This is a genomic window from Achromobacter sp. NFACC18-2, from assembly GCF_900108985.1.
Classification (GTDB): Bacteria; Pseudomonadota; Gammaproteobacteria; order Burkholderiales; family Burkholderiaceae_B; genus Achromobacter.
In genome coordinates this window covers 1-54,052 of sequence record NZ_FNYM01000007.1, presented here as the reverse complement: position 1 = coordinate 54,052, position 54,052 = coordinate 1, and the positions used below count along the sequence as shown (strand labels likewise).

The following is a 54,052-nucleotide window of genomic DNA, read 5'->3' as shown; positions in this document are numbered from 1 at the left end:
GCTGTTTCCCGGCAAGCGCAATTCGCTGGACGCGCTGTGCGACCGCTTCGGCATCTCGAACGCGCACCGCACGCTGCACGGCGCATTGCTCGACTCCCAGCTTCTGGCGGAAGTCTGGCTGGCGATGACGCGGGGCCAGGACGCGCTGCTGATCGACGTGGACGACAACGCCGGCGCCAGCAGCGGCGGCGTGGTGCTGGCCAGGTTCGACGCGTCCGGCCTGCCGGTGCTGCAGGCCAGCGCCGAAGAACTGGCCGAGCACGACGCCTATCTCGCAGCCCTGGACAAGGCCGTGAGCGGCGAGTGCGTGTGGCGCAAGCTCGAAGCGCCCGTGGCCGCGCCTGCTTGAAGTTTTTTCAAGGCGGCTTGCACGCGTATAAAAATCCGTGCTATTATTTCGCCTCTTTCGGGGTGGTTAGCTCAGTGGTAGAGCACTGCCTTCACACGGCAGGGGTCACTGGTTCGAACCCAGTACTACCCACCAAAGACCTTCCAAGGCTGTCTGGCCTTTGAAGCGCCCCAGAGAAGCAATGCCCGTATCGCACACAGTTTTATCGCGGCGCCGGCGTTGTTCTTCTTCGGGCAGTAAGCAAAAAGCCAACCTTCATCGGTTGGCTTTTTTGTTTTCGATTCATTAACCTTCTTCTGATCTGCCGCAAACCGGCCCTTTCCGGTTGCGCCAAGCCTGTTCCACGCCTGTCTATCATGAACAAGACGGCGATTGATCGCCAGGGTCGATCGCCAGGATTGACCGCAAAACAGGAGAAGGCCATGGGTCCGCATACCAACACCATGCTTATCATCATCGTCACGGGCGTGGCACTCATGTTGATCGGCTTCGGGTTTCGTGACCGCAATCTTGGCATGACCTTGATGGGGCTGGGCCTGGTCACCGCCATCGGCGCGATCATTTACAAGGCTTACATCACTTTCTATTGACGGCCCGCCTGTCTGGCGGCGTCAGCCGTTTTGCGACTGCTGCCGGGCAACTCGCGCCAGCAGGGTGTCGAGCTGGTTCGCAAACGCCTTGCGGTCGGCCTGGCTGAAGGTTGCCGGGCCGCCCGTGTCCACGCCGCTGGCGCGCAGTTCTTCCATCATGTCCCGCAGCGCCAGACGTTCCCGGATGGTTTCCGGCGAATAGCGTTCACCGCGCGGGTTGAGCGCCATCGCGCCTTTTTCCAGCACCTGCGCGGCCAGCGGGATGTCGCCGGTGATGACCAGATCGCCTTCCTGCACGCGCTCCGCGATGTGCGCGTCCGCCACGTCGAAGCCGCGCGGCACCTGCACGGCCCGGATCAGCGGCGACGGCGGCGTGTAGAGCGCCTGGTTGGCCACCAGCGTCAAAGGCACCTGCCAGCGCTGCGCGGCGCGGTACAGGATGTCCTTGATGACGGCGGGGCAGGCGTCCGCGTCGACCCAGATATGCATCGTGCTTACGCGCCCAGCGCCGTCTGCAGCGCCTCGGCCACGATGTCGTTGGTGGATACGCCGCGCTCGGCGGCGGCGGCGCGCAGCTTGTCGGCCTGCGCCTGGGACAGTTTCAGCGGAAACGGCACCAGGCCGGCGGCCTGGTCGAGCTTGCGCTGTTCGCGGCGGTCGGGCGCCTGCGAAGCGGCGCCAAAGCGGTCCGGCGTGGCGGCCTGCTTGAGCTGGCCGGCCAGCTTGAGGGCCTGGTTCTTTTGGAGGTCGAATTTGTTCATCGGAATTCCTGAAATGGAGCGCCATCATAAGCGCAACGGCCTCATTGCGGCTTGGCGTGCTCCAGGGCGGCGATGCCTTCCTCGGCGCCGTCGTGCAGGGGCACGCTCAGGCCGAGCCGGGCGGTGGCCGCGGACACCTGCGATCCCTGGGTCGAGCCGGCCGCCAGCAGGTCCTGCCCGGCCTGGTACACGGCGCGCACCACCACCAGCGCTTCGTCGCGCGTCAGGTCAGTGGTGGTCAGCATCAGCGCGGCCATGCCCACGGTGGGAATGCCTTCCGGCTGGTTGGGATACGTGCCCGCCGCGATGTCCAGCGCCATCAGCACGCTGTCGCCGGATGTCAGGGTCTTGATGGCGGCCCGGTCCAGGGGCAGCAGCTTGAGTTGCGCCGGAATCAGCGCGTCCCGCAGCGGCGTGGCCGGCACGCCGATCACCTGGGCGGCGGCGTCCACCGCGCCGGAGCGCAGGAGCGGCAGGGCCGCGACGAACGGGGTGTCCGACACCTGATAATCGCGGCCGGCCTGCAGTCCATGCGCGGCCAGCACGATTTCCAGGGTGGCCCGCACCGCCGAGCCCTCCGGACCCAGCGCGATCGTCTTGCCCTTCAGGTCCGCGACGCCGCGCAGCGCCGGGTCGTCACGCACGACGATGTGGACCATTTCCGGATACAGGCTGCCCAGCGCGCGCAGGTTGGTGAACGGGCCTTGCCCCGCGAACGGGCCCTTGCCCTCGTAAGCCATCCGGGCCGTGTCGGCCTGCGCCAGTCCCACCACGGCGTCGCCGCTGCGCAGCAGCGCGATGTTGTCGGCGCCGCCGCCGGTGATCAAGGGCGACACGCGAATCTGGCGCGCGCGCGCCACCTCGCTCAGGGCGCGGGCAAAGGCCAGGTATTCGCCGCGGTCCGGGCCGCCGGCCAGAGGATAGCCTTGCTGCAACCGGGCCAGCCGGCCGTTGATGCGGGCCACCGAGCGCTCCAGCTCCTGCTGCACCACGTGTTGTGCGGTGCTGGACGCGCTGTAGGTCACCGAATGCGTGATCTGGTCCAGCGTGTCCAGGAGCTGGCGCGTCACCGGGGGCGGCGCGCCCGTGTCCAGCGAGGGCGCTTCGGCGGCCTTGAACCCGGCAGGCGTCACAAGCCGCCAGTCGCCTTCTTCTTTGCGGTAAATGGCGCTGGCGTGGGCGACGATGCGATCGCCGGCCTGGTTGCCGCCGGATTTCACGCCGCTGATGCTGCGGGGGCCTGCGCCCAGCAGCGTCACCAGCGAGGCCGCGCCAGGCTGGTCCCACGCGCCCAGCGAGACATCGCGCGCAAGCTCCAGTTCGACGTCGAAATAGACCACGCGCCGGGTTTCGCCGGCCGGCGCGGTGCTGTCGGATGCCGATCCCATGCGCCGGAGGTCGGCGATGCGGAACAGGCCCTGCCCATAGGTGGCGTCCAGGCTGCGCTCGACGTCGGCGCGCAGGGCGTCCGCGTCCGGAGCGCGGCTGCAGGCGGCAAGCAGCACGCACAGCAGGGCGATCAGCAGTCTCTTGAACATGGCTAAATCCCTCCCACGAAAGGCAAGGAGATCAGCGTGCTCAGGATGATTACGTTCAGGATGTCGATCAGGAACGCGCCGGTGACCGGGACCACGATGAAGGCTTCGGGGGCGGGACCGTGGCGGCGCGTCAGCGCCTGCATGTTGGCGATGGCGGTGGCGGTCGCGCCCAGCGCGAAGCCGCAGAACGCCGCGGACATGATCGCGGCCTCGTAGTCGCGCTTGAGCATCCGGAACACGACCCAGGCGGCGTACAGCGCGCAGAACAGCGTCTGCACCACCAGCATCAACGCCAGCGGACCGGCCAGGCGGGCGACGCTGGAAAGGTCCAGCGTCATCATCGTCATGCCCAGGAACAGCGACAGCGAGATCGTGCCGATGATGTCGGTGGCGCGGTCGTCCAGCCGGATGCCCACCAGCGGCCCGGCGTTGCGGATCACCACGCCCGTGGCCAGGCACCACAGGAAATTGGGCAGGCTGACGGGAGCGTCTTCCACCATGGCCGCCAGGAAGCCGCCCACCACCAGGCAGACGAAGGCCGCCGTCAGGGACAGGATGAACGTCCCGGGGGTGGGCGGCGTTTGCGCCTCGTCCTGGTCGACGGTCTGTTGCCCTTCGGCCGCCTTCTGATCCAGGCCGCCCGACACCTTGTGCCGGCGCATGATCCATTCCGCGACCGGTCCGCCGACGACGCCGCCCAGCACCAATCCCAGCGTGGCGGCAGTCATGGCCAGCGGCATCACGTCCTGGATGTTGTTGAAGTCGGCAAAGCGCGTCGCGTAGGCCGCGCCGGTGCCATGGCCACCCACCAGTGTGATCGTGCCGCCCAAGAGGCCCATGAGCGGATGCATGTCCAGGAGCCATGCCATGCCCAGCCCCACCGCATTCTGCAGCACCAGGAAAGGGATCAGCGCCAGCAGGAAGGCGATGAGCCGGGGGCCGCCCTTGGCCAGCAGCTTGAGGTTGGCCGTCAGGCCGATGCACCCGAAGAACAGCAGCAGCAGCGTGGGCTTGATGCTGGTCTCGAGCGAGACGGCAAGGCCGCCCCAGGTCGACAGCAGGTAGGCCAGCACCGCAAACAGCAGGCCCCCCACGATGGGATCGGGGATGCTGTAGCGACCCAGGATGCCGATCCGCGTGGTCATGCCCCGTCCGACGACGAGCACCAGGCAGCAGGCGAGGAAAGATTGGACGGGCGAAAGGGAGATCATACGAACCTTCGCGCCCCGTCGGGGCGCAGCAAGTCAGGCTATCCAAACCATTTGCTGCCGCATCGCTCGCGGACTGTGAACCTATCTTACGACCAGCCAAGCCCCGCTGTACACGGGAAAGACGCGACGTCTGCTGTCGCGCTACGCGCCGGCGCACGCCAAGGGAAAGGCGCGTGACATGTAACTGGCGCCCGGTCCGTAGCCGGCCAGTTTGCCGGCCAGCCCGGCGGCGCCGGCCGCAACCGGCGCATAGCCATGGCGCAGCCAATAGCCCGTTGCGCCGGGCAGCGACACCAGGCTCGCGCGCGCCAGGCCGCGCTGCATCGCCCGATCGGCGGCCGTGCGCACCAGCGCCTGGCCCACGCCAAGGCCTTGCGCCGCCGGCACGACCGCGCAGTCATGCAGGAACCAATGATCGGCCTGCGGCGGCAGCGACGCCAGCGGCTCGTCCAGGGCGGGCGGCAGTCCGGCGTCCCAGGGATAGGAAATCAGATAGCCCAGCAAGCCGCCGGACGTATTGGCGCCGTCCGGCCGGGCGACCCAGCAATAGTGCGGCGCGAGGGCGAGGCGGTTCAGGAAGAAGTCCGCGCCTTCCAGCAGGAAGCGCGGATAGGCGAGGGCCTGGGCCTGGAGGATGGCGTCGACGTCGCTGGCCAGCATGGGACGGACTTGGTATTGCATGACGATCCGAAGACAGGAAACAGAAAACAGATAACAGAAAACAGATACCAGCAATTGGCCCGCCATTTTAATGACCGGCCTAAATGACCAGCCTTGATGCCCGGCCCGGCAATCGCATTTCATGAAAATTTGACGAGGCCCTGCGCATACTGCATCGCATCCCGCAGCGCATTTCGTGTTTTCAGAGTCTCATGCATATCCAGTTCCGGTCCGACCCGCCAGCGCCGCAGGTGCTGGCCAAATCGTTGCCCTTGAGATCGGTATGGCCGCCGCAGGCGGCCGACGTTCCGTACGACACCCGCGTCACCTGCGTGATCCCCTGCCTGAACGAGTGCGAGAACCTGCGCGTGCTGCTGCCGCTGCTGCGCAATCGGCTGAGCGCGCTGTGCACCAGTTGGGAGATCATCGTCGCCGACGACGGCAGCACGGACGGCACGGAGGCGTTGATGGCCGAGTGGACCGAGCACGACGGGTTCCGCCATGTGCAGCTATCGCGCAATTTCGGCAAGGAGGCCGCGCTGAGCGCCGGCCTGCAAGCGGCCAGCGGCCAAGTGGTGATCTGCCTGGACGCCGACCTGCAGCATCCGCCGGCCCTGATCGAACAGATGCTGGCGCGCTGGGCGGCCGGCGCCGAAATGGTCTACGCCGTGCGCCAGGACCGCGCCGATGAATCCTGGCTCAAGCGCTCGGGCGCGCGCTGGTTCTATACGCTGCTCAGCAACGCGCGCGGCGTGCAGGTGCCGCCGCATGCCGGGGACTTCAGGCTGATGGACCGCGGCGTGGTCGACGCGCTGATCGCGCTGCCCGAACGCACCCGCTTCATGAAGGGCTTGTACGCCTGGGTGGGCTTCAAGGGCGAGGCGCTGCCGTACACCCCGGATGCGCGCATGCATGGGACCAGCCAGTTCAGCCGGCTGCGCCTCTTCCGGCTGGCGCTGGACGGCCTGACCGCGTTCACGACGTGGCCGCTGCGCATGGTCAGCCTGGTCGGCGTCGCGTTCGCCGTGCTGGCGCTGGCCTATGCGGCGTTTCTCGTGGGCGATTACCTGATGTCGGGCAATGCGGTCTCCGGGTGGACGACCATCGTCACGGCGGTGCTTTTCTTTGCGGGCGTCAACCTGATTTCCCTGGGCGTGGTGGGCGAATACGTGGCGCGCATCTTCGACGAGGTCAAGGGCCGGCCGTTGTTCGTGGTGCGGCGCAGCCGCGGCCGCCCCGCAGGCAAGGCGCAGGGCTGAGCATGGCGGATCTCATCAAGCCGGCGCGCTCCGAATGGGCCCCGCCGGCGGGCCGGCTCTTGCTGGCCGCCGGGTTCTGGCTGGCGTGGCTGGCTTGGCTGCGCCCGTTGACGCTGCCCGACGAAGGCCGCTATGCCGGCGTGGCCTGGGACATGCTGCGCAGCGGCTCGCACGCGGTGCCGCTCCTGGACGGCATGCCGTACTTCCATAAGCCGCCGCTCTACTACTGGCTGACCGAATTGTCGTTTTCGGTGTTCGGGGTGCATGCGTGGGCGGCCCGGGTGCCGTCGCTGCTGGCCGCCTGGGGGGGCGCCTGCGGGCTGTATGTCTTCGTGCGGCGCCATCGCGGCGCGGCCACCGCCAGCCTGACGCTGCTCATCCTCTGCACCCTGCCGTTCTTCTACGGCGGCGCGCAATTCGCCAATCTGGACATGCTGGTCGCGGGGCTCATCACGCTATGCGTGCTGGCGGCGGTGGAGGCCGCGCTGCGGGCCGGACGCGGCGAGCCGCAGCGGGGGATGGCCATGGCCGCCGCCGCGCTTGCCGCACTGGCGGTGCTGGCCAAAGGGCTGATCGGCCTGGTGCTGCCGGGCGCCATCCTGCTGGTCTGGCTGGCCTGGGAAAGGCGCTGGCGCGGCCTGGCGGCGCTGGTCCGGCCGTCGGCGCTGCTGACGTTCCTGGCGATCGTGGCGCCGTGGTTCGTGCTGATGCAGATCCGGTATCCCGGCTTCTATGACTATTTCTTCGTCTACCAGCACTTCCAGCGCTTTGCCGCCGGCGGCTTCAACAATGCCCAGGCGTGGTGGTTCTATCTGCCGGTGCTGGCTGGACTGAGCCTGCCGTGGTCCCTGTGGGCGGGCGGCATGTTTCGCCGCGCGTTCTGGGCCGAGGGGCCGGCGCGCGCCCTGCGGCGGCTGGCGGCCGTCTGGTTCGGGGTGGTGGTGCTGTTTTTCTCGATGCCGCATTCCAAGCTGATCGGCTACGTGCTGCCCGCGCTGGCGCCGCTGGCGTATCTGCTGGCGGAAGTCATCCTGGCGGCGGGACGCGGCCAGGACGACGCGCAGACGCCGCGGCTGGCGCGCCTGAGCGCGGGCGTCGCCGGCGCAATCTGCGTCATCGCCGTCGCCGTGGCCGCCAATCATGGACGCGGCAGCGCCGCGCCGCTGGCGCAGGTTGTGCGCGAACAGGCCAGGCCGCAGGACACCTTCGTGTCGCTGCACGCGTATCCGTTCGACCTGGCGCTGTACACGCGCGCGCCCCGGCCCACCTGGGTGGTGGACGACTGGCTCAATCCCGAAGTGCCCGTGCGCGACAACTGGCGCAAGGAACTGTACGACGCCGCGAAGTTCGATCCGGTCACCGGCGAAGAGGTGCTGGTCAGCGCCGCGCAATTCTATGCGCGGCTGTGCGCCGCGCCAGAGGGCGCGCGGTTCTGGATCTGGGGCAATCATGCGGATGGCGAGGCCTACACGCCGCTGCAGGGCGTCAAGCCCGTCGTCGCGAGCGTGCGGCACGCGATGTGGCGCGTGGAAGCGGACGCGGCGCTCAGGCGGCGGGTCTGTGCCGGAACGCCCACAGCCGGCTAGCGACGAAGGTCGCGAACGCCAGGCCGATCAGGATCAGGGCGAGCAGCGTGTCGTAGGGCAGCGTGGTGGCATGCAGCAGCCAGGCGTAGGCGGATTCGTTGATCGCAAAGCCGATGGCTGAAATCAGAAAGAAACGACGGGCCGCGACGGTCCAGGGTATGGGCGAATGTCGAAACGTGAGCCGGTAGTGGCCGCCGAAGGACACGGCGAAGGCGATCAGCCAGCCGATCAGGTTGGCCGCCAGCGGCGGGGCGCCGAAAGCTTCGACGCAGCCCACGGCAACGCCCCAGTGCGTTGCCGCCGCGGCGCAGCCGACGGCAATGAACAGGCTGATCTGCCGGATGAGGGCGCGCATGAGGGATGTGTCGGACAGGAAACGAAAGGGGCGTCGATGAGCAAACGCGTCGTGGTGTGCGGTGACGATTTTGGCATGAATGCCGACGTCGATGCGGGCATGAACGCGCTGGCCGGCATGCGGCGCATCAGCGCCGTCAGTTGCCTGACGCTGGGCCCCACGTTCGCGGCCAATGCGCCGCGGCTCGCAGCGATGGACGTGGATATCGGCCTGCATGTGAACTTCTCGGAGACGTTGGACCCGCACGGCGACGCCATGCCCGCGCTGGGCGCGCTGATCCTGAAGGCCTACGCGGGACTGCTCGACACGGCCTGGATCGACGCGCAGCTTGCGCGGCAGATGGATGCCTTCGAAGCCGCATTCGGCCGCGCGCCGGATTATGTCGACGGGCATCAGCACGTGCATCAGCTTCCCGGCATCCGCGGGCGCATCCTGGACCTCCTGGCGCGGCGCTACGGGACGCGCACGCCCTGGCTGCGCCAGACCGCGCCCGGCATGCTGTGCGGCATTCCGCTGAAAGAATCGCTCAAGGCGCGCGTGATCGGCGCGCTGGGGGCGCACGCGCTGGCGCGCGAGGCCCGTTTGAGCGGCGTGCGAACCAACCGCCGCCTGCTGGGCGTCTATGCCTTCGGTGGCGGTCGACGCCGCTTTGCGCATCTGCTGCAGACCTGGCTGTTCAACGCGCGCGACGGCGATCTCGTGATGTGCCATCCCGCGCAGGGCGACGGGCCCGGCGATGCGCTGGCCCGCCAGCGGCGCGCCGAGTTCGAGGTGCTGTCCAGCCCCAGGCTGGGTGAGTGGCTGACGGCCAATGGCGTGCGCATCACGCGCCTGGCGTCGGCCGCGCGCGGATTCAGCGCGGATTGAGCGGGCCGGCTATGGCTGCGTCAGACTTTGCAGCAGCCATGCCCCCGCCGGCCCGAGCGCGCGGCGCGTGGACCATACCGCGTCGACGTGGATGTGGCGCGGCCATCCGGGCGCCTTCAGCTCCACGAGCTGATCGCCGCCGAATCGCTGGATCATCCAGCGCGGCAATTCCGTCCAGCCAAAGCCCAGGCTGGCCATTTCCAGCAGCATCAGGTAGCCGGGCGCCGACCACGTGGAACGCGCCGGCGTCGCTTCTTTGTCATCAAGCTCAAAGGTGCTCAGGCGCAGTTCGCGTGCGGCCTTCAGGTGGTCGGCCGTGACGGATGCCTGCTGGGCGAGGGGATGGGACCGCCCCACGCAGAGGACGATCTCGGACCCCTCGGCCAGACAGGCGTGCGCCACGTCCGGCGGATAGCTTTCCTGCGCCGCCATCAGGCCCACGTGCGCGCGGCCCTGCTGCACCAGCGCCACCACGTCCTCGTATTCGGCGATCAGGCATTCGAAGCGCAGCGACGGATAGCGCGCATCGATCTGGCTGAGCATGGCTTCGAAGGTGCTCGACTGGAACGTGTCGGACAGCACGACCGTGAGCCGGGGCTCCAGCCCCTCGGCCAACTGGCTGGCGCTGCGGTTCAGGCGGTCGTTCGCGGCCAGCACCTGCATCGCCTGCCCGAGCAGCACCTTGCCCGCCGGGGTGAGCGCGGGCTGGCGCTGGCTGCGGTCGAACAGCGCCACGTTCAGGTCCACCTCCAGGTTGGCGATGGTTTCGCTGATGGTCGACTGGCTTTTGCCCAGCTTGCGGGCGGCGGCCGAGAACGAGCCTTCGGCGGCAACCTGGGCGAAGGCGGCCAGGGATTCGAGGGAATGGCGCACGGGATGTCCGGTCGGTGGTGTATCGGTTTTTCCGATGAATAGTATCTTTATCGTAACGGAAATGTCGCAGACAATGCCGTCATTCCGTAGCAACCGACCGCAGGTGGGTCATGACGCAAGCCAAGAAGACGCAAGCCAAGAAAACCCTCAAGGAACGCTTTCTCCACGCGTTTCTGTTCGAAATCATCGCCATCGGCCTGTGCGCCCCGGTGGCGGCCTGGGCGATGGGCAAGTCCCTGTTTGAAATGGGCGTGCTCACCGCCGTGATCGCCTGGATCGCCCTGGTCTGGAACATGATCTACAACGCCGGATTCGACCGGATCGAGAATCGCCTGGGCTGGAAGCGCACCTTGCGCGTCCGCGTGGTGCATGCGTTCGGTTTCGAGTCCGGCCTGATCCTGATCGTGATCCCGCTGGCGGCGTGGTGGCTGGGCATCAGCCTGTGGGAAGCCTTTGTGCTGGACATCGCGCTGGTGCTGTTCTACCTGCCCTACGCGTTTTTCTACAACCTTGCGTATGACCGCGCCCGGCCCCGGGTGATCGGATGGCTGGCGCGCCGCGACGACGCCGCGGCCGCCCGGGCATGAAAACCTAGCCCTTCTTGCGCTGGTACGCCTGGCTGGCGTCCCGCATGAAGGTCTTGACGGCGGTTTCGTATTGCGTGCCGCTCCGGAAGGCGCCCGAGTGCGAGGCGCCTTCGATCTTGACCAGCCGTTTCAGGTCCGGCGCCACGTTGCGGGCGGCGGCAAAGAGCTCGTCGCTCATGGTGTGGGGCACCACGCGGTCGGCGGTGCCGTGCATGAACAGCATGGGCGTGTGCAGTTGCGCCAGCTTGTCCACCGAGGCGAACGGCTGTGTGACCAGCAGGCTGGCGCCGGGCACCTTGCCCCAGCGCAGCGTCGCCAGCATCGCACCGATGCTGGTGAAGCTGGACTCGACGATCAGCCCCGCGAAATCCGGCTGTTCCGGGCGCGAGGCCAGGTCGATCGCGATTGCGCCGCCCAGGCTGTGTCCGTACACGAAGCGGCGCGCGGGATCGGGCTGCAGCCGCGCCAGCTCCTTCAGCCCTGCCATGGCGTCTTCGAGCGCGCTTTCTTCGGAGGGCAGGCGCGGCGAGGACGCGCCGAAGCCGCGATAGTCGATGGCCAGCATCGAATAGCCCATGCGGCTCCAGCCATCGATGCGAAAGGCGCTGCCGTTCAGGTTCCAGCGCGCGCCGTGCAGGTACAGCACGGTGGGCGCACCCGCCTTCGGACTTTGCAGGTACCACGCGCGCACCTTGTCGCCGTTGTCCAGCGTCAGGTCGTACACCTGCGTGCCGGCGGCGGGCTCGCGCCACCAGGTCTGCGGTTCGGATTGCGGGGAAAAGATGGTCTGGCGCTGCCAGGAGTCCAGTTGCGTGCAGCCCACGACGCTGCCGGTGGCGAGCAGGGCGGCGACGAACAGTCGGCGGGCGGAAAATCGGGGCAGGGCGGGCATGAATGGTCTGACCCTGGAAGTCAGGCTGGGTTCCGGCATCAGCATAACTCGGCGCGGCCGGCGAGGGGCGGCCGACGAGGCGCGGCCTGCCAGGTGCGGCGTGCGTGCCTTGTCCTTACGCCGCCGCGGGGTGGACCTCGCGCGTCAGCGCCAGCCACGCCTGGGCGGCGTGCGACAGGTAGCCCCCGCGCCGCCACACCAGCACCATTTCCCAATCCGTCCCCGCATCGCGCAGCGGCACGCGGGCCACCCCGGCGTGCTGCGCCTCGTTGGCCGTGATGCGCGGCAGGAACGCCACGCCGAGCCCGGCGGCCACCAGCGCCACGATGAAATCGATCTGGCCGCTGCGCGCCGCGATGGCGGGGGAGAAGCCCGCGCGGTGGCATGCATCCTGGATGATGCGGTTCAGGGCGAAGCCCGTTTCGAACAGGACGAAGGGCGATTCACGCAGGTCGTGCAACTGCACGGATTGCGCCCGCGCGAGCGGGTGGTCGGACGGCATCAGCGCCACCAGCGGTTCGCGCGCCACGGGCTGCCAGTCGACGTTGTCGGGCACGGGCTGCAGCGACGCCGCCAGTTCGATGTCGCCCGCCATCACCATCTCTTCCAGCCGGCGGCTGCCATGTTCCACGAGGCTGATCTCGATGCGCGGATAGCGGCTGCGAAAGCGCGCGAACATCGGCGCGAACAAGGAACTGCTGCCCAGCGGCGGCAGGCCCAGGCGCAGCACGCCCCGCTTCAGGCCCTTCAGGTCGTCCAGTTCCGCATGCAGGTCGTCGCGTTCGGCCAACATGGTCAGCGCGCGCCGGTACACGATCTCGCCGGCGGCCGTCAGCCGCGGGGGCTGCGCCTGACGGTCCAGCAGGGGCATGCCGAGCTCGTCCTCCAGTTGGCGCACGGCCTTGCTGACCGTGGGCTGCGTGGCATGGATGACGTTGGCCGCCTGGGTGAAGCCGCCCTGGCGGACGACTTCGACCAGGGCTCGCAGGGTGCGCAGTTCCATGGATATGCCAATGTGGAATGAGGTGGATTCGTCGAATTCATTTTATCTATGGCATTGCCGGGCGTAAAACGTATTACGCAAACCGCAAACCGCAAACCGCAAACCGCAAACCCCAAACCCCAAACCACAAAACCCGCGCCAGGCGCTGGCCCCCGTTCTGTCCCATGTCCCATTTCCGCCCTACCGTCCGCCTGCGCAGCGCCCTGCGCCGCAGCCGCCTGCTGCAGATCGCGCTGATCGTCCTTTTTTCCCTGGTGGGCCAGGCCCTGGCAGCGGCCAGCGGCCTGCCCGTGCCCGGCGGCGTCGTCGGCATGGCGCTGGTGCTGCTATTGCTGGCCACGCGCCGGCTGCGCGTGCGCAATGTCCAGCGCGGCGCGAGCTGGCTGCTGGGCGAAATGCTGCTGTTCTTCGTGCCCGCGGTGATGTCGCTGCTGGACCACCGCGAATTCCTGGGCGTGCTCGGCCTGAAACTGCTGGCCGTCATTCTGCTGGGCACCGCGCTCGTCATGGCGGGCACGGCGCTGACCATCGACCTGTGCTATCGCTGGATGCATCGCCATGCCGGCTGAGTTCAACCTGCTGTTCTGGCCGGCGGCCACGGTCGCGGCCTACGTGTGCGCGCGCCTTTTCTACCGTCGCCATGCCTACTGGTGGACCTCCACCCTGGTCGTCGCGCCCGCGCTCCTGCTGGCGCTGGCGATCGCGCTGCATACCGGCTATCGCGACTACATGGCCGGTTCGCACTGGCTGATGGCCATGCTGGGCCCGGTCATCGTGGCGTTCGCGCTGCCGCTCTACGAGCAGCGCGCGCTGATCCGGCGCTATTGGCCGGTGCTGGCGGCGGGCGTCGCGGTGGGCAGCGGCATCGCGGGGGGCAGCGCGTGGCTCCTGGGCAGCTTGTTGGACCTGCCGCCCGACCTGCGGCTCAGCCTCCTGCCGCGGTCGGTGGCCACGCCGTTCGCCGTGACGGTCTCGTCCCACGTGGGCGGGGTGCCTGACCTGACCGCTGTGTTCGTCATCGTCACGGGCGTTTTCGGCGCGGCCATCGGCCAGTTCATGTGCCGCCGGCTTGCGCTGCGTTCGGCGCTGGCGCGCGGGGCGCTGTTCGGCATGGGCGCGCACGGGGCGGGCACGGCCAAGGCCCGCGAGCTGGCGGCCGAGGAGGGCGCGGTCGCGGGCCTGGTGATGGTGATGGCGGGCCTGTTCAATGTGCTGGTCACGCCGGCGGTGGTGGCCGGCCTGCTGGCCTGAACGGCCCGTCAGTGCAGCAGTTCCAGCACGACCGGATACAGCGAGGCGACCAGCAGCAAGGCCATGCCCACATTGAAGGCGCGGATCGCGGCGGGGCGGTGCAGCACGCGGCGCAGCGCCGTGCCGAACGTCACCCAGATCCCGATGCTGGGCAGGTTGACGATGCCGCAGACCACGGTCGCGATCACCAGATTGGCGAAAAAGCCGTTCTGGGGCGTGTAGGTCGCCACCACGCCCACCGCCATCACCCAGGCTTTGGGATTGACCCACTGGAAGGCCGCCGCCTGCAAAAAGGTGAACGGCTTGCCGCGCGCCTCGCCCTCGTCCAGGGGGCCCGAGTTTGCGATCTTCCAGGCCAGGTAGAGCAGGTAGGCCGCGCCGGCGTACTTCAGCACGGAGTAAAGGGCGGGGGTCTGCTGGAAGACCGAGCCCAGGCCGATGCCGACCAGGAAGATCATCAGCGTGAAGCCCAGGTTCACGCCCAGCAGATGCGGCAGGCTGCGCCGGAATCCGAAGTTCAGGCCCGACGACGCCAGCATGACGTTGTTGGGGCCGGGCGTGATGGAGCTGACCAGCGCGAACAGCGCCAGGGGACCCAGCAGGGAAAGCGAGGCCAGCGGGATATCGGCCCAGTTGGCGGGGAACAGATTCATTTCGGGGTCCTTACGATGGCGCGGCGTCCGCCGGCAATAACGGCGATCACGGCCGCGGCAAACAGGTACGTGGCCGCCTCCACCGTTTCGCCAAACAGCAAGCCAGCCGCCACCACGGTGAGAAAGGGCTGCAGCAATTGCACTTGTCCCACCCGGGCGATGCCGCCGGCGGCCAGCCCGCGATACCAGGCGAAAAATCCCAGGAACATCGAGCCGAACGCGAGGTAGGCGCAGGCGGCCATCACGGACGAGCTGGGCCAGTGGGGCTGTTGCGCGGCCATCCAGGCCACCGGGCCGGCCACCAGGGGGGCGCTGATCGCCAGCGCCCAGCAGATGGTGCGCCAGCCGCCCAGCGTGCGCGAGGCCCGCGCGCCTTCAGCGTAACCCAGGCCGCCCAGCACCACGGCCACGAGCAGCCACAGGTAACCCGCCGTCAGCGTGCCTTCACCTTGGCGCAGGGCATAGGCCGTGACCAGCGCGGCGCCCAAGACGGCCCAGGCCCAGAAGGCGGCCGACGGCCGTTCGCCGCTGCGCAGGGCGGCAAAGGCGGCGGTGGACAGCGGCAGCAGGCCATTGAACACCGCGCCCTGCGACGCCGGCACCGTCTGCATCGCCAGCGACGACGCCAGCGGCCAGCCGACGACGATGCCCAGGGCGGCCAGGATGACGCCCGGCCACTCCTGGCGGTTGGGCCGGCGGCTGCGAGTCAGCCACAGCAGGGCGATGGCGGGCAGGGCGGCGATCAGGGCGCGGCCCAGGCCGACCAGGAGGGGCGCCAGTTCGGCCACCGCCAGTCGCGTCATGGGCAGCGTCAGCGAAAACACCAGCACGCCCAGGAAACCGTAGCCGTATCCTTCCCAGAGGGAAGACGGGACGGAGGGAGAGACCGTGGGCGTGGGGTAAAGCGCGGGACGGGTCATGACGGCACCGGGGAAAAATGAGTGCATCGCGCCGCCCACGGTTGCGGGCGCGCGGCATTGCTGTCACTCTACGCATAGCTATCGGTACAGTACCGGTACACAATGGCATGTCACTTTAATCACTGGCCTGGTCGAATCTCCATGACAGTTGCTCCGCCTTCCTCGTCTTCCATGCCCTGGCAACCCGTGCGCCAGGCCGATGCCACGCTCGTGGCGCAACTGGCCGACGGCCTGGCCCGCCGCATCGACGAGCAGGGCCTGCGGCCGGGCACGCGCCTGCCGTCCATCCGCAAGATGGCCGAACAGTCCGGAGTCAGCCGCTTCACCGTGGTCGAGGCCTACGACCGGCTGGTGGCGCGCGGACTGGTCCAGTCGCGCCGGGGCGCGGGCTTTTTCGTGAAGGCGCGCAGCGGCCCGCTGACGGCGGTGGCCGCCGCCGCGCCCAGTACGCTGGCGCCGCCGGCCCGGGTGGACATCGCCTGGCTGCTGCGCAGCATGTTCCGCGAATCGAACGCGCCGGGCATGCCGGGCGGCGCGGGCCTGTTGCCCGCGGACTGGCTGGATCCGGACATGGTGGCGGGCGCGGTGCGCGCGGTGGGACGCTCGGTGCGCGCCAACCTCGTCAGCTACGGCAGCCCCCAGGGCTTCGCGCCGCTGCGCCAGCAGATCGCCGCAATCCTGCAGAACGAAGGCGTGCCGGCGCACCCCGAGCTCAACCTTCTTACGACCAACGGCGTCACCCACGGGCTGGACCTGATTGCGCGGCACCTGGTCAAGCCGGGCGACACCGTCCTGGTCGAGGATCCGGCCTGGTTCGTGATTTTCGGCCGGCTGGCCGCCTTCGGCGCCCGCCTGATCGGCGTGCCTCGCGGGCCGGACGGCCCCGACCTCGGCCTGCTCGAGCAACTGGCCGCGCAGCACAAGCCGCGCCTCTTCATCATCAATGGCTCGGTCCACAATCCCACCGGCCACACCCTGTCGGCGGGCGCCGCCTATGGCATCCTGCGCATCGCCGAGCGCCACGATTTCATGGTGGTCGAAGACGACACTTACGGCGAGCTGCATCCGGGCGGCGCCATCAAGCTGGCCGCGCTGGACCGCCTGAACCGCGTCATTTTCGTGGGCGGCTATTCCAAGATGCTGGCGGCCAGCCTGCGCGTGGGCTATGTGGCCGCCAACCCCGAACTGCTCCAGAAGCTGGCGGACCTGAAGATGCTGGCCGGCCTGACCTCACCCGAACTGGGCGAGCGCGTCGTGCACCGCGTGCTCATGGAAGGGCAGTACAGGCGCCATATCGAACGCGTGCGGCTGCGCGTCGACGACGCGCGCCAGCGCTGCATGAAGGGGCTGCAGAAACTGGGCCTGACGGTGCCGCACGAGCCGCATGCGGGCATGTTCGTCTGGGCCGATTGCGGGCGGGACTCGGAGGTGCTGGCCCGCGCCGCCGCCGACCGCGGCATGCTGCTCGCGCCCGGCACGCTGTTCTCGCCGTCGCAGGCGCCGTCCACCATGCTGCGCTTCTCGGTCTCCATCGCGGACCATCGGGGCATCTGGGCCGAACTGGAAAAACTCTTCGCGCAAAACGGGTCCTACAATCAATAATATGCAGTTGTCTCGCCAAGTCATCGAAGGAAACGTCATGTCCACACCCATCAAGCCCCTGACCCAGAACTTTGCCGTCGCTCCGCAACTGGGGCCCGACGACATGGCCGACGTGGCCGCCGCCGGCTACAAAAGCGTCATCATCAATCGCCCGGATTTCGAGGGCGGTCCGGACCAGCCCACCGCCGCCGACGTCTCGCGCGCCGCGCAGGCCGCCGGCCTGCAGATCGAATACCAGCCCGTCGTGGGCAGCGCCATGACCGCTGCCGACGTTGCGCGCTTCGCTGAACTCCTGCGCACCCTGCCGGGCCCCGTGCTGGCATACTGCCGCACCGGCACCCGCTGCACGAACCTGTTCGCGGCTGCGCAGCAGTTGGGATAAACCCGGCATTGACCCTCGTCAAGCCCGCTGGTTCGGCCTGATGTGAACCCCGCGGCTTTCCGGTAGCATAAAGATTCCTCCAAAACAGGAGCAGGCAAGATGTTCAAGAAGATCCTGATTCCCACCGACGGTTCCCCGCTCTCGGCGCAAGCCGCCAACGCAGGCATCTGCTTCGCGCGCTCGGTCGGCGCCGAAGTCGTCGGCCTCTACGTGACGCAGCCGTTCGCGGCCACGATCGGTTTTGACGGCATGGCCGCGGCCTATGCCATTACCGACGAAGACTACGAAAAGGCCTCCGCCGAGCAAGCCGACAAGTACCTCAAGCAGATCCGCGACCGCGCCGACACCGCAGGCGTCAAGGCCGATACGCGCGCCGTGTCCAATTTCAACGTCGCCGACGGCATCGTGCAGGCCGCCACCGACACCGGCTGCGACCTGATCTTCATCGGCAGCCACGGCCGCAGCGGGCTGTCGCGCCTCTTGCTGGGCAGCGTCACCGCCAAGGTGCTGTCGCTGGCCACCACCGCCGTGCTCGTGTATCGGGTCAAGGAAGAAAAGAAGTAATTTGCGCCGTCCTGGCGCGCACCGCGCGCCCTTGGCATGCGCCACAGCCCCTCGCAAGAGGGGCTTTTTCATGGCCGCGCCATCGGTCGAGGCGTTTGCCCATACTTTGGTATGCCCCGGGCAAACCCATGGACCCGCCAAACCCGCTCCGGAAGGCCGTCGCAGGCTTGTATCTTGCCGCATGGCGCGTAATATTTACGCATCTGCATCCAACCGTAGGAAGAGGCCATGACCCGCAAGACGCGCATCGATCTCTATCGCAATATCGGCATCAGCGCCCATATTGACGCCGGCAAGACGACGACCACCGAGCGCATCCTCTTCTACACCGGCATCACCCACAAGATCGGCGAAGTCCACGACGGCGCCGCGGTGATGGACTGGATGGAGCAGGAGCAGGAACGCGGCATCACCATCACGTCGGCCGCCACCACCGCCTTCTGGAAAGGCATGGCGGGCAACTACCCCGAACACCGCATCAACATCATCGACACGCCGGGCCACGTCGACTTCACCATCGAAGTCGAACGCTCCATGCGCGTGCTCGATGGCGCCGTCATGGTCTACGACGCGGTCGGCGGCGTGCAGCCGCAATCCGAGACCGTCTGGCGCCAGGCCAACAAGTACAAGGTGCCGCGCCTGGCCTTCGTCAACAAGATGGACCGCGTGGGCGCGGACTTTCTGCGCGTGCACCGCCAGATCGCCGAACGCCTGAAGGGCGACGCCGTGCCCATCCAGTTGCCGGTGGGCGCCGAAGACCATTTCGAGGGCGTGATCGACCTGGTCAAAATGAAGGCCATCATCTGGGACGAGGCCAGCCAGGGCGTGAAGTTCCAGTACGAGGACATCCCGGCGTCGATGCAGGCGCAGGCGCAGGAATGGCACGACAAGATGGTCGAGAAGGCCGCCGAGGCCAATGAAACCCTGCTGGAAAAGTACCTTTCCGGCGACCCCCTCACCGAGGCGGAAATCAAGGAAGGCCTGCGCGCCCGCACCATCGCCAACGAGATCGTGCCGATGCTGTGCGGCAGCGCCTTCAAGAACAAGGGCGTGCAGGCCATGCTGGACGCCGTCATCGACTACATGCCTTCGCCGGTGGACGTGCCCGCCATCAAGGGACACGACCCGCGCGACAACGAAATCGAGCGCCACCCGGCCGACAACGAGCCGTTCTCCGCGCTCGCCTTCAAGATCATGACGGACCCGTTCGTCGGGCAGCTCGTGTTCTTCCGCGTCTATTCCGGCGTGGTGAAGTCCGGCGACTCGGTCTACAACCCGATCAAGGAAAAGAAAGAGCGCCTGGGCCGCATCCTGCAGATGCACGCCAACGAGCGGCGCGAAATCACCGAGGTCTACGCGGGCGACATCGCCGCGGCCGTCGGCATCAAGGACGTCACCACGGGCGACACGCTGACCGATCCGTCGCACATCATCATCCTGGAACGCATGGTGTTCCCGGAACCCGTGATCTCGCAGGCGGTGGAACCCAAGACCAAGGCCGACCAGGAAAAAATGGGCATCGCGCTGGGCCGGCTGGCGCAGGAAGATCCGTCGTTCCGCGTGCGCACCGACGAAGAATCCGGCCAGACCATCATCTCGGGCATGGGCGAGTTGCACCTGGAAATCCTGGTCGACCGCATGAAGCGCGAGTTCAACGTCGAAGCCACGGTCGGCAAGCCGCAGGTGGCGTACCGCGAAACCATCCGCAAGGCCTGCAACGAGGTCGAAGGCAAGTTCGTCAAGCAGTCGGGCGGACGCGGCCAGTACGGCCACGTGGTGCTCAAGCTCGAACCGCAGGAGCCGGGTAAGGGTTATGAATTTGTCGATGCCATCAAGGGCGGCGTGGTGCCGCGCGAATTCATCCCGGCCGTGGACAAGGGCATCCGCGAGGCGCTCAACGCCGGCGTGCTGGCGGGCTATCCGGTCGTGGACGTGAAGGCGACGCTGTTCTTCGGGTCCTATCACGACGTGGACTCGAACGAAAACGCCTTCAAGATGGCGGGCTCCATGGCGTTCAAGGAAGGCATGCGCCGCGCCGATCCGGTGCTGCTCGAGCCCATGATGCAGGTCGAGGTGGAAACGCCCGAGGACTTCACCGGCAACGTCATGGGCGACCTGTCCTCGCGCCGGGGCATGGTGCAGGGCATGGAAGACATCGCGGGCGGTGGCGGCAAGGTGGTGCGCGCCGAGGTGCCGCTGGCCGAGATGTTCGGCTACTCGACGTCCCTGCGCTCGCTGACGCAGGGCCGCGCGACCTACACGATGGAGTTCAAGCACTACGCCGAAGCGCCGCGCCAGGTGGCGCAGGAAGTGATGGCGGCCCAGGGCATGGGCCGCTGATCGCGGCGATCCGGCCGCGATCTCAGGCGGCGGCCGGGGCCGCCGTCTGGCGCATCCGCGACGACGCCAGCTTCACGCCCAGCAGGATCATCGCGAAGCCGACCCCATGGAACAGCCGGGGCGCTTCGTCCAGCAGCGGCCAGGCCAGCAGCGCCGCGTAGACCGGCACCAGGAACATCGACAGGCCCGCGGTTGCCGGGCCGGCCCGGCTGATCAGCCGGCCATAGACGTAATACGCGCCCAGGCTGGGTACCACCGCCAGGAACAGCAGCACGGCCGCCAGGCGCGGGTCCGTCCAGGGCGGCGCCATGCCGGTCGCGGCTTCGATGCCGGCAAAAGGCGCCAGCGCCAGCGCGCCGCCCAGCATCATCGCGGCCAGCCGCGCCCGGTCTGGAGCCGCGGGCAACGTCATGCGCTTTTGCAGCACCGTATAGAGCGCCCAGCCCGTCGCCGCCAGCAGCACCCACAGGTCGCCCTGTCCGAATGCCAGCCGCGCCAGCGCCTGGGCGTCGCCGCGCGTCAGCACCACCAGCACGCCGCCCAGCGCCAGCACCAGCCCGGCCGCGCGCTGCGCCGGCAGGGGTTGGCGCCAGATCACCGCCTCCAGCAGCGCCACCAGCAGCGGGCTGCACGAAAAAATCAACGCGATATTGGTGGCGCTGGTGGTCTGGGCGCCGATGTACTGGGGGGCGACCGCCACGCCCATGCCCAGCACCGCCAGCGGCAGCAGCGCGGGCAGGCCGCGCCACAACGCTCGCCGATGTGCGATCAGGGCGGGCGCGGCAATGGGCAGGAGGATCAGCAGGGCGATCAGCCAGCGGCCGAAGGCGAGGAAGACAGGAGGGAGGCCGGCGTCGTGGGCCCAGCGGGCCGCCACCATATTCGAGGCGAATAGCGCGGGGGCCGTGAAAAGCATGGCGGTGCCGGCCAGGCCGAGGCCGGTTCTTGCGGTTGCTGCGTGCGACATGGTTTCCATCCGCGCGGATCGCGCGCGGGCTGCTGCGTTGGAATTGCCGGCGCGGCCGCCGGGTTGTGCCGCAGCGGATGGCGCCGAAATCGGACGGGCGGGATAGATGCCCGTCTTGCAGGAAAGTCTACGGGCTGCCGCGCAAAATAGGTTTCCTGTTTTCCGCCGATTCACGGTGAAACGGAAAATATCCTTCCGGTAAACTTCGTCGCAGCAGGGATTTTGCCCCCTGATACCCGAAAACCATGCCCACACTGCCCAAAATCGACGACACCGACCGCAAGATCCTGCGCGCCCTGCGCGCGGACGGTCGGCTGACGAACCTCAAATTGGCCGAAACGGTCGGGCTGTCGCCCACGCCATGCTGGAACCGCGTCAAGGCGCTGGAAGAGGCGGGGGTGATCGAAGGCTATGCCGCGCTGCTGAACCAGAAGGCGCTCGGGCTGCCGGACACGGTCATGATCGAAGTCACGCTGGAACATCACGACGACGACACGCTGGCGCGCTTTGGCGAAGAGATCAGCCGTCTGCCGGAAGTGGTGGAGGCGTTCCTGGTGACGGGCGAGTACGACTACCTTATCAAGGTCGCCGTGGCCGGCACGGAAGGCTACGAGGAGTTCCTGCGCAAGCGGCTGTACAAGCTGCGCGGCGTGCGGCACAGCCGCTCGACCTTCGTGCTGCGCCGCCTGAAGCACACGCCGTCGGTTGAGCCCTGACCGGCGCGGATCAGCCGCCGATGAATTCCTGGATGGCGCCGTTGAAGGCGCGGGGATTGCCCAGGTTCATGCCATGCGAAGAACCCGCGATGTCCACGCGATGGGCTTGCGGCAGCCACTGCGCCAGGGCGTCCAGCACGGCCGGGTAGGGCGCGGGACTCAGCGCGCCGCCGATCAGCAGGACTGGCAGCGTCAGGCTGCCGATCTGCGCCGGGCCCAGCGTCTCCGGCCGCTCGTCCACCTGGCCGAAAAGCGTGCCCACGTTGTCGCGCACCATGTCCTTGAACCAGGGCACCATGCGCTGCCAGGTGTTGGGGCCGGTCACGGTGTCCACGAACAGCGCCAGCCCTTCCTCGACCTCGCCCTGCCGGATGAGCGCCAGGGCGCGCTGGCGAAAGCCGCCGCGCTCGTCGCCGCCGCCGGGCAGCGGCAGGCCGGGGTCGGCCAGCGTCAGGCTGCGCAGCGCGTCCGGCTGTCGCAGGGCGGCTTCCAGCGCGACGCGGCCGCCGCGCGAATGGCCCACCAGGTGGGCCGGGCCGCCCGCCACCTTGTCGATGAATTCCAGCACGTCGCTGGCGTGCTGGTCGATCGAAAAGCCGCCGCCTTCGCCGTCCCAGGTCTCGGGCCAGTACCGGCGCAGGCACACCGCCAGCACCCGGAACGAGCGGCCCAGCGGCGCCATCTGCGATTTCCAGTAACGGCTGTCGGACAGGGAGCCGTGCACCAGCACCAGCGGGGTGCCGCTGCCGTACTCGGTGTAGGACATGGCGTAACCGCCGATGGAGGCGGTTTGCAGAGGCAGGACGGGTTCGGAACGCATGAAGAGTGGGACGTGAAGCCAGGTCCGCATTCTAGCCCGGCAGGGCGGCGGGGCGGGATCGCCGGACGCTGATAAACTCGTCTGCGGTCCGCCGGCGCAGCCCGCCCGCGCGCCCGGTTCATTTCAACGGAGTTCGTATCGATGTCGCCTGAATCCATCGCCGCCCTGCCGGAATCCGCCCAGCGCGTCGCCCGCCTGCTGGTGGAATTGGGGCATGACAAGCCCGTGGTGGTGCTGCCCCAGACCGGCAAGACCTCGGCGGAAGCGGCCGCGGGGCTGGGCTGCGAAGTCGCCCAGATCGCCAAGTCCATTATTTTCCGGCGCGCCACCGACGACGCGCCGGTGCTGGTCATCGCCAGCGGCGCCAATCGCGTGGATGAAGCCAAGGTGGCGGCGCAGGTCGGCGCGCTGGCCAAGGCCGACGCGCGCTTCGTGCGCGACATGACCGGCTACGCGATCGGCGGCGTCTGCCCCATCGGCCACGCGGTCAAGCCCGTGATGCTGCTGGACGCGGACCTGTTCAACTACGACAGCCTGTGGGCCGCGGCGGGCCATCCGCATACCGTGTTCAATCTGACGCCGGCGCAGTTGGCGGACATGACCGGCGCGCCGGTCGCCGACGTGGCGCTGCGCGGCTGAGCATCACGCCCCGGACCGCCCGCGGCGGCGATCAGCCCGGGTGTTCTTCCAGCCCGTCGATCAGCACCTGCCGGCGGCCTTTCGAACACGCCTCCACCCGCGCCTGCACGCCATAGACGGCCGCCAGCGCCTGCGGCGTGATGACGTCGGCCGGCGATCCCGCGGCGTGCAGCCGCCCCGCGTGGATCATCACGGCCTGGTCCGCGTGCTGCAGCGCCACGTTCAGGTCGTGCAGCACGATGAGGCTGATGAGCCCATGCTCGCGCGTTTCCTGCCGTAGCAGCCGCATGACATGGAACTGGTAGTTCAGGTCCAGGGCGGACAACGGCTCGTCCAGCAGCAGCACGCGCGGATGGCGAATCAGCGCCTGCGCCAGGCCCACCAGTTGCTTCTGCCCGCCGGACAGCGCGTCCAGGTAATGCAGCGCCAGATGCGCGATGCCCAGCCGCGCCAGCAGCCGGTCGATGGCGGGCAGGTCCACCGGCGGCGCCGCCGCATCGCTGGCGCGGGCCGCCACCAGCACCGACTCGAACACCCGCAGGTGGACGGCCGCCGGCAGGCTCTGGGGCAGGTACACGACGTGGCGGGCGCGCTCGCCGTGATCCAGCCGGGTCAGGTCCAGCCCGTCCAGCGTCGCCGCGCCCGCACGGGGCCGCAGCAGGCCAGCCAGGGTCTTGAGCAAGGTCGATTTGCCGCTGCCGTTCGGGCCAAGCAGCGCCGTGACCTCGCCGGCAGCCAGCGCCGGAACCGACAGGCCGCGCAGCACGTCCTCGCCGCCATAACCGGCAGTGAGCGACTGCACCGTCAATCCGGCGTGCGATTTGGCGTCGACGGGCCCGGTCATGGCAATTGCCTGCGCAGCACGACGGACACGAAAAACGGAATCCCGACCAAGGCGGTGACGATGCCCACGGGCACCACCACGCCGGGCATGAGATTCTTGGACGCAATCGACGCCAGCGACAGGATCACGGCGCCCACCAGCGCGCTGCCCGGCAGATAGAAGCGGTGGTCTTCGCCGAACAGCCGGCGCGCGATATGCGGCGCCACCAGTCCGATGAAGCCGATCGTGCCGACAAAGGCGACCGCCAGGGCCGACAGCAGGCTCACGCGCGCGAGCGCCGACACGCGCAGGCGGCGCACGTCCACGCCGAAACTGGCGGCGCGGTCCTCGCCCAGCCGCAAGGCCGTCAGCTTCCAGGACTGCCGCATGGCCAGCGGCAGCGCCAGGGCGAACGCAAGCGCCATCACGCCGACCGTCGTCCAGCTTGATCGCGCCAGGCTCCCCATCGTCCAGAACACCAGGTTCTGCAGGGCTTCGGCGCTGGCCGTGAGCTGCACCAGGGACACCAGCGCATTGAAGGTAAACACCATGGCGATGCCGAACAGCACCACGCCCGACGTGTTCATGCCGCCCCATCGGGCGACCGCGTCCAGCAGCAACGCCGCCAGCAGGGCGAACAGGAAGGCATTGGCCGCGATCAGCCAGCCAGCGGGGACGCCCGGCAGGCCCAGTTGCAGCACGATGGCCAGCGATGCGCCGAACGCCGCCGCCGACGACACGCCCAGCGTGAACGGACTGGCGAGCGGGTTATTCAGGATGGTCTGCATTTCGGCGCCCGCCAGCCCGAGCGCCATGCCCACCAGGGCGGCCATCAGGGCCGAAGGCAGGCGGATGTCCCACACGATCACGCGGTACGTGGCGTCGGCCTCGGCCGGTCGGACGAAGGTCTGCCAGAGTTCACGCCAGGGCAGGCCCGAGGGGCCGACGGTGAAGTCGATCAGCAGCGCAAACAGAATCGCCGCCAGCAGCAGGGCAAGAAGCCCCGCCCGGCGGCGAAGGATGTGGCGGTATGCGCCGGCCGCGCTGGCGGCTTGGCGCATTACTGCAGCAGTTGGAGCCGGCTCTTGGCCGTGGTGGCGGCCGGCGTGGTCGGATAGTCGCGGACGATGCGCTGCAGGGTGGCCTTGGCGCCCGCGCGGTTGTTCAGTTCGATCTGGCTGCCGGCGATGATCAGCAGCGCATCGGGCGCACGGGCGTTATCCGGCGAATTCTGCACCATGGCATTCAGTTGCTCGATGGTGCCCTTGAAATCCTTCAGCGCATAGCGGCTGCTGCCCTGGTAGAACTGGGCGCTGGGGGCGAGCTGGCTGTTGGGATAGAGCGCGGTAAAGGCGGCCAGCGATTCGGCCGCATCCTTGTACTGCCCCTTGCGAAAGAGGTCCATCGCGCCGTCATAGGCGCTCTGTTCCTGCGGATCGCCGGCTGACGCGCCCGGAGGATTCGCGTTGCCCGGCGCGGCGCCCGGCCGGCTGCTGGGCTGCTGGCGCGACACCAGTTCGAGCTGGTCGCGCAACTGGGCGATTTCCTGTTGCAAAGCCTGGATCTGGTCGGCCAACTGCAACCTGGCGCGCTGGTTTTGCTCGTTCTGCTTCTGCACCTGCTGACGCAGATCCAGGATGGCCTTGCGGGCTTCATCGTCGGAAAAAGCGTGAGCGGGCGCCGTCAGGGCGGCAAGCGCCAGGCCGGTGGCCATGATCAGGGGACGCAGGGACAGAACGTAATCGCGCATGAATATTCCCGGGTATAAAAACAAACGTCGGGACGGCCGGCTGGCCGTCCCGACGCGTGGTAGGGCTCCAGACTAAGCGAAAAGCTTAACGCAGATAGTTGATATCGGCGCGGCGGTTTTCGGCAAAGTCGGCTTCAGACGTACCCGTCGAGCGCGGCTTTTCCTTGCCGAAGCTGATGGTTTCGATCTGGTTGTCGCTGACGCCCAGCAGGGTCATCATGCGACGCACTGCGTCGGCACGACGCTGGCCCAGGGCCAGGTTGTACTCGGCACCGCCGCGTTCGTCGGTGTTGCCTTCGATCTTGATCTTTTGCTGTTGGTGCGCAGCCAGATACTTGGCATGGGTTTCGACCAGGCCACGGTATTGGTCCGACACGGTATAGCTGTCGAAATCAAAGTACACCGAGCGCTGTTGCGCCAGGATGCTTTGGGGGTTGAAGGGATCAAGGATCTGGCCGGAGGCCGAGGATCCTTGGCCAGCGCCTCCGCCCTGACCCGCTTTATCGTCGAGAGGGACGGAGCTGCAAGCCGCCAGGGTGGCGGCCAGAGCGGCGATGGTTAGGCTTTTGGCAATGCGCGACTTCATGATAGTTCCTTTGCAAAGAGAGTCACACGTGTTATCGGGTAAATGGGCCCCAAGTCGGTTCACGTATTTCCCCGTTCAGTACCGAAAGCGTCTGTCGTACGCGTCCATCGCTCGAGACACCTGCAAGCACGCTACGGCCATTTTGGATGGCGGCGTAGAGGACTTGCATGCCATTGGGCGCAAAGCTCGGCGACTGATCGTCACGACCATCAGTCAGCAAAGTCTCGGCGCCAGTGGACAAGTTCAGGGATGCGATTCGAAACGCGCCGTCTCGTCTTGCAACGTACAGCAGCGTCGATCCGTCGGGGGAAATTCGGGGTGAGATGTTGTAACCACCATTAAACGTGAGACGGCGGGCCTCGCCGCCTGTCGAGCCGGTCTGGTAGATCTGCGGCCCGCCGCTGCGGTCACTCGTAAAGATAATGGAAGCCCCATCGGGCGTAAAGCTCGGTTCGGTGTCAATGCCGGGAGAACGCGTAACTCGGGTCGGATTCGAGCCGTCCGCCGAATTAACGACGTAAATTTGCGACAAACCATCACGCGTCAGGGCAACGGCCAGCTTGCTGCCATCGGGCGACCAGCCGGGGGCGCTGTTGTTGCCCTTGAAGTTGGCGACGGGCGCGCGGGCACTGGTGGCCAATGTATGCACGTAGACGACAGGTTTGCCGGATTCGAAGCTCACATAGGCCAACTTGGAGCCATCGGGCGACCAGGCCGGCGAGATGATCGGCTCGCGCGAGCGCAGCGCAACCTGGGGATTCTGGCCGTCGGCGTCAGCCACCTGCAGTTCGTAGGTGGAGCCCTTTTTCAGCACATACGCGATACGCGTCGAGAACACGCCGCGAACGCCGGTGATCTTCTCGTAGATGCGGTCTGCGATCTGGTGGGCAACACGGCGCAGTTCCTGCTCGGTGCCCGAGAACGCCACGCCGTCCAGCTGCGACTTCTTGACCGTGTCGGCCAGGCGATAGCGCACGTCGTAGCGGCCGTCGGCGCCGCGGGTGATGCTGCCGTAGGCGATGAAGTCCGCGCCCTTGCCGCGCCAGTCGTCGTGAGCGATCGGGGAGTCCACGTTCAGGCCGGAGCCCGCGGCGTTGATGAGGCGGAACTGTCCAGTGCGGGTGAGGTCGGCGCGGATGACTTCGGCCAGCGCGCGGCCATGGGTGTCGTCGACGGCAAAGTCCGCGATGGCCACGGGGTACTGGGTGGCGCCGGTGCCGGAGATATCGACACGCAACTGGGCATGGGCAGGCTTCATGGCGATCAGCAAGGCCAGGGCCGCCATCAGCAGCGCGATGCCGTACGCTCTCCAGAGCGTGGCGGGGGGCACTCGTCGACTATAAGCGGGAGTCATGTTCGTCAATCTCCTGTCAGTCATACATTCTGTAGACAACGTCAATAATGGGTTCGTAGCGGCCCGTCGAGGGCTTCGGGAACGGGTTGCAACGGCGGATGCCCGTCTCGACCGCGCGGTCGAAGCCGGCGTTGCCAGAAGAACTGGTCAACGTGACGCCATTCACCTTCCCGTCAGAGCCTAACTGTACCCGGTATTGTGCCGTCGGATTTCCGGAGCCGCTGCGGGGCGGAGGCGGATAAGCCACCCCGGGTTGCACGCAGGCGCGGACCTTGGCGCCATAGCCGCTGTCGCGTCCGCCGCCCGCCTGGTTGCGGTCGGCAGTGCCCCCGGGGATGCCCGCGGCGCCCAGGGCGTCGTTGCGGAATGCATCCTTCAGGGCCTTGTCCGCGGCGGCCTTCTTCGCGGCGGCAGCCTTCTCGGCGGCAGCCTTCTCGGCGGCGGCTTTTTCGGCAGCAGCCTTTTCAGCAGCAGCCTTCTCGGCGGCGGCCTTCTCGGCAGCGGCCTTTTCGGCAGCCGCCTTCTTGGCGGCTTCTTCCTTGGCCTTTTTCTCGGCAGCCGCCTTCTCGGCGGCCGCCTTCTCGGCGGCGGCCTTTTCAGCGGCGGCTTTCTCGGCGGCAGCCTTTTCGGCAGCCGCCTTCTGGGCAGCGGCCTTCTCGGCAGCGGCTTTTTCCGCGGCAGCCTTCTCGGCGGCCTGGCGTTCCTGCTCCAGGCGCTTCTTTTCCTTCAGTTCGGCCTGCTTGCGCTCTTCTTCGAGACGCGCCTTTTCCTTGGCGGCCTCGGCGGCCTCGCGCGCCTTCTCTTCCTGCTCGCGCTTCTTCTTGGCCTCCTGGATGGCGATCTCGGGATCGACCTCCTCGGTCTTGGCCTGGACTTGCGGCTCGGGTTCGGGCGGGGGCGGGGGAGGCGGCGGGGGCGGTTCGGGCGCCTTTTCGGGCTCCGGCTCGGGCTGCGGCTTCGGTTGGGGTTTGGGCGGTTCGGGCTGCGGCGTGGGCGGCGGCGAGACGGGCGAATTGCCGTCCGCCCAGAGTTCGACCTGGACGGGGCCAGGGTTCTCGGTGTGCCAGTTCACGCCAAAGATCAGGGCGACCAGCAGCAGCAGGTGCACCGCCACGGCCAGAATGAGCGAATTCCGGTTGTCGTTGTTGGGCGGGGTGGCCGGCGGGCCGCTGCGGTGTCGAATTATGGGTGGCGTCATGTGCGGTGCATGCCGGCCGGGCCGGCGGATGGCGGCGCGTTAGCGGTTCTTGGCGGGAGCGGGCTGTTGGGCGGCTGCGGCGGACTGGTCCACCAGCAGGCCCAGGCGGGTGATCCCGTTGGTGCGCAGCTCGTCCATGACCTTTACGACCGTCTCGTAGGGCACCTTGCCGTCGGCGGCGATGACCACCGGGGTTTCCGCGGTAATGCGCGAACGCACTTGCGCCACCAGTTCGGTGCGCGCGATGTCCTGCAGGGTGGCGCCGGCTTCGCGCATGCGCAGCGCGATCTTGCCGTCTTCGGAAATCTGGACTTCCAGCGGTTTGACCGGCACGTCGGAGGCGGCGCCCACCGACGGAAGCTGGATCAGCCCGGGCGTGATCAGGGGCGCCGTCACCATGAAGATGACCAGCAGCACCAGCATCACGTCGATGTACGGCACCACGTTGATGTCGGCCTTCATGCGGCGGCCGGACCTGCCGCGCGAGCTTACCGAGGGCATTAGCGCACCTGCCGTTGCAGAATGTTCAGGAATTCATCGACGAAGCTGTCAAAGCGGATCGAAATGCGGTCGATGTCATTCGTGAAGCGGTTGTAGGCAACCACGGCCGGGATGGCGGCGAACAGGCCGATTGCCGTGGCGATCAGCGCCTCGGCGATGCCGGGGGCCACCGAGGCCAGCGTGGCCTGCTGCATGTTCGACAGGCCGATGAAGGCGTGCATGATCCCCCAGACCGTGCCCAGGAGGCCGATGTAGGGGGACACCGAACCGGCGGACGCCAGGAAGTTCAGGTGGGATTCCAGCGCGTCCATTTCGCGCTGGTAGGCGGCGCGCATGGCGCGGCGCGGGCCGTCCAGCACCGCGGTGGCGTCGCCGCTGGCGTTGCCGCGGCGGGCCTTCAGGAATTCGGTCATGCCGGCATCGAAGATGCGGGCGAGGGCGCCCTGTTCGTCGCGGCGCGAGGCCACGGCCTGCTGCAACATGGACAGGTCGCCGCCCGACCAGAAGTCGTCTTCGAAGCGGCGCGTCTGGTCATGGGCCCGCTTGATGGCCATGCGCTTGGCGAAGATGTAGGTCCAGGACATGATCGAAATGCCCAACAGCATCAGCATGATGAGCTGGACCGGCACGCTGGCGTGCGAAATCAGCGAAAGCAACGACATGTCGTTGGTGACTTGCATGGTTATTCCTGAATGAATTCCAGTTTTGCGCGAACGTCGGCCGGCAGTTCCGCCGGCCGCATTTGAATGGCATCGACGCAACAGACTTGGATGTTGCCTTCGGCAAGCAGTTCCCCGTCGCGTTCCGCACGCTGCGCGAAGTGTATCGAAGCGCGGCCCAGTTTGGTGACTCGGCTGCGTATGGTAAGCAAATCGTCCAGCCTGGCCGGTTTGCGGTAGGACATGTCCAGGGCGCGGACGACGAAGAGCCGTTGCTCGCTGGCGGCCAGTCCGGATTGGTTCACTCCCAGATCGCGCAGCCATTCTGTGCGGGCGCGCTCCAGGAATTTCAAGTAGTTGGCATAGAAAACCACCCCGCCTGCATCCGTGTCCTCATAGTAGACGCGGACTTGCAGGGTGGATTCGGCAGACTTCGGATCGGTCACGATACAGGGTAACGAAGAGGCGGGTCGGGACGCAGGGAAGTCCGTAGCTACTATAGGGTATGTCTGGCGTTCAGGCCGGGTTCAAAGCGTGTCGAGTTTCGTCAGCACGGCTTCAAGCGCGGACTCTACCGGAATCTTGGCCGCTTCGGTTTCCCGCCGGGCCTGCAATTCCACCACACCATCGTTCAGGCCGCGTTCTCCAACTGTTACACGCAGCGGCGCGCCGATCAGTTCCCACTCGGCGAACATGACGCCGGGACGGGCATCGCGGTCGTCAAGCATCACATCCACGCCGCGCGCGAGCAGCGATTCGTAGAGTTTCTGCGCGGTGTCACGCACCGTTTCACTTTTGCCCCAGCCCACCGGGCAGATCACGACCTCGAAAGGCGCGATCGCGCGGGGCCAGATGATGCCGCGCGCGTCGTGGTTCTGCTCGATGGCGGCGCCCACGATACGGGTCACGCCGATGCCGTAGCAGCCCATTTCCAGGACGGCGGGCTTGCCGGTTTCGTCCAGGAAGGTGGCCTTCAGGGCTTCGGAGTACTTCTTGCCCAGGTAGAAGACGTGGCCCACTTCGATGCCGCGCTGGATCGACAGCGTGCCCTTGCCGTCCGGCGAGGGATCGCCCGCGACGACGTTGCGCAGGTCGGCCACCTGTTCCGGTTCGGGCAGGTCGCGGCCCCAGTTCACGCCCTGGGTGTGGAAATCTTCGCGGTTGGCGCCGCAGACGAAGTCGGCCATGTTGGCGACGGTGCGGTCGGCGATCACGTGGACGGGCTTGGCCGTCTTGACCGGGCCCAGGTAGCCGGGCTTGCAGCCGAAATGCTCGACGATCTCGGCTTCGGTGGCGAAACGGAAGCCCGACAGCCCGGGCAGCTTGCCCGCCTTGATCTCGTTCAGTTCGTGGTCGCCGCGCAGGAGCAGCAGCCAGATGTCGACCTTGCCCTTTTCGCCATCGGTGGCCAGGACGATCGACTTGATCGTGCGCTCTAGCGGGATGCCCAGCAGCTTGGCGACGTCTTCGCACTTGGCGGCGCCCGGCGTCGGGACGTCTTCCATGGCCTGCGCGGCCGCGGCGCGGGTGGGGTACAGGCTGGGGGCTTCGGCCAGCTCGATGTTGGCGGCGTAGTCCGAATCCGCGTTGTAGACCAGCAGGTCCTCGCCCGTGTCGGCGATGACCTGGAATTCATGGCTGCGCGTGCCGCCGATGGAGCCCGTGTCGGCCGCCACCGCGCGGAACTCAAGTCCCAGGCGGCCGAAAATCTTCATATAGGCGCTGAACATGGTGTCGTAGCTGCGCTGCGCGCCCGCTTCGTCGCGGTCGAAGGAATAGGCGTCCTTCATGGTGAATTCGCGGCCGCGCATCAGGCCGAAGCGGGGGCGGCGCTCATCCCGGAACTTGGTCTGAATGTGATAGAAGTTCAGCGGAAGCTGGCGGTAGCTGTGGATTTCATTGCGGGCGATGTCCGTGATGACCTCTTCGGACGTGGGCTGCAGCACGAAATCGCGCTGGTGCCGGTCCTTGATGCGCAGCAGTTCCGCTCCGTATTGCTCCCAGCGCCCCGATTCCTGCCACAGCTCGGCCGGCTGCACCACCGGCATCAGCAGCTCGATGGCGCCTGCGGCGTTCATTTCTTCCCGGATGATCGCCTCGACCTTGCGGATGATCTTCAGGCCCAGGGGCATGTAAGTGTAGATGCCGCCCGCGAGCTTGCGGATCATCCCGGCGCGGGTCATCAGCTGGTGGCTGGCGACTTCCGCTTCGGAAGGGGCTTCTTTGAGGGTGTTGATGTGGTAGTTGGATGCGCGCATGTTTAAAGGTGGCAGCAGATACGTATAATCGACCGTAATTGTATTGAATTCGGTGGGGGTGGCCCATGCTTGACCGCGAAGGCTACCGCCCCAATGTCGGCATCATTCTCGTCAACACTAGAAACGAGGTCTTTTGGGGCAAGCGTATCAGGGAACATGCATGGCAGTTCCCCCAGGGCGGCATCAAGTACGGCGAAAGCCCGGTGCAGGCCATGTATCGCGAACTCCATGAAGAGGTGGGCTTGAAGCCCGAGCATGTCCGTATTTTGGGGCGTACACGCGATTGGTTACGTTATAACGTGCCCGATCACTTTGTCCGGCGTGAGTGGCGTGGCCACTATAAAGGACAAAAGCAGATTTGGTTCTTGTTGCGCCTGGTGGGACGTGACAGCGACGTTTGCCTGCGCGCGACGCAGCATCCGGAATTCGACGCCTGGCGCTGGAGCCAGTACTGGGTTCCGCTGGATGCCGTCATCGAGTTCAAGCGAGACGTCTATACCCAGGCGTTGAACGAGTTGTCAGCCATCCTCTTTCGGCGCCATCACGAGACCCGCTACCTGCGCCAACGGGTGCACGGTCAGCGAGCAGCAGAGAATTTGCCCGAAGGAACGGACGGTCATGCGCATATTGTTGGTTGAAGACGAACGGGACATGGCGTCCTGGCTGATGCGCGCGCTCGCCCAGAGCGGGTTCGTCCCCGATCACGCGGCGGACGCGCGCACGGCCGAAGCCTTCATGGCCGGCACCGAGTACGACGCCATCGTCATGGACCTGCGCCTGCCCGACAAGCACGGCCTGGTCGTCCTGCGCGAAATGCGCAACCGCGACGACCGCACGCCCGTCCTCCTGCTGACGGCGCAGGGCGCGTTGCAGGACCGGGTCCGCGGCCTGAACCTGGGCGCGGACGATTTCCTGACCAAGCCCTTCGCGCTGGAAGAACTGGAAGCCCGCCTGACGGCGCTGGTGCGGCGCAGCCGCGGCCGCCAGCATCCGCGCCTGCAGTGCGGCTCGCTGTCCTACGACAGCGAAAGCCGCGCCTTCACCCTGGACGGATCCCTGCTGTTCCTGACCCCGCGCGAACACGCCGCCCTGGCGGCGCTGCTGACGCGCAGCGGCTATCCGGTGGACAAGGCGCACTTGTTCGGCAAGGTCTTCACGCATGACAGCGAAGCCAATCCGGACGCGATCGAAGTCGTGCTGCATCGCCTGCGCAAAAAGCTGGCCGGCAGCGACGTGCGCATCGTGACGGTGCGCGGACTGGGCTACATGCTGGAAGGCGTGGCCAGCGAGTCCGCGGAACCCTAGGTGAGCCTGCGGATACCCGGATTGCCGCGCGTCGGCATCCGCGCGCTGCTGATCATCCTGCTGCTGCCGGGCGTGGTGGTGCTGCTGGTCATCGACAGCCTGAACGACTATCGCACCCTGTCGGAAATCACCAACGAAGCCTACGACAGCGCGCTGGTGGAACCGGCGCGCGTGCTGGAGAGCAGCCTGGAATTCACGCCGGACGGCAACCTGCAGGTGGCCACGCCGCTGTATGCGCAGGTCATGCTGGAATCCCGGGCGGGCCTGCGCAAGTATTTCCGCATCGAGGAAATCGATCCTCCCTTGCCCGACGACGCACCCGTGCCCGTGACCCAGGGCAAGACCTTGCTGGGCATGCCGGAGATGCCGCGTCCGCCGTCCTGGCCGCGCTCGAATGGCCAGCCCATCTTTTACGACGGCGTGTATCGCAACGATCCGGTGCGGGTCGTGTCCGTGGTGCGCGATCTCTATTACCAGGGCCAGCATCGGCAGGTGCTGGTCGTCGTGGCCGAAAGCACCGGCAAGCGCATCGAAGCCGAGAACAGTGCGCGGCGCCAGGAGATCCTGCGCGACGCGCGGATGCTGGCGCTGGTTGTGGTGCTGGTCTGGTGGGGCGTGTCCTGGGCCTTGAAGCCGCTGCGCCGGCTGCAGGCCGACATCCGCGCGCGCCGCTCCGATGACCTGACGCCGCTGGACGCCTCGCGCGTGCCCAGCGAAGTCGCGCCGCTCGTCGAAGCCGTCAACCACCACATCGCCCGTTACCGGCGGGTGCTCGACGAGCAATCGAACTTCCTGGCCGACGCCTCCCACCAGTTGCGCACCCCGCTCGCCATCATGCTGACGCAGGCGCAGTACACGCTGCGCGAACGCGATCCGGCGCGCGCGCGCGAAGGCCTGCGCGCCATCGTCGACCAGCTCGGGCGCACGCGCCGCCTCACCGAACAGCTCCTGTCGCTGGCGCACGCCAACCAGGCCGGTCAGACTCCGCGCCAGTTGCTGGACATGAATGCCGTATCGCGCGAAGTCGTCCTGCAGTACCTGCCGCTGGCGCACGAGAAGCAGCAGGACCTGGGCTGGGTGCAGGCAGACGCCGAAGACGGGCAGGACACGCCCGTGCAGGTGTCCGGCAACGAGGCCGAACTGCACGAGGCCTTGTCGAACCTGGTCCACAACGCCATCCATTACGCGCCGGTCGGCGCCCGGATCACGGTGTCCGTCTGCCCCGTGGAAAACCGCGTCGAGGTCGCCGTGTCCGACAATGGACCCGGCCTGGAGCCGGTCATGCGCAAACGCGCCTTCACGCGTTTTGAGCGCGTGGGCACGGACAAGCCGGTGGCCTCCTCGGGCTCCGGTCTGGGGCTGGGCATCGCGCGCGCCTATGCCCGGCGCAACGACGGCGATATCGAGTTGCGCGACGGCGAGCCCAACAGTCAGGGGGGCGTGGGCCTCGCGTCGGTGCTGTGGCTGCCGCTGGCGCCCACCGTCTCCCAGTACCCGCGACCCGCCGAGGTCCAGCTCAAGGGCGATCAGTAGCGCCCGCCTTTTCTTGCCTTTCCGCCTTGTTTTTTGCGGCTGTCGCCGCTGCCGATCAGGGATAACCCCCGGATTCAGGAACCCGACAGCGCATAGAAAGCGGATTAGCAGCTTACTTCCGTAATCTGCGTTCCGGCCTGTCGTCAGGGGCCGGGCGTCGCTCGTTTCGGGCGGCGCATCGCGGGCCGGCGCAGCCCGGCACAAGGAAGGAGGATGGAAGTGCAAAAGACAATCAACAGAAAGGACTATTACGGCGGCGCGCTGATGGTCCTGATCGGGCTGGCCGCGATCTACGGCGGAACCGACTATCACATCGGCACGCTCAGCCACATGGGCCCGGGCTTCTTTCCCGCGGCGCTCGGCGGCCTGCTGGCGCTGACCGGCGTGCTGATCGCGCTGTCGGCGCGCTCGGACGCACCTGCCGCGCCCGCGCCGGCAGAGGGCCATCCCACCGGCATGCCCGACATCCGCGGCAGCGTGTGCATCCTGCTCGGCATCCTGGCCTTCCTGCTGCTGGGCCATTACGGCGGCCTCTTGCCCGCCACGTTCGCCATTGTCTTCATCTCGGCGCTGGGCGACCGCAAGAACACGATCAAGCAGGCCATCCTGCTGTCGATCGCCATGTCCGCGATCGCGGTCGTCGTCTTCTGGTGGGCGCTGCAACTGCAGCTTCCGCTGTTTCGTTGGGGTTGAAGCGCCATGATCTCTCAAGCTCTGGTAGACCTTTGGTACGGCTTTGGCGTTGCGTTCCAACTGCACAACCTGATGTGGTCGTTCTTCGGCGTGCTGGTGGGCAACCTCATCGGCGTGCTGCCCGGCATGGGCGCGCTGTCGGCCATTTCCATCCTGCTGCCGCTGACCTACGTCATGCAGCCCGTGCCCGCCATCCTGATGCTGGCCGGGATTTTCTACGGCTCGCAGTACGGCGGCGCGATCGGCGCGATCCTGCTCAACCTGCCTTCGCACCCGCCGCACGCGGTCACCTGCCTCGATGGGTATCCATTGACCAAGCAGGGCAAGGGCGGCACGGCGCTGGGCATCACGATGATCTGCTCGTTCTTCGCGGCGTCGATCGGCATCATCGTCATGATCTTCGCATCGCCCCTGCTGGTCGAGGTGGCGTTCAAGTTCGGGCCCACGGAAATCTTCTCCATCATGCTGCTGGGCCTGCTGGCGGGCGCCACCATGTCGCGCGGCTCGCCGCTCAAGGGCGTGGCGATGACGCTGTTCGGCCTGATGTGCGGCGTGGTGGGTACGGACGTGAACACCGGCACCATCCGCTTTTCGTTCGGCCTGCTGGACCTGTCTGACGGCCTGGAACTGGTCGCGATCTCGATGGGCCTGTTCGGCGTCGCTGACTTCCTGATGAGCGTGAACCGCATGACCATCATCGGCAGCGGCGCCAAGCTGCGCCTGCGCGACATGCGGCCCAGCAAGCAGGAGCTCAAGACGGCGTTCTGGCCCATGGTGCGCGGCACGGCCGTCGGCACGTTGTTCGGCGCCATGCCCGGCACCGGTCCCACCATCACCACGTTCGTCGCCTATGCGCTGGAACGCAAGATTTCCAAGACGCCCGAGAAATTCGGCACCGGCATGATCGCCGGCGTGGCCTCGCCCGAAGCGTCGTCGCACTCGAAGACGCAGGTCGATTTCATCCCGACGATGAGCCTGGGCATTCCCGGCGACGCCGTGATGGCGCTGATCCTGGGGGCGCTCCTGATCCAGGGCATCCAGCCCGGCCCGCAGCTCATCACCGAGCATCCGGACATCTTCTGGGGGCTGATCGCCAGTTTCTGGGTGGGCAACGTGCTGCTCATGGTGCTGAACGTGCCGCTCATCGGCGTGTGGGTCAAGCTGCTGCAGGTGCCTTACCGCTACCTGTTCCCGTCCGCGCTGTTCTTTATCGCAGTGGGCGTGTACAGCACCCAGAACAGCCTCTTCCAGATATGGGAAGTCCTCGCCTTCGGCGTGATCGGGGCCATCCTGATGACGCTGGAGTTTTCGGTGGCGCCCATCCTGCTGGGCTTCGTGCTGGGGCCCATGGTCGAAGAGAATTTCCGCCGCGCGCTGCTGTTGTCGCGCGGTGACCTGGGGGTGTTCATCGAACGGCCCATCAGCGCGTGGTTCATCGGCGCGAGCGCCTTGCTGGTCGCGCTGCAGGTCTGGGCCTACCTGCGTCGCAACAAGGGCAAGAACAAGCCCCAGGTGCCGCAGACCGCCTGATCGCCCGTCTTTCGATGCAGGCGCACACGGCCCGGCTTCACGCCGGGCCGTTTGATTTGTGCGCCAGCATCCCTCATGCTTGGGGTTTTCATCGCTCGCCCGCTGCCACCATGCATATTCTCTTTGCTTGTCCCCATCACGATCCTGATTCCTGGGTGCCTCGCCTCGAGGCCGCCATGCCCGGCTGCCGCATCTCGGTGTGGAATCCCGAAGGCCCGCCGTCCGGCGCGCAAGTCGCCCTGGTGTGGCGTCCGCCGGCCGAACTCTTCAAGCACGAAACCCAGCTGCAGACCTTGTTCAACCTGGGCGCGGGCGTCGATGCGCTGCTGAAGATGCCGGAGATCCCCCCGCACGTGCGCATCGTCCGTCTCGAAGACGCCGGCATGGCGGTGCAGATGGCCGAATACGCGCTGTATGCGCTGCTGCGCGTCTCGCGCGATTTCGAAGCCTTCGACCAGGCCCAGGCGCGCCAGCACTGGGATACCCGCGAGGGCACGCGCCAGGCCGATTGGCCGGTGGGCGTGCTGGGGCTGGGGCAGGTGGGCGCGCGCGTCGCGCAGACGCTCGCCGAGTTCGGCTATCCGGTGGCAGGCTGGTCGCGCTCGCCGCGCGAGATTCCCGGCGTGCAGTCCTTTGCCGGCGAAGCCGCATTGCCCGATTTCCTGGCGCGCACGCGCTTTCTGGTCAACGTGCTGCCATTGACGCCGGATACGCAGGGCATCCTCAATCGCGAAACCCTGTCGCGCCTCTTGCCCAATGCGCATCTGGTCAACGTGGGCCGCGGGGAACATCTGGTCGAAGACGACCTGGTGCAGATGCTCGAAGAGGGCGAAATCGCGGGGGCCACGCTGGACGTTTTCCACGAGGAGCCGCTGCCCAAGGACCATCCGTTCTGGCACGACCCGCGCGTCCACGTCACGCCGCACATCGCGGCACGCACGCTGCGCGACGAAAGCATCGAGCAGATCGCGGGCAAGGTCGCGCGCCTGATGCGCGGCGAGCCCATCACCGGCGTGGTCGAGCGCACGCGCGGCTACTGAGGCGCCGGCGCCGCGGCTTTCTCCAGCCGCTGGTACATCGAGGGCAGGCGCTGCGACAGGAAGTCCAGCAGGGTGCGCACGGCGGGCATCATGCCCCGCCGCGACGGATAGATGCAGTGCACGATGCCCTCGGGCGATTGCCACTGCGGTAGCACCGGCACGAGCTGCCCGCGGCGCAGTTCTTCCTGCGTCGCGATCGACGGCAGCAGGGCGATGCCACGCCCACGCACGGCCGCCTCCGTCAGGACGATGAAATCGTTGCACGACAGCTGCGGCTTCAGTTCGATCTGCACCTCTTCGCCCTTGTCATTGCGCAGCGGCCAGCGCACTTCGTTCTGTGGATCGCTGAAGCTCAGCGTGGTGTGCGACGCCAGATCCTGCGGCGTGTCCGGCGCGCCGTGGCGCTGCAGATAACCCGGGCTGGCCACCAGCGTGCCGCGTGCGGTGCCCAGGTGGCGCACGACCAGTTCCGCGTCCGTGTCCAGCTTGGTGCGGACCCGCAGGGCCAGGTCCACGCCTTCGCGGATCAGGTCCACGCGCCGGTTCGTGACCAGCAACTGCACGGAAATCGCGGGCCATGCATCCAGGAATTCGGGCAGCAGCGGAGCCAGCACGTCCTGGGCGATCGACACTGGGCAACTCACGATCACCGGGCCCGTGGGCTCGGCCTGCAATTGGCGCATGGCGTCGTCCGCCGCCCGCGCCGATGCGGCCATTTCCCGGCAGTAGTGCAGGTAGCGTTCGCCGGCGGACGTGAGCCGCAGCCGGCGGGTGGTGCGCTGCAGGAGGCGCACGCCCAGGCTCTCTTCCAGGTGGGAGATCCGGCGAGAGAGGCGGGACTTCGGGATGTCCAATGCCCGCGCGGCGGCGCTGAACCCCCCTTGCTCAACGACTTGGGAAAAGTAGTAAAGGTCGTTTAGATCTTGCATGATTGTTCTATGTTTGGAACGAACAGTTCATCATACCCGTATTTATGTATCTAATTAACCCATCTACAGTGACGTCATGCACAACGGATCTGCCAACGCCGCCGCGGCGGCAAGGCCCCGCCCGATCATCCTGACGGGCTCGGCGGCGACAGGTCCAGCCGCCCGTCCCGGGGCGGTCCCACTGGAGATATTGCAATGAAGACCCTGGTCATCCTTTCCTCGATTCTCGGCGAGCGTTCCAACAGCAAGCAATTGGCCGATCACCTGATCGCGCGCATCAAGTCGTCCAACCCCGCGGCCGCGGTCAAGGTCCGCGACATCGGCGCGCAGCCCATTCCATATTTCGACGGCAACACCGCCGGCGCCCTCTTCACTCCGGCCGAAGCCCGCACCGTGGAGCAGCAGCGCCTCGTCGAACTCAGCGATTCGCTCGTGGCAGAGCTGATGGAGGCCGACCGCATCGTGTTCGCCGTGCCCGTGTACAACTTCAACCTGCCGGCGCAATTCAAGAGCTATCTGGATCACCTCGCCCGGGCCGGCGTCACGTTCCGTTATACGCCGGAAGGCGTGCCCGAGGGGCTGGTCAAGGGTAAACAGGTGGTCGTGCTGACGGCGCGCGGCGGCAAGGCCGAAGGCACGCCCTCGGACACGATGACGCCTTACCTGCGCCAGATGCTGGGCTTTCTGGGCATGCACGACGTGACCTTCATCGCGGCCGAAGGCATGGCCATGGGCGAAGTCGCCGCGCTGGAAGGCCTGGCCCTCGCCAAGCAGCGCATCGACGCGCTGCTGCCCGCTGCCAGCGAGGCCACGCTCGCTGCGTGAACCATGGGCCATGGGCCATGAGCCGTGAACCCTAAGCCGTGAGACGTAAGTCGCAAGCCTTGCGATCTACGCCCTACACCATGAGGGCATGTCCAAAAAAAAAATGGCGAGCCCCGAGGCTCGCCATTTTCGTTTGGCAGAACTGCAGCCGAAATGCAGCGTCAGTCGCGCAGGCGCTTGATGAGGCTGGACGTGTCCCAGCGGCCGCCGCCCAGCTTCTGGACGTCGCCGTAGAACTGGTCCACCAGCGCGGTCAACGGCAGGCGCGCGCCGTTGTTGCGCGCTTCGGCCAGCACCAGGCCCAGGTCCTTGCGCATCCAGTCCACCGCGAATCCGAAGTCGAACTTGTCGTCGACCATGGTGCCGCCGCGGTTCTCCATTTGCCAGCTTTGCGCCGCGCCCTTGCTGATCACGTCGAGCACCAGCTTCATGTCCAGGTCGGCCGCCTGGCCGAACGCGATGGCTTCGGACAGGCCCTGCACGATCCCCGCGATGCAGATCTGGTTGACCATCTTGGCAAGCTGTCCGGCGCCCGGGGGGCCCACCAGCGTGACCGCGCGGCCGAAGCATTGCGCGACGGGCTTGATGGCGTCGAAAACGGCCGGCTCCCCGCCGCACATGATCGTCAGCACGCCGTTCACCGCGCCCGCCTGGCCGCCGGACACGGGCGCGTCCACGAAGTTCAGGCCCAGTTCCTTGGCTTGCGCATGCAGTTCGCGGGCAACGTCCGCCGACGCGGTCGTGTGGTCGACGAACACGGCGCCCGGCGCCATGCCGGCGAACGCGCCGTCCGGGCCCAGCACGACGCTGCGCAGGTCGTCGTCGTTGCCCACGCAGGCAAAGACGATCTGGGCTTCCGCAACCGCTTCGCGCGGCGTGGATGCGCTATGGCCGCCGAACTCGGCGACCCAGGCCTGGGCCTTGGCGGGCGTGCGGTTATAGACGGTGACGTCATGCCCGGCGCGGGCCAGGTGACCGGCCATGGGCAAGCCCATCACGCCCAATCCGAGGAAAGCGACTTTCTGGGCCACGACCGCGTCGTAGCTCTTGGTACCGATCGTTGCCATGCAATGGACTCCGCTCAATAAGGGTAGGTCTGTTTCAGGACACTAACCTTAACGCAATCAAAAGCCGGCGGCGAGCCCATCGCGTCGGCTGTCGCTGGCGCTGACGTAGCCGTCCACGGCCGGATCGCCCAGGCGCCAGATGAATTGGCCGGATCCGAAATCCATGTAGGGATCGTCCATGCCCTGCAGCACGTGACCGCGCTCGCGCAGGCCGTCGGCGACGGCGGATGAGACCGTCGGTTCCAGATCCACTTCCAGGCCGCGGTTCCATTTCCAGCGCGGCGCGTCACAAGCGGCCTGCGGTTGCTGGCCGTAGTCCAGCATGCGCACCAAGGCCTGCATCTGGCCCTGCGGTTGCATGTTGCCGCCCATGACGCCAAAGCTCATCACCGGCGCGCCGTCGCGCATCAGAAAGCCCGGGATGATCGTATGGAAGGGCCGCTTGCCGCCCGCGACCACGTTGGGGTGGGCCGGGTCGGCGCTGAAGCAGTGCCCGCGGTTCTGCAGGCTGACGCCCGTGCCGGGCACCACGACGCCGGACCCGAATCCCATGTAGTTCGACTGGATGAAGCTGACCATCATGCCATTGCGATCCGCGGCGGTCAGGTAGACCGTGCCGCCTTGCGGCGCATGGCCCGACGCGAAAGCCTGGGCCGATCGCGGATCGATCAGGCGCGCGCGCTCGGCCAGATAATCCGCGCGCAGCATCTGCTCAGGCGCAATCCGCATGTGGCGCGCGTCGGCCACGTGCGCGTAGACGTCGGCAAATGCAAGCTTCATCGCCTCGATCAGCAGGTGTTGCGTGTCGGGATGGTCGATCGGACGTGCCCCCAGGTCGAAGTTCTGCAGGATGCCCAGCGCGATCAGGGCCGCGATGCCCTGGCCGTTCGGCGGAATCTGGTGCAGCGTGTGGCCCCGGTACGACTGGCTGATCGGCGTCACCCACTCGGGGGCGTAGTCGCGCAGGTCCGCCAACGTGAGGGCCGCGTCGTGCGCTTGCGCGTGCGCCACCAGCTTGTGCGCGGTCTCGCCTTCATAGAAATCGCGCCCGCTGGACGCGGCGATGCGCTTGAGGGTGGCCGCCGCGCCCGGCAGCACGAAGCGCTCGCCAATGTGCGGGGCGCGGCCCCGCGGCAGGAAGTGCTCGGCGAAGCCGGGTTGCGGCTGCAGGATGTCGGCCTGCGCGGCCCACTTCTGATGCACGATGGGCGTGATGGCGAAACCGCGTTCGGCGTACTCGATGGCGGGCGCCAGGATGTCGGCGAACGACAGGCGGCCCAGCTTTTCGTGCAGCGCGCCCCAGCCCGCCACGCAACCCGGGACGGTGACGCTATCCCAGCCGCGGGCCGGGACGGCGCCCTGGTGCTTGCGGCGGAAATAGTCCACGTTCCAGGCGGAAGGCGCCGGCCCGGATGCATTGAGGCCGTGCAGCCTGGAGCCGTCCCAGACGATGGCAAAGCAGTCCGATCCCAGGCCATTGCTGACCGGCTCGGTCAGCGCCAGCGTGGATGCCGCGGCGATTGCCGCGTCCACCGCGTTGCCCCCTTGCGCCAGGATCCGCAAGCCTGCCTGGGCGGCCAGCGGTTGCGAGGTGGCGACGACATTGCGGGCAAATACGGGCGTACGGGTCGTCGTATAGGGATTCTTCCAGTCGAAAGTCATGGTGAATCATCGCGTGGGGTAAACCCGTAGCTTAACGTAGATGACTCGGTTGGGTACGATTGGTTGCTCGGAGTAATTAATTGTATCTTTCACTCCGCCTTGCGCCAGGGCAAAAAAAATCCCCGGGCCAGGCCCGGGGATTCTGTGGCGAAGGCGCCGCCGCAGGGCGGCACGCGTTGCCTTAGTCTTCTTCGACGAAAGTCTCTTCGCGCTTCTTGCGGATGGCCGGCAGGGCCACCAGGATCACCAGGAACACGGCGACGGCCAGCAAGCTAGCAGACAGCGGACGCGTCACGAAGGTGGAGAAGTCGCCGCGCGACAGCAGCAGGGCACGGCGGAAGTTTTCTTCCATCATGGGGCCCAGCACCAGGCCCAGCAGCAGCGGGGCGCCTTCGCACTTGAGCTTCGACCACACGTACCCGATGATGCCGAAGATCGCCGTGGTGAAGATGTCGAACGGGTTGTAGTTCAGCGAATACACACCGATCGTGCAGAACACCAGGATCGCGGGGAACAGGATGCGGTAGGGCACCTTGAGCAGCTTGACCCACAGGCCGATCAGCGGCAGGTTCAGCACCACCAGCATCAGGTTGCCGATCCACATCGAGGCGATCAGGCCCCAGAACAGCTCCGGGTGGCTCGTCATGACTTGCGGGCCGGGCTGGATGTTGTGGATGGTCATCGCGCCCACCATCAGCGCCATCACGGCGTTGCCGGGAATACCCAGTGTCAGCAGCGGGATGAACGACGTCTGGGCCGCGGCGTTGTTCGCCGATTCCGGACCTGCCAGGCCGGCCGGGTGGCCCTTGCCGAAGCGCTCCGGATTCCTGGAGATCTTCTTTTCCAGCGTGTAGGAAGCAAACGAGGACAGCACCGCGCCGCCGCCCGGCAGGATACCCAGAGCCGAACCCAGCGCCGTGCCGCGCAGGACGGCGGGAGCGGCTTCCTTGAATTCCTGCTTGTTCGGGTACAGCGAGCCGATCTTGTCGGTGATGTCGACGCGGTTTTCCTTCTGCTCCAGGTTGGTCATGATTTCGGCAAAACCGAACACGCCCATGGCCACGATGGCAAAGTCGATGCCGTCCTGCAGTTCCGGCACGCCGAAGTCGAAGCGCGCAACGCCCGAATTGACGTCGGTGCCGACCATGCCCAGCAGCAGGCCCAGCACGATCATCGCAATGGCCTTGGGCAGCGAGCCCGAGGCCAGCACGACAGCGCCCACCAGGCCCAGGCACATCAGCGAGAAGTACTCGGCGGGACCGAACTTGAAGGCCACTTCAGCCAGCGGGGGCGCGAAGGCGGCCAGCAGCAGCGTGGCGACGCAGCCGGCGAAGAACGAGCCCAGCGCGGCAATTGCCAGCGCGGCGCCCGCACGGCCGTTGCGGGCCATCTGGTGGCCGTCCAGCACGGTCACCACCGCGGACGTTTCCCCTGGCAACGCCACGAGAATTGCCGTCGTGGAGCCGCCATACTGCGCGCCGTAATAGATACCGGCCAGCATGATCAGGCCGGCGATCGGGGGCAGCACGTACGTGATCGGCAGCAGCATTGCAATGGTGGGAACCGGGCCGATGCCCGGCAGCACGCCGATCAGCGTGCCCAGGATGCAGCCCAGCAGCGCGTACATCAGGTTCTCGGGCGTAAACGCCACCGAGAAACCCATCATCAGGTGGTCAAACAATTCCATGGCTGGTGGCTCCTTAGTTCATGCCCAGAAACGACGGCCACAGCGGGAAAATCAGCCCCAGCCCCTTGATGAATGCCAGGTACGTGAACAGCACCAGGAAGATGCCGTTCGCGACGGCGACCTTCAGGTTGAATTCATGGCTGGCAAGGCTGCTGACGACGACCAGCACGAACACCGAGATGTACACGCCCAGCAGTTTGAGGATCAAGCCATACAGAACCACGGAGCCCACCACCAGGAAGACGATGCGCCAGTCGAACTTGTCGACGTGCGTTTCATGGGCCTTCTTGGACAGCGAGCTAAGCAGCACGATGGCGCCCAGCAATGCGAGAACGATGCCTAGCCAGAAAGGAAAGTACCCTGGGCCCATTCGGGCAGCAGTACCCATTTGGTAGCTGCCTGCCTGCCAGGCGAATCCCAGTCCGAGGGCGATGAACATCACCCCCGACCAGAAGTCCTGTCGATTGCGTAGCTGCATGATTGGTTGGCTCCTGTTTACAGCATGTAGATAAAAGAGGTTTGTAGCCGGATGGATGCTCGCCGAAAGGCGAGTGACAGGCACAAAAAAGGCACTTCAGGGTGCCATTAGTTATTCTGAAAGCGACGACGTGGTTTCTTGGAAGGCCGAATGGTAATGGACGCCTGCCACGCTGCAAACCCTGTAAGGTCGGTGAAAGCCTGGGGTTTTCCCTAGAATTGGGGAACTCCCGATCCTCGTTTGTAACGGGGGCGGAAGATTGAGGGCTTTTTGAAAGCTAAGTGAAAGTTTATAGAAAGAATGGCGAAAGCCGGATCGGCCGGATGCGGCAATTACGACCGATGGGACTTTCCATGGCTTTGAAGAGTCGGTAACCTTCGCGCCCCGAATCACCCGCGTATTTCCTACTGAATATTGCCGGGTTTCTCACCTTGCGTGAAGAGGCCCGGTCCAACCCAGGATGGTTTACGATAGCGCCCATGCTGCAAGATCTAGACCAACTCGCCGCCCGAATCGGGCAACTGGTGCAACGCACCCGCCAACTCCACGCCGAGCGCGACACGTTGCGCCTGCGCGTGAACGAATTCGAAGCCGAACAACGCGCGCTCAAGCAGCGCGCCGCCGAGCGCGAAGCCGAGGTCGTCACGCTGCAAAGCAAGCTTCAAGATCATGACGGCGCCGTGTCCGCCATGCTCGAGCAGGCCAGGCAGGCAGAAGCCACGCTGCGCGAACAGCTCGCGCGCGAGACCGCCGAGCGTCAGGCGCTCGAGTCCCGCTACGCCGCCCGCGAAAACGAATGGCAGGCCAGTCTGCAATCGCGCGACTCAGAACTACAGCGCCTGCGTGTGGCCGCCGCGTCGGCCCGCGAGCGCATCGACGCCGTACTGGCCCGCTTGCCGGGTGCGCCGTCCGGAGAGCAACACTAATGGAACGTGTAGACGTATCGATCCTAGGCCGCGAGTACTCACTTGCGTGTTCGGCCGAAGAAAAGCCCACCCTGTTGGCCGCCGTGCGCCACGTTGATCAGCTCATGCTGCGCATCCAGGGCACGGGCAAGGTGTCGAGCAATGAGCGCATCGCCGTGATGGCTGCATTGCAGATCGCTGGCGAGCTGCTTGCAATGAAAGCACCCGATGGTCCGCTGGGCGGTTTGGCGGTCGGCGACTTCAAGCGTAGAATTGAGGACATGAACGCAGTACTCGATGACGCCTTGTCGGGTCAGGAAAAACTGCTCTAACGTTCATAAGCAGTTCATAAGCAGTATTCAAGATTTTTCAGTTTGTCCCTGCCGTGTTCGTGACTAGGCCATACATTCTCTGAACCTATGTCTTTTTGGCATATTGGTTGCGGGAGTGCAGAGCTGGAGTGATTGTCTCTTGCAGACGAACCCGATGCTCTTCGGAACGCGACCACCTTGAACCTCAGGGTTCGAGATGCCGGCCTTGACGGCACAGGCGGGGCATCTATCCCAGCGGACCTGCCATGCGCGCAGGTCCGCCCCGGGTGCCTCGGCCATCCCCCCTCCGTCCTCCCTCCTAGGACCAGTCCATGTTCAAACACCGTGTTTTTTCGCTCACCAGACTTGGTGTGGCGTGCGCAGCCGTGGCCGCCATCGCAGTCGCCCAGCCCGCATTCGCCCAGGCCCAGGCGCCGTCCGTAACGCCAGCCGCCGAGCAGGCTGCGAACCGCTCGCCCGAGATGACGCTGCAAGCCATGGCGTCTTCCGAGGTCAAGCAGGACACCGTTCGCATTGCATTGTCCGCGGAAGTCGAGGCCCCGGACCAGCCGACCGCCGGCCAGAAGCTGACTGCCGCGCTCGAAGACGTGGTCAAGCGGGCGCGCGACACCAAAGACGTCGACGTGCGCACCAGCAATTTCAACGTCTGGCCCAACATGAACAACAAGGGAAAGATCGCGTCGTGGCGCGGGCAGGGCGAGATCGTGCTGGAATCCAAGGATTTCGCCGCCGCCGCGGCCCTCGCTTCCAAGCTGTCCGACAAGACCGCCATTTCCAACATCAGCTTCTCGCTGTCGCCGGCCGCGCGCGAGGCCGAAGAACGAAAGCTGCTGAAAGAAGCGGCCCAGGCGTTCAAGGACCGCGCACTGGCCGCGGCCAATGCCTTCGGCTTCTCGGGCTATCGCCTGTCCAAGCTGGAACTCGGCGGATCGGGCGGCCCCGTGCCGATGCCGCGCATGATGGGCGCGGCAATGGCGAAAGGCGGGTCCTTCAGCAGCGCCGACGCCAGCGTTCCCCTGGAAGCGGGGAACGTGACGGTCAGCGTCGCGGTCAACGGGACGATCGTTTTGCAGTAAGGCTGAACATGATGGCGCCCAGGGCGACCATCGGCAGGGACAGCCACTGCCCCATGCTCAACCCGCCCGCGAGCAGACCCAGGAAGTTGTCCGGCTCGCGGGTGAATTCCACCAGGAAGCGGAACGTTCCGTAGCCCATCAGGAATAGCCCGCTCACCTGGCCCAACGGACGCGGCTTGCTCGAGAACCACCACAGCAACGCAAACAGCACGATGCCTTCCAGTCCCAGCTCATAGAGCTGCGACGGATGCCGAGGCAGCCCGTCGCCGCTATCGGGGAACACCATCGCCCAGGGCACGTCAGTGGGGCGGCCCCACAACTCGCCATTGATGAAATTGCCCAGCCGGCCAAAGCCCAGGCCCAGCGGAATCAACGGCGCAATGAAATCGCTGATCGCAAAGAACGGCAGGCCCTTCTTGCGCGCGAACAGCAGCATCACCAGGATCACGCCGATCAGGCCGCCGTGGAAGGACATGCCGCCCTGCCACAGGTACAGCACCTCCAGCGGATGGGACAGGTAATAGCCCGGCTTGTAGAACAGCACGTATCCCAGCCGCCCACCCAGCACCACGCCCAGCACGCTATAGAAGATCAGGTCTTCCAGGTCTCGCACATTGAGCGACGTGGTGTGCCCGCTCTTGATGCGGTGGCGGCCCAGCAGGTACACGAGCGCGAAGCCCGCCAGGTACATCAGCCCATACCAGTGGATGGCGAGCGGCCCGATCTGCAGGGCGATGGGGTCGAATTTTGGATATTCCAGCATGTTCTGCCCGACACAATAAAGTTGAATGATAATAACCGGCGAGCACTGAAGATTCGCATTGCAAGCGAGCCAGCTTCCCCGGGTGCGTTCGCCATGTCCGCGCCCCGACGGCCGACAGGAGACACTGACCATGCCGCACAACGAACGTTCCCGCCACATCACCCAAGGCGTCGCGCGCGCACCCAATCGCGCCATGTATTACGCGCTGGGCTACAAAGAAGCTGATTTCGAAAATCCCATGATCGGCGTGGCCAACGGCCACTCGACGATCACGCCCTGTAATAGCGGCCTGCAGCGGCTGGCCGATGCGGCCATCGACGCGATCCGCGCCTCGCGCGCCAATCCCCAGGTGTTCGGCACGCCCACCATCTCCGATGGCATGTCCATGGGCACCGAAGGCATGAAGTACTCGTTGGTCTCGCGCGAAGTCATCGCCGACTGCATCGAGACCGCCGCGCAGGGGCAGTGGATGGACGGCGTCGTCGTGATCGGCGGCTGCGACAAGAACATGCCCGGCGGCATGATCGCCCTTGCGCGCACCAATGTGCCGGGCATCTACGTCTACGGCGGGACGATCAAGCCGGGCCGCTACAAGGGCAATGACCTCACCATCGTGTCCGTCTTCGAGGCGGTGGGCGAATACACCATGGGCCGCATGCCCGAAGAGGATTTCAAGCAGATCGAGAAATGCGCGATCCCGGGCTCGGGCTCCTGCGGCGGCATGTACACGGCCAACACGATGAGTTCCGCTTTCGAGGCCATGGGCATGAGCCTGCCGTATTCCAGCACCATGGCCAACGAAGACGACGAAAAGGTCACCTCGGCCGCCGAATCCGCCCGGGTGCTGGTCGACGCGGTCAAGCGCAACCTGCGTCCGCGCGACATCATCACCCGCGAGTCCATCGAAAACGCCGTGTCCGTCATCATGGCGACCGGCGGCTCGACCAACGCGGTGCTGCACTTCCTGGCCATTGCGCACGCCGCAGAAGTGCCCTGGACCATCGACGACTTCGAGCGCATCCGCAAGCGCGTGCCCGTGCTGTGCGACCTGAAGCCCTCCGGCAAGTACGTCGCGACCGACCTGCATCGCGCCGGCGGCATTCCGCAGGTCATGAAACTGCTGCTCAACGCCGGCCTGCTGCATGGCGACTGCATCACCATCACCGGCAAGACCATTGCCGAAACCCTGGCCGACGTGCCCGATGCGCCGCGCGCCGACCAGGACGTCATCATGCCCATCGATCGGGCGGTCTACCCCCAAGGCCATCTGGCCATCCTGAAGGGGAATCTGTCGCCCGAAGGGTGCGTCGCCAAGATCACCGGCCTGAAGAACCCCGTCATCACGGGGCCGGCGCGCGTCTTCGATTCCGAAGACGACGCCATGACAGCCATCATGGCCCAGCAGATCCGGGATGGCGACGTGGTCGTCATCCGCTACGAAGGACCCAAGGGCGGGCCGGGCATGCGCGAAATGCTCGCGCCCACCTCCGCGCTCGTCGGGCAGGGGCTCGGCGAAACCGTGGGGCTCATCACCGATGGCCGCTTTTCAGGCGGCACCTGGGGGATGGTCGTAGGCCACGTCGCGCCCGAAGCCTTTGTCGGCGGCCCCATCGCGCTGATTCAAGAGGGTGATTCGGTTACCATCGATGCCCACAAGCTGCTGCTGCAGCTCAACATCAGCGACGAAGACATGGCGGCTCGTCGCCAGGCCTGGGTCCAGCCCAAGCCGCGTTATACACGCGGTGTGCTTGCCAAGTTCGGCAAGCTCGCCAGCACCGCGAGCCGTGGGGCAGTAACCGATGCATTTGAAGATTAGTCTGTTGGTGGCCGCGGCCGGCGTCCTGGGTGCCGGCGCGGCGCATGCGCAAACCACTGGCCTGGATCTGGCCAAGAGCAAGGCCTGCATGGCCTGTCACCAGGTGGAGGTCAAGCGGGTGGGGCCGCCCTTGCAGAGCGTGGCCGAACGCTATGCGGGGCAGGGCGACGCCATGGTGGACTACCTGGCGGGCAAGATCCGCGGCGGTGGCCGCGGCGCATGGGGCGCCGTCCCCATGCCCGCCCAGACCCACGTGTCTCCCGAAGATGCCCACGCGCTGGCCGAATGGATCTTGTCGCTGGCGCCGGCAAAGCAGTAGCCTTGAATCTCATGCCCCGGCATCGAGCCGGGGGCGCGGGCCGCGCGCAGCGGCCGCCTATCAGTAAGGAATCGTCATGGCAGAACAACCCTCACCGGGCAATGAAGTCGCCGTTCTAGGCGGCGGTTGCTTCTGGTGTGTCGAAGCAGTGTTTACCGACCTGCGCGGCGTCCAGAGCGTGTTGCCGGGCTACAGCGGCGGACACGTCGACAACCCCAGCTACGAGCAGGTCTGCGGCAAGGACACCGGCCACATTGAAGTCGCGCGTATCGAATTCGACCCCGCGCAGCTCTCTTACAGCGATCTGCTGCGCGTCTTCTTCGCCACCCACGACCCCACCACGCCGGGGCGCCAGGGCAACGACGTCGGCCCGCAATATGAATCCGCGATCTTCTGGCAAAACGAGTCCCAGCGCGAGCAAGCAGAGGCCGTCATTGCCGAGGTCGAGGCGCAACAGGTCTACGATGCGCCCATCGTCACCAAGCTGCTCCCGCCAGCCCGCTTCTGGCAGGCCGAGGACTATCACAGCAATTACTTCGCCTTGCACCCCGAGCAAGGCTATTGCCAATTCGTCATCGCGCCCAAGGTCGCCAAGTTCCGCAAGCAATTCCACGACCGCTTGAAGCGTTAAGCGTTGCACGACGCGCGTTGTCCACGAGGCCCCTTTTCGCGGCGAGTGTTTTCGCTGTTCGACAAGGGGCCTTGTCATGGCGGTTGCGCCCACAAAAAACCCCGCCATGCGGCGGGGTTGGAAAATCAGGCGCCCAGGGCGCGACGCCGTGTGCCGGCGTCGCTGGGTCTTATTCCACGGTCTTGACCACGCCGCGACGCATCTGGTCCAGCTCGATCGATTCAAACAGGGCCTTGAAGTTGCCCTCGCCGAAGCCGTCATTGCCCTTGCGCTGAATGATCTCAAAGAAGATCGGACCGATCTGATTCTCGGTGAAAATCTGCAGCAGCAGTCCGCCGCCGGGCGCACCATCCAGCAGAATGCGATTCTGCTGCAGGCGTGCCACGTCCTCGCCGTGGTTGGGCAGGCGACGGTCCAGCAGCTCGTAGTAGGTCTCCGGCGTGTCCAGAAAGACGACGCCCGACTTGCGCAGCGATTCGACCGTTGCGTAGATATCGTCCGTCGCCATCGCGATGTGCTGGATGCCTTCGCCACGGTACAGGTCCAGGTATTCCTGGATCTGGCCCTTCTCCTCGGTGCCTTCCTCGTTGATCGGAATGCGGATATTGCCGCAGGGCGACGTCATCGCCTTGGACTTCACGCCCGTCACCTTGCCTTCAATATCGAAGTACCGCACTTCGCGGAAGTTGAAGAGCCGCTCATAGAATTCCGACCACTCCGCCATGCGGCCCTTGTGCACGTTATGCGTCAGGTGATCCACCAACGTCAGGCCCGCGCCGCGCCAGTTGACGTCGGACTGCGCATTGGCCGGATCCAGCGGGACGAAATCCACGTCATAGATGCTGATGTCGCCAATGCCGCCGTGCCCCTCCTTGCCCGCCCAGCGGTCGACCAGGTAGATCAGCGAATCGCCAATGCCCTTGATCGCCGGAATATTCAGCTCCATCGGGCCGCTATGCGAGTCGAACCCCCAGGCGCCCAGTTCCAGCGCGCGCTTGTAAGCGGCGTTGGCGTCCTGCACCCGAAAGCCGATCGCACAGATCGACGGGCCGTGCAGGCGCGCAAAGCGCTGGGCAAAGGAATCGGGTTCTGCATTGATCAGGAAGTTCACGCCGCCTTGGCGGTACAGCGTCACATCCTTGTGGCGGTGCTTGGCAATGGCCTTGAAGCCCAGCAGCTCAAACACCTTGCGCAGTGCGGCGGGATCCGGCGCGGCATATTCGATGAACTCGAACCCGGCGGTGCCCATCGGGTTCTCCCACGGTTGAAAAGCGCTGCTCATAAGTCTGCTCCCTTGCATGTTTTGTGAGGACGACTTGTTGTTCAAGTCTAGACGCAGATTGTAGGTACGAAGCACGGGCAGACGATTGCAAACATGGCGCGAAAGGGGATGAGTTGAGCAATAATATTGCTCCATACTCAAACTATGAGGTTGAACATGTCTGCAATCGAGCTTGATAGGACAGATTTAAGGATTTTGGCCGAATTGCAGCGGGACGGCCGCCTCAGCAACCAGGAATTGGCCGACAGGATTTCCCTGTCGCCCAGCCCCTGCCTGCGTCGGGTCAGGCGCCTTGAAGAACAGGGTTTCATCAAGAAGTACGTAGCGCTGATCGACGCCGCCAAGGTCGGCCTGGGGCTGCTCGCCTACGTGAACATCCGCCTTAACAAACACAGCGGCTCCAGTCACGCACCCATGAGCGACTTCGCCCGTGACGTCCAGCTCTGGCCCGAGGTGGTCGAGTGCTACGCCATGTCCGGCGACATGGACTATCTGATGCGGATCCAGGTGGCCGACCTCGCGCATTTCTCCCGGTTCGCCATGGACACCCTCATGCGACACCCGGCCGTGATCGACATGCGCTCATTCTTCGCCCTCCAGCAAATCAAGGAAACGACGGAGTTGCGCCTCTAGTCTTTGTTTGAATGTGCTTCGCAGGCGGGCGCCCGTTCACGCACACAAACCTGCGCCGCCCATGTCTCGCGCGGCGAGCTTTCTATATAGAGCGTTCTATATAGATAGAGCGAAGAAGGCTGGCGAGTCGTCGCACGCACGGACCAGACCGGGGCGAATTGCAAGGTCGTCCCCATAAAGAATCATATTTCTGCAAAATGGGTGTCATGCTGGCGACACACGCCAAATTTCTGTGCTATAGTCTCGCTCCTTCGCTGCTCAAGCAGTTTTGAACAGCGAAGCCAAGCAAGTGCAACAGGTCTGGCCGATTTAGCCCGATCTGCCGCAAAAGCCCTCAGCAGTGACGGCGACGCGGTTTGTGCAAGGATTGGAGCAAATTAGGCAGAAGCCAGTTGCACGATCCGCAAAAATTGTGCTATAGTCTTGGGCTTGGCTGGTAATGACGAATCAGGGTTTACCCGAATCCACTTCCAGTCACCTGTGCGGTAACCGGCCCCTGAGTTCAGGGTCGCTTCTAAGAAACGAGGTTGCAGGATGTGGTGCAAATCAGGCAGAAGCCAGTTGCACAATCTGCAAAAGCTGTGTTATAGTAGAGGGCTTGGCGGTTGCCGAAAAATTAGGGTTTACCCTGAAGTTTCGATAGTCGCTAAGCGCTGAGAAGTCAGCGCAGTGATTAGATTGAATTAGTAGTACCCGCTCTTTAACAACTAAACAACCGATAAGTGTGGGCGCTTGATGCGAGTGCAGCGGTTTGGGTTTCGGCCTTAATCGCAAGCACAAGAAATCAAGTGCTCACTAGAAGTGAAGTACCTTAGACGTCAAGTTTAAGAACATACCTCACTTCCTTTGAGTAGCGACGTATGACCTGGTTTGAATTGGCGTAAGCCAAGGCAGACCAAGAATACGAAACAAATACAGAGATTAAACTGAAGAGTTTGATCCTGGCTCAGATTGAACGCTAGCGGGATGCCTTACACATGCAAGTCGAACGGCAGCACGGACTTCGGTCTGGTGGCGAGTGGCGAACGGGTG

General features: G+C 66.0%; 58 protein-coding genes, 1 tRNA gene, 1 rRNA gene and 1 other RNA gene (1 of these 61 cut by a window edge). 31 read left to right on the top strand and 30 right to left on the bottom strand.

Annotated features, from left to right (window positions below; translation table 11 throughout):
• The 3 genes from dnaQ to BMW75_RS12490 form a co-directional block, all read left to right on the top strand.
• Positions 1 to 349 carry the final stretch of a DNA polymerase III subunit epsilon gene (gene dnaQ, locus BMW75_RS12500; RefSeq protein ID WP_092579652.1) on the top strand. 377 nt of this gene lie to the left of the window's left edge, so only the last 349 of its 726 coding nucleotides appear in the window; the start codon falls outside the window, past its left edge; its stop codon occupies positions 347 to 349.
• A 60-nt stretch (positions 350 to 409) separates the two neighbouring features.
• Positions 410 to 484: transfer RNA gene (locus BMW75_RS12495), tRNA-Val, on the top strand.
• A gap of 221 nt (positions 485 to 705) precedes the next feature.
• A complete protein-coding gene (locus BMW75_RS12490; protein WP_139208525.1) occupies positions 706 to 939 on the top strand; it encodes a hypothetical protein in 234 nt (77 codons plus the stop codon).
• A 21-nt stretch (positions 940 to 960) separates the two neighbouring features.
• On the opposite strand, the gene BMW75_RS12485 is transcribed toward BMW75_RS12490, so the two are convergent.
• From BMW75_RS12485 to BMW75_RS12465, 5 genes are all read right to left on the bottom strand, one after another.
• Positions 961 to 1,428 (bottom strand): YaiI/YqxD family protein, encoded by a 468-nt coding sequence (locus BMW75_RS12485; protein ID WP_092579648.1) that lies wholly within the window; start codon positions 1,426 to 1,428, stop codon positions 961 to 963.
• 5 nt (positions 1,429 to 1,433) lie between these two features.
• Positions 1,434 to 1,700 (bottom strand): hypothetical protein, encoded by a 267-nt coding sequence (locus BMW75_RS12480; RefSeq protein WP_076518797.1) that lies wholly within the window; start codon positions 1,698 to 1,700, stop codon positions 1,434 to 1,436.
• Between the two features lie 41 nt (positions 1,701 to 1,741).
• On the bottom strand, positions 1,742 to 3,238 hold the full coding sequence (locus BMW75_RS12475; RefSeq protein WP_092579646.1) for a TAXI family TRAP transporter solute-binding subunit: 1,497 nt from the start codon (positions 3,236 to 3,238) through the stop codon (positions 1,742 to 1,744).
• 2 nt (positions 3,239 to 3,240) lie between these two features.
• Positions 3,241 to 4,449, bottom strand: a complete 1,209-nt coding sequence (gltS, locus tag BMW75_RS12470; RefSeq protein WP_092579644.1) for a sodium/glutamate symporter — start codon at positions 4,447 to 4,449, stop codon at positions 3,241 to 3,243.
• 141 nt (positions 4,450 to 4,590) lie between these two features.
• Positions 4,591 to 5,109 carry a GNAT family N-acetyltransferase gene (locus BMW75_RS12465; protein ID WP_092579642.1) on the bottom strand — a complete coding sequence of 173 codons (519 nt, stop codon included), beginning with the start codon at positions 5,107 to 5,109 and terminating at the stop codon, positions 4,591 to 4,593.
• Between the two features lie 212 nt (positions 5,110 to 5,321).
• On the opposite strand from BMW75_RS12465, the gene BMW75_RS12460 reads away from it, so the two are divergent.
• Positions 5,322 to 6,368, top strand: coding sequence for a glycosyltransferase family 2 protein (locus BMW75_RS12460; RefSeq protein WP_092579640.1), 1,047 nt, complete (start codon positions 5,322 to 5,324; stop codon positions 6,366 to 6,368).
• A 2-nt stretch (positions 6,369 to 6,370) separates the two neighbouring features.
• Positions 6,371 to 7,954: an ArnT family glycosyltransferase gene (locus BMW75_RS12455; protein ID WP_092579638.1), complete on the top strand. Its 1,584-nt coding sequence runs from the start codon at positions 6,371 to 6,373 to the stop codon at positions 7,952 to 7,954.
• Here the strand turns inward: BMW75_RS12455 and BMW75_RS12450 are convergent.
• On the bottom strand, positions 7,914 to 8,309 hold the full coding sequence (locus BMW75_RS12450) for a GtrA family protein (protein ID WP_076518803.1): 396 nt from the start codon (positions 8,307 to 8,309) through the stop codon (positions 7,914 to 7,916). The two genes, BMW75_RS12455 and BMW75_RS12450, sit on opposite strands and share 41 nt — an antisense overlap.
• Positions 8,310 to 8,345: 36 nt before the next feature.
• Between BMW75_RS12450 and BMW75_RS12445 the strand changes: the two genes are divergently transcribed.
• Positions 8,346 to 9,176: a ChbG/HpnK family deacetylase gene (locus BMW75_RS12445; RefSeq protein ID WP_092579636.1), complete on the top strand. Its 831-nt coding sequence runs from the start codon at positions 8,346 to 8,348 to the stop codon at positions 9,174 to 9,176.
• A gap of 9 nt (positions 9,177 to 9,185) precedes the next feature.
• Here BMW75_RS12445 and BMW75_RS12440 read toward each other — a convergent pair whose 3' ends face one another.
• Entirely contained in the window at positions 9,186 to 10,049 is an 864-nt protein-coding gene (locus tag BMW75_RS12440; protein ID WP_092579634.1) for a LysR family transcriptional regulator, read from the bottom strand.
• 110 nt (positions 10,050 to 10,159) lie between these two features.
• On the opposite strand from BMW75_RS12440, the gene BMW75_RS12435 reads away from it, so the two are divergent.
• Positions 10,160 to 10,636 (top strand): multidrug/biocide efflux PACE transporter, encoded by a 477-nt coding sequence (locus tag BMW75_RS12435; protein ID WP_092579632.1) that lies wholly within the window; start codon positions 10,160 to 10,162, stop codon positions 10,634 to 10,636.
• Between the two features lie 4 nt (positions 10,637 to 10,640).
• Here the strand turns inward: BMW75_RS12435 and BMW75_RS12430 are convergent, their stop codons facing one another.
• On the bottom strand, positions 10,641 to 11,528 hold the full coding sequence (locus tag BMW75_RS12430) for an alpha/beta hydrolase (RefSeq protein ID WP_092579629.1): 888 nt from the start codon (positions 11,526 to 11,528) through the stop codon (positions 10,641 to 10,643).
• A 115-nt stretch (positions 11,529 to 11,643) separates the two neighbouring features.
• Positions 11,644 to 12,531: a LysR family transcriptional regulator gene (locus tag BMW75_RS12425; protein ID WP_092579627.1), complete on the bottom strand. Its 888-nt coding sequence runs from the start codon at positions 12,529 to 12,531 to the stop codon at positions 11,644 to 11,646.
• 164 nt (positions 12,532 to 12,695) lie between these two features.
• Between BMW75_RS12425 and BMW75_RS12420 the strand changes: the two genes are divergently transcribed.
• Entirely contained in the window at positions 12,696 to 13,100 is a 405-nt protein-coding gene (locus BMW75_RS12420) for a CidA/LrgA family protein (protein ID WP_092579625.1), read from the top strand.
• Positions 13,090 to 13,782 (top strand): LrgB family protein, encoded by a 693-nt coding sequence (locus BMW75_RS12415; protein WP_092579623.1) that lies wholly within the window; start codon positions 13,090 to 13,092, stop codon positions 13,780 to 13,782. The genes BMW75_RS12420 and BMW75_RS12415 overlap by 11 nt, the downstream gene beginning before the upstream one ends.
• Before the next feature lie 8 nt (positions 13,783 to 13,790).
• Here BMW75_RS12415 and BMW75_RS12410 read toward each other — a convergent pair whose 3' ends face one another.
• Together BMW75_RS12410 and BMW75_RS12405 are read right to left on the bottom strand one after the other, a co-directional pair.
• On the bottom strand, positions 13,791 to 14,435 hold the full coding sequence (locus BMW75_RS12410; RefSeq protein ID WP_076518811.1) for a LysE family translocator: 645 nt from the start codon (positions 14,433 to 14,435) through the stop codon (positions 13,791 to 13,793).
• Positions 14,432 to 15,355 (bottom strand): DMT family transporter, encoded by a 924-nt coding sequence (locus BMW75_RS12405; protein ID WP_092579621.1) that lies wholly within the window; start codon positions 15,353 to 15,355, stop codon positions 14,432 to 14,434. The genes BMW75_RS12410 and BMW75_RS12405 overlap by 4 nt, the downstream gene beginning before the upstream one ends.
• Positions 15,356 to 15,541: 186 nt before the next feature.
• Between BMW75_RS12405 and BMW75_RS12400 the strand changes: the two genes are divergently transcribed.
• The 4 genes from BMW75_RS12400 (at position 15,542) to fusA (ending at position 20,243) form a co-directional block, all read left to right on the top strand.
• Entirely contained in the window at positions 15,542 to 16,957 is a 1,416-nt protein-coding gene (locus tag BMW75_RS12400; RefSeq protein WP_092580012.1) for an aminotransferase-like domain-containing protein, read from the top strand.
• 37 nt (positions 16,958 to 16,994) lie between these two features.
• On the top strand, positions 16,995 to 17,339 hold the full coding sequence (locus BMW75_RS12395) for a protein tyrosine phosphatase family protein (protein WP_076521927.1): 345 nt from the start codon (positions 16,995 to 16,997) through the stop codon (positions 17,337 to 17,339).
• 99 nt (positions 17,340 to 17,438) lie between these two features.
• Positions 17,439 to 17,903: a universal stress protein gene (locus BMW75_RS12390; protein ID WP_076518813.1), complete on the top strand. Its 465-nt coding sequence runs from the start codon at positions 17,439 to 17,441 to the stop codon at positions 17,901 to 17,903.
• Between the two features lie 228 nt (positions 17,904 to 18,131).
• Positions 18,132 to 20,243 (top strand): elongation factor G, encoded by a 2,112-nt coding sequence (fusA, locus tag BMW75_RS12385; RefSeq protein ID WP_092579619.1) that lies wholly within the window; start codon positions 18,132 to 18,134, stop codon positions 20,241 to 20,243.
• 22 nt (positions 20,244 to 20,265) lie between these two features.
• On the opposite strand, the gene BMW75_RS12380 is transcribed toward fusA, so the two are convergent.
• Positions 20,266 to 21,210 (bottom strand): DMT family transporter, encoded by a 945-nt coding sequence (locus BMW75_RS12380; RefSeq protein ID WP_254791996.1) that lies wholly within the window; start codon positions 21,208 to 21,210, stop codon positions 20,266 to 20,268.
• Positions 21,211 to 21,455: 245 nt separating this feature from the next.
• Between BMW75_RS12380 and BMW75_RS12375 the strand changes: the two genes are divergently transcribed.
• Positions 21,456 to 21,926, top strand: coding sequence for an Lrp/AsnC family transcriptional regulator (locus BMW75_RS12375; protein ID WP_092579617.1), 471 nt, complete (start codon positions 21,456 to 21,458; stop codon positions 21,924 to 21,926).
• 10 nt (positions 21,927 to 21,936) lie between these two features.
• On the opposite strand, the gene BMW75_RS12370 is transcribed toward BMW75_RS12375, so the two are convergent.
• Entirely contained in the window at positions 21,937 to 22,746 is an 810-nt protein-coding gene (locus tag BMW75_RS12370; RefSeq protein WP_092579615.1) for an alpha/beta fold hydrolase, read from the bottom strand.
• A gap of 141 nt (positions 22,747 to 22,887) precedes the next feature.
• On the opposite strand from BMW75_RS12370, the gene BMW75_RS12365 reads away from it, so the two are divergent.
• Positions 22,888 to 23,385 carry a YbaK/EbsC family protein gene (locus BMW75_RS12365; protein ID WP_092579613.1) on the top strand — a complete coding sequence of 166 codons (498 nt, stop codon included), beginning with the start codon at positions 22,888 to 22,890 and terminating at the stop codon, positions 23,383 to 23,385.
• A 31-nt stretch (positions 23,386 to 23,416) separates the two neighbouring features.
• Here the strand turns inward: BMW75_RS12365 and BMW75_RS12360 are convergent, their stop codons facing one another.
• The 10 genes from BMW75_RS12360 to BMW75_RS12315 all read right to left on the bottom strand — a co-directional run bounded on the left by BMW75_RS12360 (position 23,417) and on the right by BMW75_RS12315 (position 32,514).
• Positions 23,417 to 24,229, bottom strand: a complete 813-nt coding sequence (locus tag BMW75_RS12360) for an ABC transporter ATP-binding protein (protein ID WP_092579611.1) — start codon at positions 24,227 to 24,229, stop codon at positions 23,417 to 23,419.
• On the bottom strand, positions 24,226 to 25,269 hold the full coding sequence (locus BMW75_RS12355; RefSeq protein ID WP_092579609.1) for a FecCD family ABC transporter permease: 1,044 nt from the start codon (positions 25,267 to 25,269) through the stop codon (positions 24,226 to 24,228). The genes BMW75_RS12360 and BMW75_RS12355 overlap by 4 nt, the downstream gene beginning before the upstream one ends.
• Positions 25,269 to 25,958: a tol-pal system protein YbgF gene (gene ybgF / locus BMW75_RS12350; RefSeq protein ID WP_092579607.1), complete on the bottom strand. Its 690-nt coding sequence runs from the start codon at positions 25,956 to 25,958 to the stop codon at positions 25,269 to 25,271. Before ybgF ends, BMW75_RS12355 begins: the two co-directional genes overlap by 1 nt.
• 85 nt (positions 25,959 to 26,043) lie before the next feature.
• Entirely contained in the window at positions 26,044 to 26,544 is a 501-nt protein-coding gene (gene pal, locus BMW75_RS12345) for a peptidoglycan-associated lipoprotein Pal (protein ID WP_076518821.1), read from the bottom strand.
• A 31-nt stretch (positions 26,545 to 26,575) separates the two neighbouring features.
• Positions 26,576 to 27,898 carry a Tol-Pal system beta propeller repeat protein TolB gene (gene tolB / locus BMW75_RS12340; RefSeq protein WP_092579605.1) on the bottom strand — a complete coding sequence of 441 codons (1,323 nt, stop codon included), beginning with the start codon at positions 27,896 to 27,898 and terminating at the stop codon, positions 26,576 to 26,578.
• 16 nt (positions 27,899 to 27,914) lie between these two features.
• Positions 27,915 to 29,096 (bottom strand): cell envelope integrity protein TolA, encoded by a 1,182-nt coding sequence (gene tolA, locus BMW75_RS12335; RefSeq protein WP_092579603.1) that lies wholly within the window; start codon positions 29,094 to 29,096, stop codon positions 27,915 to 27,917.
• Between the two features lie 39 nt (positions 29,097 to 29,135).
• The gene (tolR, locus tag BMW75_RS12330) at positions 29,136 to 29,597 is read right to left on the bottom strand and encodes a protein TolR (RefSeq protein ID WP_092579601.1); all 462 of its coding nucleotides are present in this window, start codon (positions 29,595 to 29,597) and stop codon (positions 29,136 to 29,138) included.
• Positions 29,597 to 30,277, bottom strand: coding sequence for a protein TolQ (gene tolQ / locus BMW75_RS12325; RefSeq protein ID WP_056327907.1), 681 nt, complete (start codon positions 30,275 to 30,277; stop codon positions 29,597 to 29,599). Before tolQ ends, tolR begins: the two co-directional genes overlap by 1 nt.
• 2 nt (positions 30,278 to 30,279) lie before the next feature.
• Complete coding sequence (gene ybgC / locus BMW75_RS12320) at positions 30,280 to 30,702, bottom strand: tol-pal system-associated acyl-CoA thioesterase (RefSeq protein WP_092579599.1); 423 nt, start codon at positions 30,700 to 30,702, stop codon at positions 30,280 to 30,282.
• An 81-nt stretch (positions 30,703 to 30,783) separates the two neighbouring features.
• Positions 30,784 to 32,514 (bottom strand): proline--tRNA ligase, encoded by a 1,731-nt coding sequence (locus BMW75_RS12315; RefSeq protein WP_092579597.1) that lies wholly within the window; start codon positions 32,512 to 32,514, stop codon positions 30,784 to 30,786.
• Between the two features lie 65 nt (positions 32,515 to 32,579).
• Between BMW75_RS12315 and BMW75_RS12310 the strand changes: the two genes are divergently transcribed.
• From BMW75_RS12310 to BMW75_RS12285, 6 genes are all read left to right on the top strand, one after another.
• A complete protein-coding gene (locus BMW75_RS12310) occupies positions 32,580 to 33,152 on the top strand; it encodes an RNA pyrophosphohydrolase (protein WP_056327909.1) in 573 nt (190 codons plus the stop codon).
• A complete protein-coding gene (locus BMW75_RS12305; RefSeq protein WP_076518827.1) occupies positions 33,133 to 33,819 on the top strand; it encodes a response regulator in 687 nt (228 codons plus the stop codon). The genes BMW75_RS12310 and BMW75_RS12305 overlap by 20 nt, the downstream gene beginning before the upstream one ends.
• Positions 33,820 to 35,352 (top strand): sensor histidine kinase, encoded by a 1,533-nt coding sequence (locus tag BMW75_RS12300; protein WP_231952249.1) that lies wholly within the window; start codon positions 33,820 to 33,822, stop codon positions 35,350 to 35,352.
• Between the two features lie 213 nt (positions 35,353 to 35,565).
• A complete protein-coding gene (locus BMW75_RS12295) occupies positions 35,566 to 36,045 on the top strand; it encodes a tripartite tricarboxylate transporter TctB family protein (protein WP_172805874.1) in 480 nt (159 codons plus the stop codon).
• Between the two features lie 6 nt (positions 36,046 to 36,051).
• Entirely contained in the window at positions 36,052 to 37,575 is a 1,524-nt protein-coding gene (locus BMW75_RS12290; protein WP_092579595.1) for a tripartite tricarboxylate transporter permease, read from the top strand.
• Between the two features lie 110 nt (positions 37,576 to 37,685).
• A complete protein-coding gene (locus BMW75_RS12285) occupies positions 37,686 to 38,615 on the top strand; it encodes a 2-hydroxyacid dehydrogenase (protein WP_076518830.1) in 930 nt (309 codons plus the stop codon).
• On the opposite strand, the gene BMW75_RS12280 is transcribed toward BMW75_RS12285, so the two are convergent.
• Entirely contained in the window at positions 38,609 to 39,544 is a 936-nt protein-coding gene (locus BMW75_RS12280; protein WP_092579593.1) for a LysR family transcriptional regulator, read from the bottom strand. The genes BMW75_RS12285 and BMW75_RS12280 overlap by 7 nt on opposite strands.
• Positions 39,545 to 39,739: 195 nt before the next feature.
• On the opposite strand from BMW75_RS12280, the gene BMW75_RS12275 reads away from it, so the two are divergent.
• Positions 39,740 to 40,369: an FMN-dependent NADH-azoreductase gene (locus BMW75_RS12275; protein WP_076518832.1), complete on the top strand. Its 630-nt coding sequence runs from the start codon at positions 39,740 to 39,742 to the stop codon at positions 40,367 to 40,369.
• A gap of 161 nt (positions 40,370 to 40,530) precedes the next feature.
• Here the strand turns inward: BMW75_RS12275 and BMW75_RS12270 are convergent, their stop codons facing one another.
• The 4 genes from BMW75_RS12270 to BMW75_RS12255 all read right to left on the bottom strand — a co-directional run bounded on the left by BMW75_RS12270 (position 40,531) and on the right by BMW75_RS12255 (position 45,263).
• Positions 40,531 to 41,436, bottom strand: a complete 906-nt coding sequence (locus BMW75_RS12270; protein WP_092579591.1) for an NAD(P)-dependent oxidoreductase — start codon at positions 41,434 to 41,436, stop codon at positions 40,531 to 40,533.
• Positions 41,437 to 41,493: 57 nt separating this feature from the next.
• Positions 41,494 to 43,098, bottom strand: coding sequence for a gamma-glutamyltransferase family protein (locus tag BMW75_RS12265; protein ID WP_092579589.1), 1,605 nt, complete (start codon positions 43,096 to 43,098; stop codon positions 41,494 to 41,496).
• 181 nt (positions 43,099 to 43,279) lie between these two features.
• Complete coding sequence (locus BMW75_RS12260) at positions 43,280 to 44,785, bottom strand: tripartite tricarboxylate transporter permease (RefSeq protein WP_092579587.1); 1,506 nt, start codon at positions 44,783 to 44,785, stop codon at positions 43,280 to 43,282.
• Positions 44,786 to 44,798: 13 nt separating this feature from the next.
• Positions 44,799 to 45,263 (bottom strand): tripartite tricarboxylate transporter TctB family protein, encoded by a 465-nt coding sequence (locus tag BMW75_RS12255; protein WP_076518836.1) that lies wholly within the window; start codon positions 45,261 to 45,263, stop codon positions 44,799 to 44,801.
• Positions 45,264 to 45,742: 479 nt separating this feature from the next.
• On the opposite strand from BMW75_RS12255, the gene BMW75_RS12250 reads away from it, so the two are divergent.
• The 4 genes from BMW75_RS12250 (at position 45,743) to BMW75_RS12235 (ending at position 47,576) form a co-directional block, all read left to right on the top strand.
• The gene (locus BMW75_RS12250; RefSeq protein WP_076518837.1) at positions 45,743 to 46,189 is read left to right on the top strand and encodes a hypothetical protein; all 447 of its coding nucleotides are present in this window, start codon (positions 45,743 to 45,745) and stop codon (positions 46,187 to 46,189) included.
• Positions 46,189 to 46,500: a cell division protein ZapA gene (locus BMW75_RS12245; protein ID WP_076518838.1), complete on the top strand. Its 312-nt coding sequence runs from the start codon at positions 46,189 to 46,191 to the stop codon at positions 46,498 to 46,500. The genes BMW75_RS12250 and BMW75_RS12245 overlap by 1 nt, the downstream gene beginning before the upstream one ends.
• Before the next feature lie 42 nt (positions 46,501 to 46,542).
• A non-coding RNA gene (gene ssrS, locus BMW75_RS12240) (6S RNA) lies at positions 46,543 to 46,728 on the top strand.
• A gap of 83 nt (positions 46,729 to 46,811) precedes the next feature.
• Positions 46,812 to 47,576, top strand: a complete 765-nt coding sequence (locus BMW75_RS12235; RefSeq protein WP_092579585.1) for an SIMPL domain-containing protein — start codon at positions 46,812 to 46,814, stop codon at positions 47,574 to 47,576.
• Here the strand turns inward: BMW75_RS12235 and lgt are convergent.
• Positions 47,551 to 48,339, bottom strand: a complete 789-nt coding sequence (gene lgt, locus BMW75_RS12230) for a prolipoprotein diacylglyceryl transferase (RefSeq protein ID WP_092579583.1) — start codon at positions 48,337 to 48,339, stop codon at positions 47,551 to 47,553. The two genes, BMW75_RS12235 and lgt, sit on opposite strands and share 26 nt — an antisense overlap.
• Positions 48,340 to 48,469: 130 nt before the next feature.
• On the opposite strand from lgt, the gene ilvD reads away from it, so the two are divergent.
• The 3 genes from ilvD to msrA all read left to right on the top strand — a co-directional run bounded on the left by ilvD (position 48,470) and on the right by msrA (position 51,105).
• On the top strand, positions 48,470 to 50,155 hold the full coding sequence (gene ilvD, locus BMW75_RS12225) for a dihydroxy-acid dehydratase (protein ID WP_092579581.1): 1,686 nt from the start codon (positions 48,470 to 48,472) through the stop codon (positions 50,153 to 50,155).
• The gene (locus BMW75_RS12220) at positions 50,139 to 50,474 is read left to right on the top strand and encodes a c-type cytochrome (RefSeq protein WP_076521930.1); all 336 of its coding nucleotides are present in this window, start codon (positions 50,139 to 50,141) and stop codon (positions 50,472 to 50,474) included. Before ilvD ends, BMW75_RS12220 begins: the two co-directional genes overlap by 17 nt.
• A gap of 76 nt (positions 50,475 to 50,550) precedes the next feature.
• Positions 50,551 to 51,105 (top strand): peptide-methionine (S)-S-oxide reductase MsrA, encoded by a 555-nt coding sequence (msrA, locus tag BMW75_RS12215; protein WP_092579579.1) that lies wholly within the window; start codon positions 50,551 to 50,553, stop codon positions 51,103 to 51,105.
• 169 nt (positions 51,106 to 51,274) lie between these two features.
• Here the strand turns inward: msrA and hppD are convergent, their stop codons facing one another.
• Complete coding sequence (hppD, locus tag BMW75_RS12210; protein WP_092579577.1) at positions 51,275 to 52,387, bottom strand: 4-hydroxyphenylpyruvate dioxygenase; 1,113 nt, start codon at positions 52,385 to 52,387, stop codon at positions 51,275 to 51,277.
• Positions 52,388 to 52,543: 156 nt separating this feature from the next.
• On the opposite strand from hppD, the gene BMW75_RS12205 reads away from it, so the two are divergent.
• Together BMW75_RS12205 and BMW75_RS12200 are read left to right on the top strand one after the other, a co-directional pair.
• A complete protein-coding gene (locus BMW75_RS12205) occupies positions 52,544 to 53,020 on the top strand; it encodes an Lrp/AsnC family transcriptional regulator (RefSeq protein WP_076521931.1) in 477 nt (158 codons plus the stop codon).
• 923 nt (positions 53,021 to 53,943) lie between these two features.
• Positions 53,944 to 54,052: ribosomal RNA gene (locus tag BMW75_RS12200) — 16S ribosomal RNA — on the top strand; the annotation flags it as partial.

Bases quoted from the DNA above. Each gene is read 5' to 3' on its own strand.
- BMW75_RS12355 (WP_092579609.1), bottom strand. From the start codon at position 25,269: ATGCGCCAAGCCGCCAGCGCGGCCGGCGCATACCGCCACATCCTTCGC.
- BMW75_RS12205 (WP_076521931.1), top strand. From the start codon at position 52,544: ATGTCTGCAATCGAGCTTGATAGGACAGATTTAAGGATTTTGGCCGAA.
- BMW75_RS12430 (WP_092579629.1), bottom strand. From the start codon at position 11,528: ATGCCCGCCCTGCCCCGATTTTCCGCCCGCCGACTGTTCGTCGCCGCC.
- BMW75_RS12485 (WP_092579648.1), bottom strand. From the start codon at position 1,428: ATGCATATCTGGGTCGACGCGGACGCCTGCCCCGCCGTCATCAAGGAC.
- BMW75_RS12410 (WP_076518811.1), bottom strand. From the start codon at position 14,435: ATGAATCTGTTCCCCGCCAACTGGGCCGATATCCCGCTGGCCTCGCTT.
- BMW75_RS12420 (WP_092579625.1), top strand. From the start codon at position 12,696: ATGTCCCATTTCCGCCCTACCGTCCGCCTGCGCAGCGCCCTGCGCCGC.
- BMW75_RS12465 (WP_092579642.1), bottom strand. From the start codon at position 5,109: ATGCTGGCCAGCGACGTCGACGCCATCCTCCAGGCCCAGGCCCTCGCC.
- BMW75_RS12490 (WP_139208525.1), top strand. From the start codon at position 706: ATGAACAAGACGGCGATTGATCGCCAGGGTCGATCGCCAGGATTGACC.
- BMW75_RS12480 (WP_076518797.1), bottom strand. From the start codon at position 1,700: ATGAACAAATTCGACCTCCAAAAGAACCAGGCCCTCAAGCTGGCCGGC.
- tolR (WP_092579601.1), bottom strand. From the start codon at position 29,597: ATGCCCTCGGTAAGCTCGCGCGGCAGGTCCGGCCGCCGCATGAAGGCC.
- BMW75_RS12415 (WP_092579623.1), top strand. From the start codon at position 13,090: ATGCCGGCTGAGTTCAACCTGCTGTTCTGGCCGGCGGCCACGGTCGCG.
- lgt (WP_092579583.1), bottom strand. From the start codon at position 48,339: ATGCTGGAATATCCAAAATTCGACCCCATCGCCCTGCAGATCGGGCCG.
- hppD (WP_092579577.1), bottom strand. From the start codon at position 52,387: ATGAGCAGCGCTTTTCAACCGTGGGAGAACCCGATGGGCACCGCCGGG.
- msrA (WP_092579579.1), top strand. From the start codon at position 50,551: ATGGCAGAACAACCCTCACCGGGCAATGAAGTCGCCGTTCTAGGCGGC.
- BMW75_RS12475 (WP_092579646.1), bottom strand. From the start codon at position 3,238: ATGTTCAAGAGACTGCTGATCGCCCTGCTGTGCGTGCTGCTTGCCGCC.
- tolA (WP_092579603.1), bottom strand. From the start codon at position 29,096: ATGACGCCACCCATAATTCGACACCGCAGCGGCCCGCCGGCCACCCCG.
- BMW75_RS12260 (WP_092579587.1), bottom strand. From the start codon at position 44,785: ATGGAATTGTTTGACCACCTGATGATGGGTTTCTCGGTGGCGTTTACG.
- BMW75_RS12390 (WP_076518813.1), top strand. From the start codon at position 17,439: ATGTTCAAGAAGATCCTGATTCCCACCGACGGTTCCCCGCTCTCGGCG.
- ilvD (WP_092579581.1), top strand. From the start codon at position 48,470: ATGCCGCACAACGAACGTTCCCGCCACATCACCCAAGGCGTCGCGCGC.
- gltS (WP_092579644.1), bottom strand. From the start codon at position 4,449: ATGATCTCCCTTTCGCCCGTCCAATCTTTCCTCGCCTGCTGCCTGGTG.
- BMW75_RS12220 (WP_076521930.1), top strand. From the start codon at position 50,139: ATGCATTTGAAGATTAGTCTGTTGGTGGCCGCGGCCGGCGTCCTGGGT.
- BMW75_RS12305 (WP_076518827.1), top strand. From the start codon at position 33,133: ATGCGCATATTGTTGGTTGAAGACGAACGGGACATGGCGTCCTGGCTG.
- BMW75_RS12315 (WP_092579597.1), bottom strand. From the start codon at position 32,514: ATGCGCGCATCCAACTACCACATCAACACCCTCAAAGAAGCCCCTTCC.
- BMW75_RS12360 (WP_092579611.1), bottom strand. From the start codon at position 24,229: ATGACCGGGCCCGTCGACGCCAAATCGCACGCCGGATTGACGGTGCAG.
- BMW75_RS12370 (WP_092579615.1), bottom strand. From the start codon at position 22,746: ATGCGTTCCGAACCCGTCCTGCCTCTGCAAACCGCCTCCATCGGCGGT.
- BMW75_RS12265 (WP_092579589.1), bottom strand. From the start codon at position 43,098: ATGACTTTCGACTGGAAGAATCCCTATACGACGACCCGTACGCCCGTA.
- BMW75_RS12405 (WP_092579621.1), bottom strand. From the start codon at position 15,355: ATGACCCGTCCCGCGCTTTACCCCACGCCCACGGTCTCTCCCTCCGTC.
- pal (WP_076518821.1), bottom strand. From the start codon at position 26,544: ATGAAGTCGCGCATTGCCAAAAGCCTAACCATCGCCGCTCTGGCCGCC.
- BMW75_RS12425 (WP_092579627.1), bottom strand. From the start codon at position 12,531: ATGGAACTGCGCACCCTGCGAGCCCTGGTCGAAGTCGTCCGCCAGGGC.
- BMW75_RS12275 (WP_076518832.1), top strand. From the start codon at position 39,740: ATGAAGACCCTGGTCATCCTTTCCTCGATTCTCGGCGAGCGTTCCAAC.
- BMW75_RS12290 (WP_092579595.1), top strand. From the start codon at position 36,052: ATGATCTCTCAAGCTCTGGTAGACCTTTGGTACGGCTTTGGCGTTGCG.
- BMW75_RS12460 (WP_092579640.1), top strand. From the start codon at position 5,322: ATGCATATCCAGTTCCGGTCCGACCCGCCAGCGCCGCAGGTGCTGGCC.
- BMW75_RS12270 (WP_092579591.1), bottom strand. From the start codon at position 41,436: ATGGCAACGATCGGTACCAAGAGCTACGACGCGGTCGTGGCCCAGAAA.
- tolQ (WP_056327907.1), bottom strand. From the start codon at position 30,277: ATGCAAGTCACCAACGACATGTCGTTGCTTTCGCTGATTTCGCACGCC.
- BMW75_RS12445 (WP_092579636.1), top strand. From the start codon at position 8,346: ATGAGCAAACGCGTCGTGGTGTGCGGTGACGATTTTGGCATGAATGCC.
- BMW75_RS12375 (WP_092579617.1), top strand. From the start codon at position 21,456: ATGCCCACACTGCCCAAAATCGACGACACCGACCGCAAGATCCTGCGC.
- BMW75_RS12285 (WP_076518830.1), top strand. From the start codon at position 37,686: ATGCATATTCTCTTTGCTTGTCCCCATCACGATCCTGATTCCTGGGTG.
- BMW75_RS12245 (WP_076518838.1), top strand. From the start codon at position 46,189: ATGGAACGTGTAGACGTATCGATCCTAGGCCGCGAGTACTCACTTGCG.
- BMW75_RS12380 (WP_254791996.1), bottom strand. From the start codon at position 21,210: ATGTCGCACGCAGCAACCGCAAGAACCGGCCTCGGCCTGGCCGGCACC.
- BMW75_RS12235 (WP_092579585.1), top strand. From the start codon at position 46,812: ATGTTCAAACACCGTGTTTTTTCGCTCACCAGACTTGGTGTGGCGTGC.
- fusA (WP_092579619.1), top strand. From the start codon at position 18,132: ATGACCCGCAAGACGCGCATCGATCTCTATCGCAATATCGGCATCAGC.
- BMW75_RS12365 (WP_092579613.1), top strand. From the start codon at position 22,888: ATGTCGCCTGAATCCATCGCCGCCCTGCCGGAATCCGCCCAGCGCGTC.
- BMW75_RS12435 (WP_092579632.1), top strand. From the start codon at position 10,160: ATGACGCAAGCCAAGAAGACGCAAGCCAAGAAAACCCTCAAGGAACGC.
- BMW75_RS12310 (WP_056327909.1), top strand. From the start codon at position 32,580: ATGCTTGACCGCGAAGGCTACCGCCCCAATGTCGGCATCATTCTCGTC.
- BMW75_RS12455 (WP_092579638.1), top strand. From the start codon at position 6,371: ATGGCGGATCTCATCAAGCCGGCGCGCTCCGAATGGGCCCCGCCGGCG.
- BMW75_RS12250 (WP_076518837.1), top strand. From the start codon at position 45,743: ATGCTGCAAGATCTAGACCAACTCGCCGCCCGAATCGGGCAACTGGTG.
- BMW75_RS12280 (WP_092579593.1), bottom strand. From the start codon at position 39,544: ATGCAAGATCTAAACGACCTTTACTACTTTTCCCAAGTCGTTGAGCAA.
- BMW75_RS12450 (WP_076518803.1), bottom strand. From the start codon at position 8,309: ATGCGCGCCCTCATCCGGCAGATCAGCCTGTTCATTGCCGTCGGCTGC.
- tolB (WP_092579605.1), bottom strand. From the start codon at position 27,898: ATGACTCCCGCTTATAGTCGACGAGTGCCCCCCGCCACGCTCTGGAGA.
- BMW75_RS12395 (WP_076521927.1), top strand. From the start codon at position 16,995: ATGTCCACACCCATCAAGCCCCTGACCCAGAACTTTGCCGTCGCTCCG.
- BMW75_RS12255 (WP_076518836.1), bottom strand. From the start codon at position 45,263: ATGCAGCTACGCAATCGACAGGACTTCTGGTCGGGGGTGATGTTCATC.
- ybgF (WP_092579607.1), bottom strand. From the start codon at position 25,958: ATGCGCGATTACGTTCTGTCCCTGCGTCCCCTGATCATGGCCACCGGC.
- BMW75_RS12295 (WP_172805874.1), top strand. From the start codon at position 35,566: ATGGAAGTGCAAAAGACAATCAACAGAAAGGACTATTACGGCGGCGCG.